Below are 55732 nucleotides of genomic sequence, written 5' to 3' on the forward strand. Positions count from 1 at the left end.
GGCCGCCGGCACGACGGTCGTCAGCCTGTTCGCGTACGAGAATCCGGCCGTCGACGCGCTGCTCGCGCAGTGGCGCGACGGCCCGTCGCCGGTCGTCGCGCTCGTGCCGGCCGGCCGCGTGTCCCCTGCCGTCGCGCGTTTTTTCGGGGTCGAGTCGTTCGACGCGGGCACGCATGCGCACAGCGGCAACCTGACGGCTCACGGGCTCGCGTTCGTCCCCCAGGCTGACTACGATCCATTGCTGTGGGTGGCCGACATCAATTTCGTGCGCGGCGAGGATTCGTTCGTCCGCGCGCAGTGGGCACGCAAGCCGTTCGTGTGGCACATCTATCCGCAGGCCGACGACGTGCACCTGCCGAAGCTCGACGCCGCGCTCGCGCACCTGTCGGCCGGCCTCGCCGACGCGCCGCGCGCGGCGCTCGAGCGGTTCTGGCATGCCTGGAACGGCGCCGGCACGCCCGACTGGGCGGATTTCTGGCAGCACCGCGCCGCACTGGACGCCAACGCGGCCCGCTGGGCCGATGCGCTCGCGGCCGTCGGCGATCTCACTGGAAAGCTGGCGGAATACGCAAAATCTCAGTTAAAATAAGCGGTTATCCGACGGCCGACCGCGCAAGCGCTTGCTTTTGGCGCCCACCGGAACGCGTCTGCTTGGCGCCTCACCCGTTGTGCAACGCTCAGGCACCTATTTATTTGATTTGATCAGGACAGTTTTTTATGAAAACCGCACAGGAACTCCGCGTAGGCAACGTCGTGCAGATCGGCAGCGACGCATGGGTCATCGCCAAGGCTGAATACAACAAGTCGGGCCGTAACTCCGCCGTCGTCAAGATGAAGATGAAGAACCTGCTGACGAATGCAGGCCAGGAAGCGGTGTACAAGGCTGACGACAAGTTCGACGTCGTCGTGCTCGACCGCAAGGAAGTGACGTACTCGTACTTCGCCGACCCGATGTACGTGTTCATGGACGCCGACTACAACCAGTTCGAAGTCGAAGCCGAAATGATGGGCGAAGCGCTGAACTACCTCGAAGACGGCATGGCTTGCGAAGTCGTGTTCTACAACGAGAAGGCGATCTCGGTCGAACTGCCGACGGTTCTCGTTCGCGAGATCACCTACACGGAACCGGCAGTCAAGGGCGACACGTCGTCGGGCAAGGTGCTGAAGAACGCCAAGCTCGCAACGGGCTTCGAACTGCAAGTGCCGCTGTTCTGCAACACCGGCGACAAGATCGAAATCGATACGCGCACGAACGAATACCGCAGCCGCGCGTAATCGCCGGCGATGCCCGCATCGAACAAAGCGCCCTTCGGGGCGCTTTTTGTTTGTCCGGCGCCAACAAGCGAGCGCGGGCCAGGCTCATGTAAAGCACAAAAGCCACCGGTAAAGATATTCAATTTGTATCATCGGTAACTGTTTTATAGCGCCGGAGAAATAATGCTCGTTACGCGTTCAGCGGGGCATAAAATCAGTCTTTAATCTGACATGCGGCTGCGGCCCCGATGACCGACAGCCCGCCTCTCTTGACTCGACTCGCGTCCACCATGCCACACGCCCTGATTGTCGAAGACGATCCCAACAGTCTGTCCGGCCTCACCGCGCTGCTCGCCGCGGACGGCTTCTCGGTCGACACGGCCACGTCGCTCGCCGAAGCGCGCACGGCGCTCGGCCGTTCGATTCCCGATGTCGTGCTCGTCGACCTGAACCTGCCGGACGGCAGCGGGTTCGACCTGCTCCAGCACCTGCCGCAGCAACAGCCGAACGGCTCGCTGCCCGTCATCGTGCTGACGGGCAATGCGACGGTCGAGAGCGCCATCGAGGGCCTGCGTCACGGCATCTGGGACTACCTGCTGAAGCCGATCAACATTCCGCGCCTGCGCAGCCTGCTCGCGCGGATCCCCCGCCCTTACGAACTGATCGACGAAGTGCAGTCGTTGCGCGCATCGCTGCGCCATCTCGGCCGCTTCGGCGCGCTGGTCGGCCGCAGCGACGCGATGCAGCACGTGTACGACATGATCGAGCACAACGCGCGCACCGAAACGGCCGTCCTGTTCTCCGGCGAAGCCGGTACCGGCAAGAAGCTGGCCGCGCGCACGCTGCACGACCTGAGCCGGCGCCGCAAGGGGCCGTTCGTGTCGTTCGACTGCAGGACGATCGCGCAGGCCGGTCGGCACGGCGCATCGCTCGACAGCGTACTGTTCGGCCATGAGCGCGGCGCGTTCGACGGCGCCGAGCGCCGCGAATCGGGCCTGTTCGAGCAGGCCGGCGGCGGCACGCTGTTCCTCGACGAAATCACTGCGCTGCCGCTCGTGCTGCAGGAAGCGCTGCTGCATGCACTCGATTCGCAGAACTTCATGCGGATCGGCGGCACGAGTTCGATCACGAGCGATTTCCGGCTGATCGCGACCACCCGCCGCCCGGCACGCGAAGCGGTCGCGAACGGTACGCTGCGCGAGGATCTGTGGTTGCGCCTCGACGCGGCGTCGATCACGATGCCGCCGCTGCGCGAGCGCGACGGCGATGCACTCGCGATCGGCGACGCGCTGATCGACGAGCTGAACCGCGAAGCGCGCGCAACCGGCCGCAGCACGACCGACAAGCGCGCGGCACCGGGCTTCGTGCGCGAATGCCTGTCCTACGAATGGCCGGGCAACGTGCGCGAACTGCAGGAACGCGTGCGCTTCGCGTACGACGCATCGGGCGATTTCATCGAGACGCTGCGCGCGGGCGAGCCGAGTTTCTCGGCCGGCGCCGCGCTGAACGGCAGCAGCGTGCAGATCAAGGTCGGCACGCCGTTGTCCGACGTCGAGGATCTGCTGATCCGCGCGACCCTCGATGCGGTCGGCGGTACGCGCCACCGCGCGGCCACGCTGCTCGGCATCAGCCCGAAGACGCTGTACAACAAGCTGCAGCGGATGAAGGTGAACTGAGCGGGCGTCGATGCTTGCAGGCACTGGCGGAATCAGACCGTTAGTTGCGCCAAGAGAATCACCGTCCCCGCCCGCTTGACTCGTGACGCTACCCGGTTCGCACCTGCAGTAACTCATGAAAAAGCCGCGCAACTGCGCGGCTTTTTGTTTCGGCGACCGGGGAATGGCACACGTCGCGCCATCCCCTCCCCGTTCATGCCAGTGCGCTGCTCAACAGCGCCTGCGCCTGCAGGTATTCGGGCTGCGCGATCAGCTTGTCCCACTTGGGTGCCTTGCCGCGCGCGCGCATCCGCTTGAGGCGTCGCACCGACTCGTCCGTTGCCCGCGCTTTCAACCCGTTCAGCACGACCTCGGCCGCGTCCGGCTGGTTGCAGACGAGCACCATGTCGCAACCGGCAGCGAGCGCGGCGTCGGCCGCCTGCGTGAGCGTGCCGCCTTCGCGCGCGGCTTCCATCGACAGGTCGTCGCTGAAGATCGCGCCGGTGAAGCCGAGCCGCCCGCGCAGGATGTCCTGCAGCCACACGCGCGAAAAACCGGCCGGCCGCTTGTCGACCTGCGTGTAGATCACGTGCGCGGGAATCACCGCGGACAGCGACAAGCCGAGCCAGTCGTAAGGCGCGACGTCCTGCTTGAGGATCGCATCGAGCGTACGGTCGTCGGTCGGCAGCGCGACGTGCGAGTCGGCCTCCGCGAAACCGTGCCCCGGGAAATGCTTGCCGCAGTTCGCCATCCCGGCGAGCGACAGCCCGTGGTTCAGGCTCTTCGCGAGCAGCGTGACGACGCGCGCATCGCGATGGAACGCGCGATCGCCGATCACTTTCGAGTGCCCGTAATCGAGGTCGAGCACGGGGGTGAAACTCATGTCGATCCCGCATGCGCGCAATTCCGCGGCCAGGATATAGCCGACGGCCGTCGCGACCTTCGTCGCGAGCAGCACGTCGCGATCCCACAGCTCGCCGAGGCACCGCATCGCGGGCAGCACGGTGAAGCCGTCGGTGCGGAAACGCTGCACGCGCCCGCCTTCGTGATCGACGGCGATCAGAATGTCTTCGCGCACCGCGCGGATCGAGTCGGTCAGCGCGGTCAGTTGCGCACGGTTCTGGAAGTGCCGCGCGAACAGGATCACGCCGCCGGTATTCGGATGCGCGAGGCGCCGCGCATCGTCGCGCGACAGGGCCGTGCCGACGACGTCGAGCATGACCGGGCCGGGAGTCGTTTTCATCGAATCGGGAATTCCGTCAGGGAGAAGTTCGGGAAACAGGGGCAGGCGCGGCGTCCGTCTCGGCGATCACGAACGACACCGCGTAGTCGCGCTCGTCGCTGACCGTCACACGCGCCGTGATGCCGCGGGCGGCAAGCCAGTCGGCCAGTTCGCCCGACGCGACCACGTACGGCTCGCCGCTCGGGTGATTGAGGGTCTGCAGCGCACGCCACGTCATCGGCCAGTGCATGCCGAGCCCGATCGCCTTCGAGAACGCTTCCTTCGCGGAAAAGCGCGTCGCGAGGAACGCGATGCCGCGCGCCTCGGAGCGGGCGCGGCGCGCATGGAACACGCGCAGTTCGTCGGGGCCCAGCACCTTCTCGGCAAACCGGCCGCCCGTGCGTTCGAGCACGGCCGCGACGCGGCTCACCTGTGCGATGTCGGTACCGATACCGTAGATCGCCATGTCAGTACGCGCCGGTGTGGCCCGGCTGAGCCGGGTCAGGCATGACGCGCGATGCGCAGCGGCCTTTCATCTTCAACGCGCGCCGCCATGCAGCGCGGCAACGCGTGCGGCGACCATGATCGCCTTCATTTCGCGCACCGCATTGTCCCAGCCCGCGAAAATCGCGTGCGCGACGATCGCATGGCCGATGTTCAGCTCGACGATGCCGTCGATCGCGGCGATCTGCTGCACGTTCGTGTAGTGCAGCCCGTGACCGGCATTGACCTTCAGGCCAAGCTGCGCACCGGCCTGTACGCCCGCGACGATGCGCTCGTATTCGCGCTGCTGCTCGGCTTCGTCGTGCGCTTCGGCATAACGGCCCGTATGCAGCTCGATCACCGGCGCGCCTGCTTCGTGCGCGGCACGGATCTGCGTCTCGTCCGGGTCGATGAACAGCGACACGCGCACGCCCACGTCGGCAAGCTGCTTGCACGCCGCACGCACGGCCTCGAAGCGGCCGGCGACATCGAGACCGCCTTCGGTCGTCAGTTCCTCGCGCTTTTCGGGCACGAGGCACGCGTCGTGCGGGCGCACTTCGCAGGCGATATCGAGCATCTCGGCCGTCACCGCGCATTCGAGATTCATGCGCGTCTTCAGCAGCGGGCGCAGCTTGCGCACATCCGCATCGACGATGTGGCGACGATCCTCGCGCAGATGCAGCGTGATCGCGTCGGCGCCGGCTTCCTCGGCGGCGAGCGCGGCGCGGATCGGATCGGGATAGGTCGTGCCGCGCGCATTGCGCAGCGTCGCGACGTGGTCGATGTTCACGCCGAGGTCGATGGCGGTGGGCGTTGTCAGGAAGAAGCTCATAGGTTTTGCAGGTCGATCAGGATCTGACGCGTGGCAAGCGGCGTACCGCCGAGATAGGTGTTCAGCAGGAAGCGCATCAGCGTCTTGCTTTGCGCAACCGTCTGGGCTCGATGGTAATCGTCCTGCTCCATGTCGAGCAACGTCTGCCCGGAAATGACCGGCCAGTGCGCCGGAACTTCGTCGTCCGCGTTGCGCACGCCGCGCTCGGGATCGAACACGTAGCGGCGGTCAGGCTCGACCGCGCGGCGCGCGACCGTGCGGTTCAGCGCCATCGCGTAGCCGGTCTCGCGCAACAGTACGCGCTCGAACGAGCGCAGTACCTGCACCGCGGGCTCGCCGTGGGCGAGGCGCGTGAGGGTCAGCACGTAGTGATTGAAGAGCGGCGGCTGGGGATCCTCGCGCGCGCAGAATTTCACGAGCAGCTCGTTCGCGTAGAAGCCGCACAGCAGCCCGTCGCCGCCGAGCGGCAGCATCCCGCCGACCCACTCGGCACCCGTGAGCGTGCGCACCTCGGATTTGCCCGACCACGACAGCAGCAGCGGCTGGAAAGTCTGCAGTACACCGCGCAGCGCGGAGTGCGGGCGCTTCGCGCCCTTCGCGACGAGCGCGAGCCTGCCGTGATCGCGCGTCAGCACGTCGACGATCAGGCTCGTTTCACGATACGGGTAACTGTGCAGCACGAACGCCGGCTGCTCGGCGACGCGGAAATCGGACGTGCGAGACGTCGCGCGCCGCGCCTTGCGCGGCGGTTCGGGCGGTGCCGGCAGCGGCGCGTCGTTCGCGCCGGCCGTCACCGCGTCTTCGGTCGACGTCAGCGCGTCATTCGTACCCATAGGCACGCAGCCCCGCCTCGTTGTCGGCCCAGCCGCTCTTCACCTTCACGAAGGTCTCGAGATACACGGGGCCGTCGAACAGCTTCTCCATGTCCATCCGCGCCTCGGTGCTGATCTGCTTGAGCTTCTCGCCCTTCTTGCCGATCACCATCGCCTTGTGCGAATCGCGCTCGACGAGGATCGTCGCGAAGATGCGCTTCAGGCGCCCTTCCTCCTCGAACTTGTCGATCAGCACGGTGCTCGTGTACGGCAATTCGTCGCCGGTCCAGCGGAACACCTTCTCGCGCAGGATTTCGGCGGCGAGGAAACGCGAGCTGCGGTCGGTCAGCTCGTCCTCGCCGTAGATCGGCTCGCCTTCCGGCAGGTACGGCTTGATCGTGTCCAGCAGGCGCTTGATGTCTTCCGGACGCTGCGCCGACAGCGGCACGAGCTCGGTGAATTCGCGCAGCGTGCTCATCTGCTGCATGAACGGGAACAGCGACGCCTTGTCGGTCACGCGGTCGATCTTGTTCGCGATCAGCAGCGTCGGCATGCCCGGCGGGATCAGGTCGAGCACCTTCTGGTCGTCGGGCCCGAAACGGCCGGCCTCGATCACGAACAGGATCACGTCGACCGACGTGAGCGTCGACGTGACCGCGCGGTTCAGCGAACGGTTCAGCGCGGTGCTGTGGCGGGTCTGGAAGCCCGGCGTGTCGACGAACACGAATTGCGCGTCGTCGAACGTATTGATGCCGGTGATGCGGTGGCGGGTCGTCTGCGCCTTGCGTGACGTGATGCTGATCTTCTGGCCGACGAGTGCGTTCATCAACGTCGACTTGCCGACGTTCGGGCGGCCCACGATCGCGATCATGCCGCAACGGAAACCGGTAGGAGCGGGAGTGTTCATATCGTTTGGGAGACAGGTTCGGAAACGGCCGCGCGGCGCGCGGCACGATCGATGGGCAATTCAGTGGTCGGCATCGGCCACGCGCGCCTGCGCGGCAGCGAGGCTCACGCCGCCCGGCGGCGTCTCGGAATCCGGTGCCGCCGTGTCGCGCGTGCGCGCAGCCGTGCGCGAAGCGGAGTCGGTACCGGCGGAAGTCTTGTCGGCAGACGCGGGGGCCGGATCGGCGGCCTGCGCAGCCGGCTTGTCGGCTGCGCGTGCGGCGGGCACGGCTTCAGCGGGCTTCTCCGCGGACTTGTCGGGTCGCTCGGCCGGCCTCTCGGCCGGCTTTTCAGCAGCCTTGTCGACCGCCGGCTTCGCCGCCCGCTCACCCTTCTCGGCAGATGCGTCGACATGCGCCGCGCGAATCGCGGCCATCGGCGCCGCGGCCGGCTCATTACCGGCCGCCGCGGTTGCCGCGGGCGCTGCACCGGCCGCCCTCGCCTCGCGCGCCGCCGCGCGCTCCTTGCGCTCCGGCGAGCGCAGGTCGAGCGCTTCCTGCACGCCCTTCACGCCCGGTACGATTTCGGGTTCGACATGCTTCGACCCGCGTGCGTTTTTCGAGCGCTTCGGCTTGGCGGCCAGCATCGGCGCGGCCGCCATCACCTCGTCGAGCGCCTTCTTCGCAGCGGCCTGCTCGGCCGCGCGCCGGCTCGCCCCGGAGCCCGACACCTTCACGTCGAGCTTCGGCACCGTGCATTCGACTTCGAATTGCTGATTGTGCGCCGCACCATGCGTGGCGACCACCGTGTAGGTCGGCAGCGCGATCTTGTGCCCCTGCAGGTATTCCTGCAGCAGCGTCTTCGCGTCCTTGCCGAGCGTGCGCGGATCGATGTGGTCGAGAATCGGGATATAGAGGCGCTTGATGACCCCTTGGGCGGCTTCGAAGCCGCCATCGAGGAACACTGCCCCGATGATGGCTTCGAACGCGTCCGCGAGGATCGACGGGCGGCGGAACCCGCCGCTGCGCAACTCCCCCTCGCCGAGCCGCAGCCCGTCCGAGATATTCAGGGCCTGAGCAATTTCGTACAGCGACTGCTGTTTGACGAGGTTGGCGCGTACGCGCGACAGATCGCCTTCGTCCAGCTTGCTGAAACGCTGGAACAAAAGGGCAGCCACCGCGCAATTCAGAACGGAATCGCCGAGAAACTCGAGCCGTTCGTTGTGCGTGGCACTGTGACTACGATGGGTCAAAGCCTGGCGCAACAATTCCGCATTGCGAAATTCGTAGCGCAGCCGGCTTTCCAACTGGGATAGGGGCATGTGCAGGAGTATAACGCGGGCGCCGGTCGGGCCGAAACGGCACGGCCGGACGCGAAAAGGCGTGACGAGGCGGTGTTACCGCCGGTTCTTAAAGTAGTTCGGCAATACGCGACGCGGCCCGTGCGTCGCGTATTGCGAGTGGCCCGGATGCGATCAGTTGAAGGAACCGATGCGCTTGAGGTCGCTGAAGTTCATCCAGATGAAGAACGCGCGGCCGACGATGTTCTGGTCCGGCACGAAACCCCAGTAGCGGCTGTCCGCACTGTTGTCGCGGTTGTCGCCCATCATGAAGTAGTGACCGGGCGGCACCTTGCAGATCACGCCGCGGCTGTTGTACGTGCAGTTGTCGCGAAACGGATAGTCGTATGCGCCCATCACGAACGGCGGCACGGCCGGGTTGTTGAGGATCGCGTTCTTCTTGTTGCCGATCGTTTCCTCGAACTGCTTCGCGTAATTCTGGCGCTCGTCGTCGAAGAAATCGGGCAGCGGCGTTTCGGGCACCGGCTGGCCGTTGATCGTGAGCTGCTTGTCCTGGTATGCGACGGTGTCGCCCGGCAGGCCGATCACGCGCTTGATGTAGTCGACCGACTCGTCCTTCGGATAGCGGAACACGACGACGTCGCCGCGCGACAGCGGGCTGCCCTGCGTGATCTTCGTGTTCGTCACCGGCAGGCGCAGCCCGTATTCGAACTTGTTGACGAGGATGAAGTCGCCGACGAGCAGCGTCGGCACCATCGAGCCCGACGGAATCTTGAACGGCTCGACGACGAACGAACGCACGACGAACACCGCCAGGATCACCGGGAAGAAGCTCGCGGTGTACTCGAGCCACCACGGCTGACGCAGCTTTTCGTCGCGCAGCTTCGAACGCGTCTGCACCGCGTTTTCATCCGCGAAACGCTTGTCGATGCGCGACTGCTGGCGATCGAACTCCTCGATCGCCGAGTCGGCCGCCTTGCGTCGCTGCGGCAGGAACACCAGTTTGTCCAGCACCCACGCTACGCCCGTCAAGATGACGAGCACAAAAAGAATCAGCGCAAAATTCATAAAAGGAACAGTCCTGTTATTTGTCTTCGACGCGCAAGATCGCAAGGAACGCTTCCTGCGGGATCTCGACCGAACCCACCTGCTTCATCCGTTTCTTGCCTTCCTTCTGCTTTTCGAGCAGCTTCTTCTTTCGCGTGATGTCGCCGCCGTAGCACTTCGCAAGCACGTTCTTGCGCAGCGCCTTGATGTTCTCGCGCGCAACGATGTGCGCGCCGATCGCGGCCTGGATCGCCACGTCGTACATCTGGCGCGGGATGATCTCGCGCATCTTCGCGGCCACTTCGCGGCCGCGGTATTGCGACTGCGAGCGGTGCACGATGATCGACAGCGCATCGACCTTGTCGCCGTTGATCAGCATGTCGACCTTCACGACGTCCGACGAACGGTATTCCTTGAACTCGTAGTCCATCGACGCGTAGCCGCGCGACACCGACTTCAGGCGATCGAAGAAATCGAGCACGATCTCGGCCATCGGGATCTCGTACGTGAGCTGTACCTGGCGGCCGTGATACTGCATGTTGATCTGCGAGCCGCGCTTCTGCTCGCACAGCGTGATCACCGAGCCCACGTAGTCCTGCGGCATGTACAGGTTCACGGTGACGATCGGCTCGCGGACTTCGGCGATGCGGCCGGGCTCCGGCATCTTCGCCGGGTTCTCGACCATGATCGTCGAGCCGTCGCTCTGCACGACCTCGTAGACGACCGTCGGTGCGGTCGTGATGAGATCCATGTCGAACTCGCGCTCGAGCCGCTCCTGCACGATTTCCATGTGCAGCAGCCCGAGGAAGCCGCAGCGGAAACCGAAACCGAGCGCCTGCGACACTTCCGGCTCGTACTGCAGCGACGCGTCGTTCAGCTTCAGCTTCTCGAGCGATTCGCGCAGCGCGTCGTACTGGTTCGCCTCGACCGGATACAGCCCCGCGAACACCTGCGGCTTCACTTCCTTGAAGCCCGGCAGCGGCTCGGCGGCAGCCTTGGTCGCATGCGTGACGGTATCGCCGACCTTCGCGGCCGTCAGTTCCTTGATGCCGGCGATGATGAAGCCGACCTGCCCGGCCGACAGCGATTCGAGATTGCGCGATTTCGGCGTGAACACGCCGACGTGCTCGACCGGATACTGCGCGCCGGTCGCCATCATCTTGATCTTGTCCTTCGGACGCAGCGTGCCGTTGACGATGCGCACCAGCATCACGACGCCGACGTAGTTGTCGAACCACGAGTCGATGATCAGCGCCTGCAGCGGCGCGGCCGGATCGCCCTTCGGCGGCGGCACCTTCGCGATCAGCGCTTCGAGCACGTCCTCGACGCCGAGGCCCGTCTTCGCGCTGCAGCGCGTCGCGTCAGTCGCGTCGATGCCGATCACGTCCTCGATCTCCTCGATCGCGTTCTCGGGGTTCGCGGCCGGCAGGTCGATCTTGTTCAGCACGGGAACGACCTCGACGCCGAGCTCGATCGCCGTATAGCAGTTCGCGACCGTCTGCGCCTCGACGCCCTGGCTCGCATCGACGACCAGCAGCGCGCCTTCGCACGCGGACAGCGAACGGCTGACTTCGTACGAGAAGTCGACGTGCCCCGGCGTGTCGATCAGGTTCAGGTTGTAGACCTTGCCGTCGCGCGCGCGATAGGACAGCGCGGCTGTCTGCGCCTTGATCGTGATGCCGCGCTCGCGCTCGATATCCATCGAGTCGAGCACCTGCGCTTCCATTTCACGGTCGGCGAGGCCGCCGCATACCTGGATGATGCGATCCGCGAGCGTCGACTTGCCATGGTCGATGTGCGCGATGATCGAGAAATTGCGAATATGATCCATTCAGTGCCGATCAAGCGAAAAAGGCGCGCTCGACGACCGCTGAGCACGCCTTGTGTAAGTCGGTGAAAAAACGGCTTATTTTAGCCGAAAAGGCCTTCGCCGGGCGGTATTTCCAACGCCGGCCCGCGCGGCACCCTGCCGGGGCCGCCCGCCGGGCAAAGCCCGGTGCCAAGCGCCGCCGCAAGGCAGCAGCCCGGCTTCAGCGCCGGGCCGCGAGCGCGTCGTGCACCTTCGCGGCGTCGAACCGGTGGCGGCACACTTCCGCACCGTCCAGCAGCAGCACGGGCACGTCCTCGTCGTAGCGGGCGACGAGTGCCGCATCGGTATCGATGTCGATGTAATCGACCGCAACACCGAATTCGGCCGCCACCGGCGCCAGGGCGTCGCGCATGTCGTCGCACAGGTGGCACCAGCCGCGGCCGTAGAGCGTGAACATCGGCGCGTTATTTCTGGCGCGGCCGCACGGGCACGAACTGCGTGTTGTCGCCGCGCCGCACGAGTACCGCGACCGCCTTCTGCGGATCGAGCTGCGCGGTCACTTCGGCGAACTGCTTCGCGTTCGTGATGTCGGTGTCGCCGACACGCAGCACGATGTCGCCGCGCTGCAGGCCCGCACGGGCGGCCGGGCCGTCGACGCCGTCGATTTGCACGCCGTTCTTCAGCTTCAGCGTCTTCATCTGCTCCGCCGTCAGGTCGCTGACCGTCAGACCGAGCGAGTTGGCCTGGCGCGGCTTCTGCGGCGCGTTCTTGCGCTGTTCGGCCTTCGCCGTCGATTCGGCCGGGGTTTCCGCGATCGTGATCGGCAGATCACGTGCCTGACCCTTGCGCCACACGCTGACCGTCGCCTTCGTGCCCGGCTTCGTGTCGCCGACCATGCGCGGCAGATCCGACGCCGTGTCGACCGAACGGCCATTGAACTTCAGGATAATGTCGCCCGGCTGGATGCCCGCCTTGTCGGCCGGACCGCCCGGCTCGACGCTGCTGACGAGCGCGCCCTCCGCCTTCGGCAGCCCGATCGAGTCGGCCACGTCCTTCGTCACTTCGCCGATCGCCACCGCGATCCGGCCGCGCGTGACCTTGCCCGTCGCCTTCAACTGGTCGGCCACGCGCATCGCCTCGTCGATCGGGATCGCGAACGAGATGCCCATGAAGCCGCCGGTACGGCTGTAGATCTGCGAGTTGATGCCGATCACCTCGCCCTGCATGTTGATCAGCGGGCCGCCCGAGTTGCCGGGGTTCACGGCGACGTCGGTCTGGATGAACGGCAGGTAGTCGCCCGTGTTGCGGCTCTTCGAGCTGACGATGCCGGCCGTCACCGTGTTGTCGAGGCCGAACGGCGAACCGATCGCGACGACCCACTCGCCGACACGCACCTTGTTCGAATCGCCGATCGCGACGACCGGCAGGTTCGACGCCTGGATCTTGACGACCGCAACGTCCGTGCGATCGTCGACGCCGATCAGCTTCGCCTTGAATTCGCGCTTGTCGGTCAGCGTCACGTAGATGGTGTCCGCATCGTCGACGACGTGCGCATTGGTCATCACGTAACCGTCGGCCGACACGATGAAACCCGAACCGACGCCGCGATTCTGTTCGGTGTCGGGCGGATTGTCCGGCGCCGGCGCGTTCTTCGGGTTGCCGCCGCCATTGCCGGGCGCCTGCGGCAGCGGAATGCCGAAGAAGCGCCGGAAGAATTCCGACATGTCGCCGTTGTCGAAGCCCGGCGGGAGCATCCCGCGCGGGCCGCTGCTCGTCGGCACGTTGGCGGTGGTCCGGATGTTCACGACGGCCGGCCCGACCTTTTCGACCAGATCGGCGAAGTCGGGCAGGCTGGCAGCGGGAGCCGTCACCGCGACCGCGGTATGTGGCACGAGCGGCAGGCAGGCAGACAGCGCCGCCGCCGCGAGCCATTTGCGCAGCGTGAGTTTCATCATGTCGGAAGCCGTAGCGTTACTTGGAAGCCTTGTATTCTATGGCAGACGCGAACTGCTGCAACGTAGCCGGCGGCACTTCGCCGAGCACGGTGATCCAGTAGTCGCCGCGGCGCTTCACGAGAACGTTCGTTGCACCGGTGCTGCCCGCGCCTTCCTTGCGCGTATTCTTTTCGGCCGGCTCGATGAAAACCGAGATCGTCGCGAGACCGTCGGTGAAGACGGCCTGATCGACCGGAATCGGTGGCTCACCCGCGTCGCGCGCGGCCATCGGCCGGCGCACTTCGCGAATCTTCTGGAAACCGGCGACACTCGGTGCGAGTTGCCAGCCCTGCGCCTCCATGTCGACCGTCGCGACCGGCGGACGTACGACCGTCCAGCCGCTCAGGTTGCGCATGCCGGCCGCGATCGCGGCCTTGTCGCCGCTTGCGCCGCCCGTCTGCAATTGCGAGAACGCGATCTGCTCGAGCACATGATCGTTCGCATCGAGCGTCTGCGAACGCAGCAGCAGCCCTGTGCGCGCATCGGCCCACAGCTTGTACGTGAAGCGGTATGCATCCTTCGGCACGAGCTCGACGACCTGCGCGTCGATCCCCGCGACACGATCCTTGCCGAGCGACTTCGCGTCGTAGACGGACATCACGTGCTCGCCGCTCGCGCCGAGCAGCGCGGGGAACGAGTCGCGCGTCTGACGGCGCTCGACCACGCACAGCTTGCGCTCGGGTACGAATGTGTACAGCTCGTCGTTGTGGCGCAGCAGCTTGCGCGGCTTGCCGTCGAGCGTCTCGATGCGTTCGAACTCGCCGTCGCGGGACGCGACGTGCGCAATGCGCGACGACTGCACATACCCGCCGCGCTGATAGACGAACGTGCCTTCGTAGCTCTGCTGCTGCGCCGCTTGCTGGACGCGGTCGAGCCAGTCCGCGGCACCCTTGCGGGTCGCGACGGGATCGTCCGGTTGCTGGGCGCTGGCAGGAAGGGATTGAACGGACAACAGGGCGGCTGCGCAAAGCAGGAGGGCCGGCAGCCGCTTCCATCCGGAGATGGTTTGATTCAACTGCAATGTCCGCATCGGGTTTATTGGCCTGGCGTGGTGGTCACGGCAGCGCGGATCAGCGGCATCGAACCCGTGACGACGGGCTGCTGCGCGAATTGCTGGTGCGCTTCAAGGTATTGGTCGAGGCTGGCGTCGCGGATGATGTTGACGTCCTGCAGCCCCGGCTGGGCCGATGCCTGCGCAACCGTCACGCGCTGCAGGTTGCCGCCTTGCGGCGCACCGGCCGACGCGACCTGGACGGCGCCCGGGGCACCGGCCGTTTGCATTTGCGGGACGACGATCCACGTCAGCGTGGCCGCCGCGGCGGCAACCGCGAACGCGGGCACGACGCGCCGGCGCAGCGACAGCAGCTTGCGCGCGACGGGCGCGGCCGCCGGCGCGAGCAGGTGCGGCTCGCTTTCGAGCGCAGCCGACATGCGCGCGGTGAACGCGACGCTCAGCGCGGGCGACAACGCCAGTTCGTCCGAGCGCAGCGCATCGCCGATCAGGTGGTAATGGGCCCACGCAGCGCGATCCGCGCGGTTGAGCTCAGCCAGAAACTGCCCGTTGTCCGGGCCATCGAACATTTCGCCGTCGACCAGCGCGGAAAGGCGCTCGCCGCGCGAGCACGCTTGCGACTGCGTATTGACCGACCCCATGATGCTCCCCATCTTGCACACCCCGTCGTGACTTCACGACTCTAACCGTAACTAGACCCCGACCCGCGTCGCTCCGCCTGTCGCGCTTACCAGCGCTTGCCTTCGGGCGTATCGAGCAGCGGACGCAATTTGGCAGCGATTGCCTCGCGTGCACGGAAGATCCGCGACCGGACCGTCCCGATCGGACAGCCCATCATTTCCGCGATCTCTTCGTAGCTCAGGCCCTCGATCTCGCGCAGCGTAATTGCCTGGCGCAGTTCCTCGGGCAGCAGAGCCATGGCAGCGTTGACCGTCTCGGCAATCTGCTTGCTCATCAACATCGACTCAGGCGTGTTGATATCCCTTAGTTGGTCTGCGTCGGAGAAAGTTTCCGCTTCCTCCGCATCGGCCTCGGTCGAGGTCGGCGCCCGGCGGCCTTGCGTCGCAAGGTAGTTCTTCGCCGTGTTGACGGCAATTCGGTACAACCACGTATAGAACGCCGATTCGCCGCGGAATTGCGGCAGCGCACGATACGCCTTGATGAACGCGTCCTGGGCCACATCCTCGACCTCGGCGGGATCCCGCACGAGGCGCGAGATCAGCCGAATGATCTTGCGGTGGTATTTGGAGACCAGGAGTTCGAACGCCGCCTTGTCGCCCTTCTGTACGCGTTCGACCAGAGCCTGATCGATTTCTTTTTCACTCACCTGACAAATCCGTTAACTAGGGATGCAACGCGGAGCGTCATTGTAACGTTCCCGCGCCGGACGCTGGTTACGGTACGTAACCGCGCCGCCGTCATGCCCGACCCGCCGCGCCCGCCGTCTTCGCCAGCACGGAAAGCGCGCTGAACGATGCGGCGTCGAGCGCATCGGCCGGAATCAGCAGCGGCCGGGCCCGCCGGGCACCCTGCCCGACCGACAGCACCAGCAGCAGGCTGCTCCAGTGCGCATGCCCCGTCACGCGGCCACGGGCCAGCAGGCGCCCGGTGCGGCCAAACGCCGCAATTTCCCCGAACGCGTCGATCCGCAACTCGGCCGGCAGCCGGCGGGCACAGGCCCGTGCGGCGCATACGGCCAGCAGCGCGGCCGTCACGGCCGACACGCATGCGCCCGCAGCAGCGCCCGCGCGCGGCGCCCAGAACAGGTAGGCCGACGCGGCAGCCGACGCGACGAACGCGGCCAGCACGACATATGACACGGCCGAGGCCCGCAACGCAAAGCGCTGCGGACGCCCGGCCGGCGCATCGAATGGACTCGTCAAGTGACTGCGGCGTCAGACGCGCTTGAACACCAGCGTGCCGTTGGTACCGCCGAAGCCGAAGTTGTTCTTCACGGCCACGTCGATCTTCATGTCACGCGCGGTGTTCGCGCAGTAATCGAGATCGCACTCGGGGTCCTGGTTGAAGATGTTGATGGTCGGCGGCGACACGTTGTTGTGCAGCGCGAGCACCGTGAACACCGACTCGAGGCCGCCCGCGCCGCCCAGCAGGTGGCCCGTCATCGACTTCGTCGAGTTCACGACGATCTTGTACGCATGCTCGCCGAAAGCCGCCTTCACCGCATCGGACTCGTTCTTGTCGCCCAGCGGCGTCGACGTGCCATGCGCGTTCAGGTACTGGACCTCGTCCGCGTTCACGCCGGCGTCGCGCAGCGCCGCGACCATGCAGCGGCGCGGGCCGTCCATGTTCGGCGCGGTCATGTGGTACGCATCGCCCGTCATGCCGAAGCCCGAGACTTCCGCGTAGATCTTCGCACCGCGCGCCTTCGCCGCTTCGTATTCCTCGAGCACCATCACGCCCGCACCTTCGCCCAGCACGAAGCCGTCGCGGTCCTTGTCCCACGGTCGGGACGCGGTGGCCGGATCGTCGTTGCGGGTCGACAGCGCGCGCGCTGCCGCGAAACCGCCGATGCCGAGCGGCGACACCGTCGATTCGGCGCCGCCCGCGACCATCACGTCGGCGTCGCCGGCCTGGATCAGGCGCGCCGCGAGGCCGATGCTGTGCAGGCCGGTCGTGCAGGCCGTGACGGCCGCGAGGTTCGGGCCCTTCAGGCCGAACATGATGCTCAGGTGACCCGAGATCATGTTGATGATCGAACCCGGCACGAAGAACGGCGAAATCCGGCGCGCGCCGCGATCGACGTAGGTCTGGTGCGTATCTTCGATCATCGGCAGGCCGCCGATGCCGGAACCGACCAGCACGCCGATGCGTTCCGCATTGGTTTCGTTCACTTCCAGCCCGCTGTCCTTGATGGCCTGGACGCCGGCGGCGATGCCGTAATGGATGAACGTATCCATGTTCCGGGCTTCCTTCGCCGGGATGTACTCCTCGGCGCTGAACCCCTTCACTTCGCCCGCGAAATGGACGGCGAGGTTCGACGGGTCGAACTTCGTGACGGTGGCAATGCCGGACTTGCCGGCGACGAGATTGGCCCAGCCGTCGGCAACATTATTGCCAACAGGCGAAATCAGCCCCAGGCCTGTAACAACAACACGACGGCGGCTCACGGTAACCTCTTTTCCATTATTGGATGACAAAAACAAAAGCCACAGTGGCCACAGGAACCAGCCCTGCGAGCCCTGTGGCTGTTAGTCCGTCCGGCGCGAGGCCGGCAGGATGGCGCGTCAATCGCGAAGATCGCGGCGACGTGGCGGACAAGCGCGAAAGGCGCCTGTTACGCCTTGACGTTTGCGCGAGCGTAGTCGATCGCTTGCTGAACGGTCGTGATCTTCTCTGCTTCTTCGTCCGGGATTTCCATGCCGAACTCGTCTTCGAGAGCCATCACCAGTTCGACGGTGTCGAGCGAGTCGGCGCCCAGGTCGTTCACGAACGAAGCTTCGTTCTTGATCTCGGCTTCCGCGACGCCCAGTTGTTCAGCGACGATCTTCTTGACACGTTGTTCGATGTTGTCCATTACCCCTCCGAGGGAAAGTTCAGATTTACAAGTGCGCGCATTTTATCAGGTTTGCTGACGCCAAAACGCGCGTTGGCTTGATGGTCGATCAAGCGCCGATCCGCCTGAAAAACGGGATACGGCGCGGATGGTAAACGAAAATCGTTACGACATGTACATGCCGCCGTTCACGTGCAGCGTCGTACCGGTGATGTAACCGGCCTGCGGCGATGCGAGGAACGCGACGGCATGGGCAATGTCTTCCGGGCTGCCGAGGCGGCCGAGCGGAATCTGGGTCTTGAGCGCGGCCTGCTGTTCCTCCGGCAGCGTCTTCGTCATGTCGGTGTCGATGAAGCCCGGCGCCACACAGTTCACGGTGATACCGCGGCTGCCGATTTCACGTGCGAGCGCACGGGTCATGCCCGCGACGCCGGCCTTCGCGGCCGCGTAGTTGACCTGACCCGGGTTACCGGCCGAGCCGACCACCGACGTGATGTTGATGATGCGGCCGCCACGCGCCTTCATCATCGGGCGCAGCACCGCGCGCGACAGGCGGAACACCGACTTCAGGTTGGTGTCGATCACCGCGTCCCAGTCCTCGTCCTTCATCCGCATCGCGAGTTGGTCCTGCGTGATGCCCGCGTTGTTGACGAGCACGTTCAACGCACCGAATTCCTTCACGGTCGCGTCGATCAGCGCCTCGGCGGCTGCCGCGTCGTTGACGTTCAGCACCGCACCGCGACCCGTGACGCCCGCTTCCGCGAACGCCGCGGTGATCGCTGCGGCGCCCGACTCACTCGTCGCCGTGCCGATCACCGTCGCGCCCAGGCGCGCGAGTTCGAGCGCGATCGAACGGCCGATGCCGCGCGATGCGCCGGTAACGATCGCAACCTGTTTATCGAGAGTCTTGTCCATGAATCGAATATCCGTCTCTTGAGAAAAGGCGCCGCGTCAGGCGGTCACCAGCTTGAGCGCTTCGTCGAGCGACGCCGGATCGAACACCGACGCACCCGTCAGGTTGCCGTCGATGCGCTTCGTCAGGCCGGCGAGCACCTTGCCCGGACCGCATTCGATCACGTGCGTGACGCCTGTGCCTGCGATGTGCTGCACGCACTCGACCCAGCGCACCGGGCCCGCGGCCTGGCGCACCAGCGCGTCCTTGATCGCGGCCGGATCGCTGACCACGGCGACGTCGATGTTGTTGACGACCGGAATCTGCGGCGCCTTCACGTCGACGTTCGCGAGGTAGTCGCGCAACTGATCCGACGCCGGCTTGAGCAGCGACGAATGGAACGGCGCCGACACCGGCAGCGGCAGCGCGCGCTTCGCGCCCTTCGCCTTCGCGATCTCGCAGGCCTTTTCGACCGCGGCCTTGTTGCCTGCGATAACGACCTGTGCGGGTGCATTGAAGTTCACTGCTTCGACGACGCCCGCTTCCGCGGCTTCCGCGCATACCGCACGCACCGTGTCGTCATCGAGCCCCAGGATCGCGGCCATGCCGCCCTGGCCGACCGGCACAGCCGTCTGCATCGCCTGCGCGCGAAAGCGCACGAGCGGCACGGCATCCTTGAACGCGAGCGCGCCGGCGGCGACGAGCGCCGTGTATTCGCCGAGGCTGTGGCCGGCGACGATCGACGGCGCCGGGCCGCCCGCCTGCTGCCACGCGCGATAGCACGCATAGGCCGCGGTCAGCATCACGGGCTGCGTGTTGGCGGTGAGGTTCAGCTCTTCGGCCGGGCCTTCGGCGATCAGCTTGCCGAGATCCTGATTGAGTGCATCGGACGCTTCCTGGAGCGTCTCGCGCACGACGGCCAGATCGGCGAATGCGTTGAGCATGCCGACCGCCTGCGAGCCCTGCCCCGGAAATACGAATGCAAATTTCATATCGTCCCCAATTGAATCGATTCGGACGGCGCGCACGAATGGCGCGCCGGTGGGATCCGCGCGCAGCAGTCGCGCGCCGCGGATCAATAGCGGAAGACCGACGCGCCCCAGGTGAAACCGCCGCCGACGCCTTCGATCAGCACGTGCTGGCCACGCTGGATGCGACCGTCGCGTACCGCGGTGTCGAGCGCCAGCGGGATCGACGCGGCCGACGTGTTGCCGTGCTGGTCGACCGTCACGACCATGCGCTCCTGCGGCAGGCCGAGCTTGCGGCAGGTGCTGGTCATGATGCGGATATTGGCCTGGTGCGGAATCAGCCAGTCGATCTGCTCGGGCGCGAGATTCGCCTTCGCAAGCGCCTCGATCGCGACCTTCTCGAGCACGTTGACCGCGAGCTTGAACACGGCCTGCCCGTCCATGTACAGGAACGCGCTGCCTTCGATCACGCCGCGGTTGACGTTGCCCGGCGTGCAGAGGATATGCGAGTAGCTGCCGTCCGCGTGCAGCGCGCTGCCGAGCACGCCCGGCTCTTCCGACGCGGACAGGATCACCGCGCCCGCGCCGTCGCCAAACAGCACGCAGGTCGTGCGGTCCTTGAAGTCGAGAATGCGCGAGAACGTCTCCGCGCCCACCACGAGCGCGGTGCGGTGCTGGCCGCTGCGGATGAAGCTGTCGGCCGTCGCCATCGCGTACGCGAAGCCCGAACACACGGCCTGCACGTCGAAGGCCGCGCCGCCGTTCTTGATGCCGAGCTTGTTCTGCAGCAGGCACGCGGTGCTCGGGAACACGAAATCGGGGGTCGAAGTCGCGACGATGATCAGGTCGATCGACTGCGGATCGATGCCGGCGGCCTCGATCGCGCGACGCGACGCCTCGAGCGCGAGGTCGCTGGTCGTGACGTCCGGTGCGGCGAAATGGCGCGCATGGATGCCCGTGCGCGCAACGATCCATTCATCGCTCGTCTCGATGCCTTCCTTCGCAAGACGATCGGTCAACTGCTGGTTCGTGACGCGGTCGGGCGGCAGGTAGCTGCCCGTGCCGAGCACGCGGGAATAGAGAGTCGATTGGGCCATTTATGCTTTAGAGGATTGCGCAGCGGAAGGTTCGGCGTGATGGCCTGCGGCGGGGCTTGCATGGCCCGCGCCGCCCGCGTTGTGTTCGCCGTCGCCGAGCGACACCGAATTATCCGCCATCGCACGCGTGAGGCGCTCCAGCACGCCGTTTTTGACGGCATCATACCCGCGTTTGATTGCCCACTCAAACGCGTAGGCATCGGCCGAACCATGGCTCTTGATCACGAGGCTCTTCAGCCCCAGCAGCGCCGCGCCGTTGTACTGGCGGTGATCGACACGCTTCTTGAAACGCATCAGGACAGGCAGCGCGAGCAGCGCCATCAGCTTCGACATCAGCGAACGGCCGAACTCTTCGCGGATGATGTCCGACAGCATCTGCGCGAGCCCCTCGGACGTCTTCAGCGCGACGTTGCCGACGAAGCCGTCGCACACGATCACGTCGACCGTGCCCTTGTAGATGTCGTTGCCTTCGACGTTGCCACGGAAGTTGAGCGTGCTGGCGCGCAGCAGTTCGCCTGCGCGCTTGATCGTCTCGTTGCCCTTGATCATCTCTTCGCCGATGTTCAAGAGGCCGATCGTCGGACGCTCCTTGCCTTCCAGCGCAGCCACGAGCGCGTGCCCCATTTCCGCGAACTGCAGCAGGTGCTGCGGTTCGCAGTCGACGTTCGCGCCGAGATCCAGCATCATCGTGTAGCCGGTCGGGTTCGGCAGCGCGAACGCGATCGCGGGCCGCTCGATGCCGGGCAGCGTCTTGAGTACGTAACGGGAAACGGCCATCAGCGCGCCGGTATTGCCGGCGGAGATGCAGGCCTGCGCCGCGCCTTCCTTGACGTGGTTGAGTGCGACGCGCATCGAAGAATCCTTCTTCTTGCGCAGCGCCACTTCGACAGGGTCGTCCATCGCCACGACTTCGGTGGCGGGAACGATGGTCAGCGCGGGATCGTCGAGGACTTTCAGCTTTTTCAGCTGAGCGCGGATCGCGCTTTCGATGCCGACGAGCATCAGGTGCGCATCGGGATGCGCGCGGACGAACTTGACTGCCGCGGGAACGGTCACGGACGGGCCGTGGTCGCCTCCCATGCAATCGATTGTGAGCTTTACGGTCATGGAATGCGACGAATTTCAGGCACAAAAAAGCGGCAGTTGAATGCCGCCTTTTTGTTGAGCCAGGAAAGTGTCAAGCGAACCAGTTGTCACGCGAACGGCAAACGTAGCGCGCAACGCGTGACTTGACGCTTAGTCGTTCTTCGTCTTGACGACTTTCTTGCCGCGGTAGTAGCCGTTCGGGCTGACGTGGTGACGCAGATGCACTTCACCCGTGCTCGGCTCGACTGCCAGCGGCGCTGCCGTCAGGAAATCGTGCGAACGATGCATGCCGCGCTTCGACGGCGACTTCTTGTTTTGCTGGACTGCCATGACTAACTCCTAAATAATTTTCCGGATTCTAACACAGCCCGATCCGGCGCTTAACTACCCTGGCCCAAAGCCTTTACGCCTTCCCGCGCCACAACTGCTTAGTGTTTCTTGGTGCCGTCACCGCCCTTCTTCAGCGCTTCCAGCGCCGCGAACGGATTCGGCCGTTTGCCTTCGTCCCCGGCTTCGTCGGACTCCTCGTCCGTCTCTTCCGCGGGACCGCTCGCACCCGACACGAGGCTTTCGTGAACTGCCGGGCAAACCTCGTGCTTGGGCACGAGCGGCAACGAAAGCAGCAATTCCTCTTCGATCAAGTCGACGAGATCGAACTGGCGTGAGCCCACGATCACATCGGCTTCATCGTCGTCGAGCGGAAATTCTTCAGCTTCTTCTTCGGTCGCGACGACCCGGTACGTCATGTCGACGTCGAACGTCTGGTCGTACGGGGTCATGCAGCGCTGGCACGTGAGCCACGCATGACCGTGCACCGCGAGGCGCAGATACGGCTGCTGCCCGTCGGCGCCGTCGTCCTGCAACTCCTTCTGGGTGAACCCTTCTGCCTGCCATGTGAAGACCGTGTCGCGATCTGGCGCGTCCGCGGGCACTTCGTTTAACATGCGCGGCAGTTGCGAGAGGTGCACCGCGCCTGCTGCCTGCCGCCCGCTGCGGGCAAACTCGAACAGGTCGACTGCATGCGGATCAAGTGGCGCCGCAGCAGGTTTGCCAGAAGAAGTGTTCATGTGCGCTCCTGCCTACAGGCTGACTTGCGGATCCGGCTTGGTGCCGCTCGCGTACGGGTGACCGTACTTTACTTCCGAAGACCCGGCAGGCGCCACCACAACGGAAGCCTGCCGACGAAAAGCGGGAAAGCATACCTGTTTTACCTTTTGCAGTCAATCACTTAAGCTTGCGTCCGCAGCAACGCTGCGCAACACCCGACGACTCACCAATCCCACCGACCATGCCGGATACCGTTTGCCGCCCGCCGCGGCTGATTCTTGCCTCCAGTTCACGCTACCGCCGCGCGCTCCTCGAGCGCCTCGGCATCCCCTTCGACGTCGTGTCGCCCGACCTCGACGAAACCCCGCGCGACGGCGAGACGCCGGCCGCGACCGCACTGCGCCTTGCGGGCGCGAAAGCGCGCGCCGTCGCCGCGACGATCGACGCGCCGGACGGCGTGCTCGTGATCGGGTCCGACCAGGTTGCGACCTTCGACGGGCTCCAGATCGGCAAACCCGGCACGCATGAGCGCGCGCTCGCGCAACTCGTGTCGATGCAGGGCCGCGAAGTCGAATTCCACAGCGCGCTCTGCCTGTATGACAGCCGCACGGGCGAAGCACAGGTCGAGGACGTCGTCACGCGCGTGCGTTTCCGCTCGCTGCCCGAGGTCGAACTCGATGCGTACCTGCGCGCGGAAACGCCGTACGACGTCGCCGGCAGCGCCAAGTCGGAAGGGCTCGGCATCGCGCTGCTCGACGCGATCGACTCGAACGACCCGACGGCACTCGTCGGCCTGCCGCTGATCGCGCTCACGCGGATGCTGCGCGCCGCCGACTATCCGCTGTTTGCAACCACCCGTGGAGACCGCACATGACGGCCGGCACGCTCTATCTCGTTCCGAACACGCTCGGCGAAGGCGACGAATCGATGCTCGCGGCCGTCCTGCCCGCGGCCGTGCAGGCACGCGCCGGCACGCTCGGCTATTACATCGGCGAGAACGCTAAGACGACGCGCGCGTTTCTGAAGAAGATCGGCACGACGCGCCCGATCCAGGAAATCGAGATCAGCGAACTGAACGTCAATACGCCGGCCGGCCAGATCGACCGGCTGCTCGCGCCCGTGCTGGCCGGTGCGGACGCCGGCCTCGTATCCGAAGCCGGCTGCCCGGCCGTCGCCGATCCCGGCGCCTTGCTGGTGCGCCGCGCACACGAGCGCGGCGTGAAGGTCGTGCCGCTCGTCGGGCCGAGTTCGATCCTGCTCGCGCTGATGGCATCGGGCCTGAACGGCCAGAGTTTCGCGTTCAACGGCTACCTGCCGGTCGACGCGGCCGCGCGCGCGAAACGCCTGCGCGAACTCGAGCAGCTGTCACGCAAGGCGCGCCAGACGCAGATCTTCATCGAAACGCCGTACCGGAATCAGGCGATGCTCGACACGCTCGTCGCGACCTGCGCACCGTCGACGCAGATCTGCGTCGCGGCCGACCTGACCCTCGCGACCGAGACGATCGCGAGCCGCACCGTGACGGACTGGAAAAAGGCGCCTGCGCCGAATCTGCACAAGCGTCCTGCGATCTTCCTGCTGCTGGCGAACTGAAGCCGCGACCGGCGGCTGCCCGGCAGCCGATCGGCGGGCCATCGCGACCCGCCCGCTTCCGGTCAGCGCAGGCTGACCGACGCGCCGCCGGCCGTCAGCGCCTTCATCGCGGCGCCGCCGACGGCCGCGCCGAACTTGCGCGCGACACGGTTCGTCAGGCTTTCCTTCACCGTATAGTCGACGAGATCGGGCGCCTTCAGCACGTCGCGCGCGACCGTGTCGGTCGTGCCGAAGCCGTCGGCGAGCCCGAGCTCGACGCTCTTCTCGCCGGTCCAGAACAGGCCCGAGAACATGTCGGGCGTCTCGTGCAGCCGCTTGCCGCGGCCATCCTTCACCGCCTTGATGAACTGCGCGTGCACCTGATCGAGCAACGCCTGCGCATGCGCGTCCATCTTCGGCGTGTCGGGCGAGAACGGGTCGTAGAAGCCCTTGTTTTCGCCCGACGTATGCAGGCGCCGCTCGACGCCGAGCTTGCCCATCAGGCCGGTAAAGCCGAACCCGTCCATCAGCACGCCGATCGACCCGACGATGCTCGCCTTGTCGACGAAGATCTTGTCGGCCGCGGACGCAATGTAATAGCCGCCCGATGCACACATGTCGGTCACGACGACGTACAGCGGCTTGTCCGGATGCTTCGCGCGCAGCCGCCGGATCTCGTCGTAGACCATCCCGGCCTGCACCGGGCTGCCGCCCGGGCTGTTGATCCGCAGCACGACGCCGGCCGTACCGTCGTCGTCGAACGCGGCGTCGAGCGCCGTGTTGATGTCGTCGGCGTTCGCGTTGACGCCGGCGGCGATCTCGCCGTCGATCGTCACGAGCGCCGTATGCCGCCCGCTCGCCGAGAACTTCGCATCGCTCGAGAAATCGATCAGCGCGAACGCAAGCAGCACGAACACGCCGAGGAACGCGAAGCGGAAGAAGATCTTCCAGCGCCGTGCCGCGCGCTGCTCCTTGACGGCCGCGAGCGCGATCCGCTCGAGCGCCGCACGCTCCCAGTTCGGTTCACGGCTGTCGGGACGGGAGGAGGAATCCGGGGAATTCGGTTGGTCGGCCATGCGGTGTTGTCGTCAGTCGGTCGTGGCGGAAACGGCGGGACGCAGGTCGGCGTCGGGCACCCAGAATACCGCACGCCCGTCGGCCGTGTCGCGCTCGTCGACCTCGACAGGCCGCAGCCGGCCGCCCCGGCACGGGCCGCCGACGCACTTGCCGGTGTTCGGCTCGTAGATCGCGCCATGCGTCGCGCACATCAGGTAGAGGCCCGACGATTCGAAGAACTGCCCTTCGGCCCAGTCGAGCTCCATCGGCACATGCGCGCAGCGGTTCAGGTAACCGTATGCGCGCCCCTCGTAGCGCACGAAGAACACGACGGCCTGCTCGCCGCGCAGCGTCGCGTCGACGCGCACGCCGGCACCGCCGTCGGCGAGGGCATCCGATGCGCACACACGCATCGCGTCCGGCGCCGCGCTCATGCGTGCTCCCGCAACCACGCGGCCAGCGCTTCGACGTCCGGCGCGACGAAGCGCGGCGTGAGCGCAGCCAGCGCATCGGCCGTGTGCGCGCCGTAAGCGACACCGACGCCGGCCGCCCCGGCACTCGCGGCCATCTGCAGGTCGTGCGTCGTGTCGCCGATCATCACGGTGCGAGAAAGATCCTGCCCCAGTTCCCGGGACAGCTCATGCAGCATCGCCGGATGGGGTTTAGAGAAAGTCTCGTCCGCGCAGCGCGTCGCATCGAACAGGCTCGTCAGCTTCGACTGGTCGAGCACGCGATTCAGCCCGACCCGGCCCTTGCCGGTTGCCACCGCGAGCAGATAACCGGTGTCGCGCAGCTCGGCGAGCAGTTCGCGCACGCCGGCGAACAGCTCGATGCGCTGGTCGTCGAGCAGATAGTGGTAGCGGTAGCGCTCGGCGAGCCGCGAATAGTCGGACGGATCGAGGGTCGGAGCGGTAATCTGCAGCGCGTCGCGCAGGCCGAGGCCGATCACGTAGCGCGACGCCTCGTCGGACGGCGTGGGCAGGCCGAGATCGCGGCATGCGGCCTGGATGCTGTGCGCGATGTGCGCAGTCGAATCCATCAGCGTGCCGTCCCAGTCGAAGACGATCAGGTCAAATTGCTGTCGAGCCATGCGGTTCAGGTTCAGGCGGTATCGCGCAATGCGCTGAGTTGGTCGAGGAAGCGCCGGCATTCGTCCGGCAGCGGCGCATCGAACTGCAGCGCCTCGCCGGTCAGCGGGTGGGCGAGCCGCAGCCGGTGCGCATGCAGGAACATCCGTTTCAACGACGGCTGCGCATTCGCGCGCGCCAGCGCCTTGTTCAGTGCGAAATCGCCATACTTGGCGTCGCCGGCGATCGGCAGGCCGAGATGGGCGAGATGCACCCGGATCTGATGGGTCCGACCCGTTTTGAGTTCCGCTTCGACGAGCGCGTAGTCCGGCCAGCGGTCGACGAGGTTGAACACCGTATGCGACGGCAGCCCGTCGTCCTGCACGCGCACGCGGCGCTCCCCTTCCGGGGTCGAATACTTGAACAGCGGCGCCTTCACCGCGCGACGGCGGCCCCAGTCGGGCTGCCATTCGCCGTGCACGCACGCGAAGTAGCGCTTGTCCATCCGGTTCTCGCGAATCTGCTCGTGCAGGCCCACCAGCGCCGTGCGCTTCTTCGCGAGCATCAGGATCCCGGACGTCTCGCGGTCGAGCCGGTGCACGAGTTCGAGGAACTTCGCACGCGGGCGCGCCTGGCGCATCTGCTCGATCACGCCGAACGCGACGCCGCTGCCACCGTGGACCGCGACCCCCGCCGGCTTGTCGATGACGAGCATCGCGTCGTCCTCGTACAGCACGTGGAAATTCGCGGGCGGCACGACGGGCGTGTCGGCGCGCGCGAGGTCCGCCGCCGCCACGCGCACGGGCGGCACACGAACGATGTCGCCAAGGGCCAGACGGTACTGCGCGTCGATCCGGCCCTTGTTCACACGCACTTCGCCGCTGCGCAGGATCCGGTAAATATGGCTTTTGGGCACGCCTTTACAGACGCGCAACAGGAAGTTGTCGATCCGCTGACCGGCCGAGTTTTCGTCGATCTCGATCATCGATACCTGGCCGCTTGCGACCGAATTCTGGGATATTTTGCCTAACTCATTCATACTGAATATAATTTTGCCCAGCTTGACGTTGTGGGTGGCCTGACCGGCCGGCCCCGACCGAATCGGGCAAGGCGCAAGCGCAAACCGCTATTTTACTTGCGCCGGGGGTCCGCTGCTCGCCCCTAATCAAAGAGATGCAGCAAGTTGCACGCACGGCACCGCTCGCCGGCAAGGATCGCGCCCACAGGCGGATTCGGTCGGCAAGGTGCCGCGGTAACGGAAAGTTGGTTGAAAAGAATTTGATCGGCAGCCAGACGGCGCGAAGTGCGTCCGCAAGCTGCCGGTTGCGAAAATTACGGCGTTGCGCCCGATTTGGTTCCGCGAAGCGTGCGGGACTTGGCGACGTCAAACCAGGGAAGTACACCCCAAGCGGGAAAGTCGGGCTGGATTCGATACTCCCCGCTGCGGCCCAAGCCGCAGCATCTGCCGCCCGTCGGCGCGCGCGACGCATTGCGCGCGCCCGTGGCAATGCCCGGACTCAGGCTTAGCGCGCTTGTGCAGCGTGCGGTGTGTGAACGCCGTGCTTTGAAGCCGTATTCGCAGGTGCCCTACGGCCGCCGGCCCCGTCTTTCGGGGCCCAAGCGCCTCTTCAGGCAATTCTCCCCGCCATCGTTCCCGCTCCAGCGTGCTTGTGACAACACAACAAGGTGCGGCCTGCCGTCGTTCCCGCCCTCGCGACTGACAACCGCGAGGCGCCGGCAGCGGAGCCGCCTGGAGCCGTTCATGAAACGCATGCTGTTCAATGCGACGCAGCAGGAGGAGCTGCGCGTCGCCATCGTCGATGGGCAGAAGCTCATCGACATCGACATCGAAACCGCCGGGCGCGAACAGCGCAAAGGCAATATCTACAAAGGTGTCATCACCCGTATCGAGCCGTCGCTCGAAGCGTGCTTCGTCAATTACGGCGAAGACCGCCACGGGTTCCTGCCGTTCAAGGAAGTCGCCCGCCAGTATTTCAAGGAAGGCATCGACATGCGCTCCGCGCGCATCCAGGATGCGCTGCGCGAAGGCCAGGAGCTGATCGTCCAGGTCGAAAAGGAAGAGCGCGGCAACAAGGGCGCCGCCCTCACCACCTTCATCTCGCTCGCCGGCCGCTACCTGGTGCTGATGCCGAACAACCCGCGCGGCGGCGGCGTGTCGCGCCGGATCGAAGGCGACGAGCGTCAGGAACTGCGCGAAACGATGGCGCAACTGCAGATTCCGGACGGCATGAGCATGATCGCCCGTACCGCGGGCATCGGCCGCAGCGCCGAGGAACTGCAGTGGGACCTGAACTACCTGCTGCAACTGTGGCGCGCGATCGAAGCGGCGTCGCAAAGCGGCAACGCCGGCCAGCCGATGCTGATCTACCTGGAATCGAGCCTCGTGATCCGCGCGATCCGGGACTATTTCCAGCCCGATATCGGCGAAATCCTGATCGATACGAACGAGATCCACGATCAGGCCCGTGCATTCATGGATATCGTGATGCCGGACAACGTCGCGAAGGTGAAGCGCTACCACGACGACGTGCCGCTGTTCTCCCGCTTCCAGATCGAGCACCAGATCGAGACCGCGTACTCGCGTACGGTGCCGCTGCCGTCGGGCGGCGCGATCGTGATCGACCACACCGAAGCGCTCGTCGCGATCGACGTGAACTCGGCGCGCGCGACCAAGGGCGCGGACATCGAGGAAACGGCGACCCGCACGAACCTCGAAGCGGCCGACGAAGTCGCCCGCCAGCTCCGCCTGCGCGACCTCGGCGGCCTGATCGTGATCGATTTCATCGACATGGAATCGGCGAAGAGCCAGCGCGAAGTCGAGCAGCGCCTGAAAGACGCGCTCAAGCATGACCGCGCGCGCGTCCAGATGGGCAAGATCTCCCGTTTCGGCCTGATGGAACTGTCGCGCCAGCGCCTGCGTCCGGCCCTGTCGGAAGGCAGCCACGTGACCTGCCCGCGTTGTAACGGCACCGGCCACATCCGCGATACCGAATCGTCCGCGCTGCAGGTCCTGCGGATCATTCAGGAAGAAGCGATGAAGGAAAACACCGCGGCGATCCACTGCCAGGTGCCGGTCGAGGTGACCGCCTTCCTGCTCAACGAAAAGCGTCAGGAAATCAACAAGATCGAGTCGCGCTTCAAGGTCGGCATCGTGCTGATCCCGAACAAGCACCTCGATACGCCGCACTACAAGCTCGAGCGCCTGCGCCACGACGACGCACGTCTCGACGATCCGCGCGCATCCTGGAAGATGGCCGAGGAAGCGGCCCGCGAACTCGAGTCGGAAACCGGCTACAGCAAGCGCGCGGCGGAAGTGAAGCCGAAGCAGGAAGCCGCGGTCAAGGGCATCACGCCCGAGCGTCCGGCGCCGAGCCCGGCACCGCAGCGTCCGGTCGAACCCGTTGCCGCGCCCGCGCCCGTCGCGCCGGCAAGCGGCGGTTTCATCGGCTGGCTGAAGGGCCTGTTCGGCGTGGCGCCGGCTCCGGCGCCCGCACCGGTTGCCCCGGCACCGGCGAAGGAGCAGGCAGCCCGCCCGGCTCGCGGCGAACGCGCCGAGAAGTCCGAGCAACGCGGCGAACGCGGCGGCGATCGCAACCGCAACCGTCGCGGCGGCGCCCAGCAGGCACAAGGCGGACGCGACCAGGCAGCGGCAGGCCGCGGCCAGCAGCAACGCCAGGAACGCGAAGGCAAGGAAGTGCGTGAAGCACGTGAGCCGCGCGAGAACCGCGAACCGCGCGAGGGCCGTGAGCCGCGTGAAGGTCGCGAGATCCGCGAAGGCCGTGAGGGTCGCGAAGGTCGCGAGGGCCGTGGCCCGCGCGAAGGCCGCGAGCCGCGTGAAAGCCGTGAACCGCGCGAGAACCGCGAACCGCGCGAGCGTGCCGAGCAGCCGGAAGGCGTCGAAGCCGCCGGCCGTGGCGAGCGTCAGGAACGTCGCGAGCGCGGCGAGCGCCGCAAGCCGACCCAGCATGCGGCTACGCTCGAAACGGTCAACCGTGGCGAAACGCATCCGGAACCGGACGCCGACAAGGCCGTCGCCGAGGCCCTGCCCGGCGCCGAGCTGGCAGCCGACGCGGAAGCCGGCGCGCGTGATGGCGAGGAACGTCGCCGTCGCCGTCGCGGCCGCCGCGGCGGTCGCCGCGAGCGCGAGGAAGACGGCGCAGTCGTCGACCACGCCGAGCAAGGCGCAGATGGCGAAACCGCCGTGCAAGCCGTGACGCCGGAAGCACCGGCTGCTGCCGAACCGGCCCACACGGCCGCACCGGCAGTCGTCGTGGCCGCGGCTGCGGCAGGCGCCGTCGTCGCCGAAGCAGCGGTCGAGCACCACGCCGAACCGGTTGCGCCGGCCGCTGTCGAGCCGCAGCCGGCAACGGTACACGTCGAAGCGGCTCCGGTCGAACCGGCGGTTGTTGCCCACGCGGCAGAACCGGCTCCGGTCGCACCGGCCGTCGAAACGGAAGCCGGTCCGGCTCCGGTCGCGGTTTCGCCGACGGACGCGTTCGAAGTGCCGGCAGCGCCTGCCGCGGTCGAAGCACCGCAGTCCGCGCCCGTCGAGCAAGCCGCACCGGCCGTGGCGATCGAAGTCGCTCCGGCGGCTGTCGAGCCGGCACCGGTCGAAGCTGCGCCGGTCGAGGCCGTCGCAGCACCGGCACCGGTTCCCGCACAACCGGCAGCCGCGCCCGCTTCGGCGAGCCTGGATGTCGTGCTGGAGCAGGCCGGTCTCGTCTGGGTGAACACGGACGCCGACAAGTTCGCCGCCGCGCAGGAAGCCGCGTCGCGACTCCCGCGTCCGGCTCGCGTGCCGCGCGAACGCAAGGCACTGCCGCCGGTCGATACGGCCCCGATGCAGCAGGTCGAAACGACGCATCACTGACCGGCACATCGCCCGACCAGGAAAAGCCCGCCTCCGGCGGGCTTTTTCACGTCCGCGCTGCGGGTTTCCGCCCACCGGCCCGGCCCGCCGCTTGCGGCTAAAATAGAGGCCTGGTTCGCACTTCTTTCAACATGTCCCGACGCATCATTCCTCTCGCCGACGTCAGCGGGATGCCGGACGTCTCCGGCGTCGCGCACGCCCCGGACGGCACGCTGGCCGACACGCTCGCCAGGCCGCTGCGCGACCTGCGCATTTCGGTGACGGATCGCTGCAACTTCCGCTGCGTGTACTGCATGCCGCGCGCTGTCTTCGACAAGGACTACCCGTTCCTGCCGCACAGCGCGCTGCTCACGCATGAGGAAATCGAACGCGTGGCGCGACTCTTTGTCGCACATGGCGTCGAGAAGATCCGCATCACGGGCGGCGAGCCGCTGCTGCGCAAGAATCTCGAATTCCTGATCGAGCGCCTCGCCCGCCTGACCACGCATGACGGCCGCCCGCTCGACCTGACGCTCACGACCAACGGTTCGCTGCTCGCCCGCAAGGCGCGCGCGCTGAAGGACGCCGGGCTCACGCGCGTGACGGTCAGCCTCGACGCGCTCGACGATACGCTGTTCAAGCGCATGAACGATGCCGAGTTCGCGAGCGCCGACGTGCTCGACGGCATCTTCGCCGCCCAGGCCGCGGGCCTCGCGCCGGTCAAGGTCAACATGGTCGTGAAGCGCGGCACCAATGACAGCGAGATCCTGCCGATGGCGGAGCGTTTCCGCGGTACCGGCGTGATCCTGCGCTTCATCGAGTACATGGACGTCGGTACGTCGAACGGCTGGAACATGACCGAGGTGCTGCCGTCGGCGGACGTCATCGCACGCATCGCCGAACACTTCCCGCTCGTACCGCTCGAGCCGCACACGGCGGCAGAAACCGCGCAGCGCTGGGGCTACGCGGACGGCAGCGGCGAACTCGGCGTGATTTCGAGCGTCACGCAGGCCTTCTGCGGCGACTGCACGCGCGCGCGGCTGTCGACCGAAGGCAAGCTGTACCTGTGCCTGTTCGCGTCGACGGGCCACGACCTGCGCGCACTCGTGCGCGGCGGCGCGAGCGACGCCGAGATCGCGACCGCGATCGCCCGCATCTGGCAGGCCCGCACCGACCGTTATTCGCAGCTGCGCGGCAGCGCGTCTGCCGACACCGTGCCCGACGGCGCAGGCAAGCGTGTCGAGATGTCGTATATCGGCGGCTGACGCACGCTGCCCTCCGCCTTCTCGCGATGCCCGCTTCCACCTCTCCCTCGATCGCCGGCCTGCTGCTCGCAGGCGGGCGGGCCACGCGCATGGACGGCGTCGACAAGGGCCTGCAGTTGCTCGACGGCACGCCGCTCGCGCTGCACGTGCTGCGCCGTCTCTCGCCACAGGTCGACGAAACGCTGATCAGCGCGAATCGCCATGCCGATCGTTATGCCGAACTCGGTGCGCCGTTCGACGCGCGCATCGTCGCGGACGAAACGCCCGACTTCCCCGGCCCGCTCGCGGGCCTGCTCGCCGGCATGCGGGCGGCACGCGCGCCGCTCGCCGCGTGCTCGCCATGCGATACGCCCTACCTGCCCGCCGACCTCGTCGCACGGCTGCTCGCGGCGCTCGACGCGCAGCAGGCCGACATCGCCATGGCAGTGACCGTCGACGCGCAGCAGGCGCGCTCGCCGCAGCCGACGTTCGCGCTGCTGCGCACGTCGCTGGCCGACGATCTCGCCGCCCGGCTCGCGGCCGGCGACCGCAAGGTGCGTGCGTGGTACGCACGCCACAAGACGGTCGAAGTCGAGTTTCACGACGAGCGTGCGTTTTACAATGCCAACTCCTGGCAGGAACTCGCCGCGCTGGCCCGCCGCTGACGGCACTCGCGCGGTTCCCGCCCGCCGCACGCGAAACCCGCGCCCAGGCACCCTCCTCGCGCCACCGGCCACGAACCCGATACGCCTTGCGGCGCAGTCCGACTGATGACCACGCAATCCTCGCCCGCCTCCCGAAGCGCCCCCGATTCCGATGCCCCGCTGTCGCTCGCCGACGCGCAGGCACTCGCGTGCCGCTTTGCGGTGCCCGTCGCGGCGTGCGAGGCGGTGGCGCTGCGCAATGCGCTCGACCGCGTGCTCGCGGCCGACGTGAACGCACCGTTCGACATTCCCGCGTACGACAACTCGGCGATGGACGGCTACGCGTTCGACGGCAGCACCGGCACGCACGCGGCGCCGCAAGCGGATGTCGCGCTGACGGTCGCCGGCACCGCGCTCGCCGGCCATCCGTTCGACGGCACCGTGGCGGCCGGATCATGCGTGCGCATCATGACGGGCGCGCCGATGCCGGCCGGATGCGACACGGTGATTCCGCAGGAACGCGTGCGCGCCGACGGCGACACGATTCGCTTCGTCGCACATGACATCGCGCGCGGCGCGAACTGCCGCAAGGCCGGCGAGGATCTCGCGCGCGGCGCCTGCGCGCTCGCCGCGGGCCGCATCCTGCGACCGTCCGATCTCGGCCTGCTCGCGTCGTTCGGCATCACCGAGGTCACGGTGCGCCGGCGCGTGCGCGTCGCCGTGTTCTCCACCGGCGACGAACTGCGCGAGCCCGGCGAACCGCTCGGCCCCGGCGCACTGTACGACAGCAATCGCGGGATGCTGATCGCGATGCTCGAACGACTGCATGTCGACGCGGTCGACCTCGGGATCGTCCGCGACGACCCGGCCGCGCTCGAAGCCGCATTGCGCGACGCCGTCGCCGCGCAGGCCGACGCGGTGATCACGTCCGGCGGCGTATCGGTCGGCGAAGCCGATTTCACGCGCGACGTGATGGCACGGCTCGGTGACGTGACGTTCGCCAGCCTCGCGCTGCGTCCCGGCCGGCCGCTCGCGTGCGGCACGCTCGCACGCGCGCCCGGTGGCACCGGTCGCGCGCTGTTCTTCGGCCTGCCCGGCAATCCGGTCGCGTCCGCCGTGACGTTCTACGCGATCGTGCGCCCCGCACTGCTGACGCTGGCCGGCGCGCAGGCCCAGCCGCCGGCGATGCATACGGCACTCAGCACGCATGCGCTGAAGACGCGCCCGGGCCGCACCGACTACCTGCGCGGCATCGCGACACGCGCCGCCGACGGCCGCTGGCACGTCGCACCTGCCGGCTCGCAGAGCTCCGCGTCGCTGAGCAGCCTCTCGGCCGCCAACTGTTTCATCGTCCTGGGCCACGATACCGCGGCAGTCGACGCGGGCACCCCGGTCGACATCCTGCCGTTCGACGGCCTGATCTGAATTCCACTATCGGTATATCTCTACGGGGGCAATCCGCACATGAAGAAACAAATTTCGTCGATCGCCGCGGGGCAGACCGCAAAGGCGCTGATCCTCGTCTACCTGACGTTCAGCGTGCCGATCGTGCTGCTCGGCATTCTCGTCGCCTACGTTCGTTACGGGATGGTCGAACTGAGCACGATCCTGAGCGCGCTGCTGCTGAACGCCATCCTCGGCTTCGTGTTGCTGTGGATCGCGTGCCACGCGTACAACTGGGTCGCATCGCGCTTCGGCGGCATCGAGATCGTGCTGTCCGATCCGCCGGAGGAAGCGTGAGCGGCACGCCGCTGATCCGTGCGGCGCAAGCGAGCGACGTCGGTGCGATCCTCGCGCTGATGCGCGAGCTCGCCGAATTCGAGAAGCTCACGCACCTGTTCGTCGCGACCGAGGCCGATCTCGCCGACGCACTGTTCGGCGCGCGGCCTGCCGCCGAGGCACGGGTGGCCGAACACGACGGCGCGATCGTCGCGTATGCGCTGTTCTTCCACAATTATTCGACGTTCCTCGGCCGTCGCGGCCTCTATCTCGAGGATCTGTACGTGCAGCCGTCTCAACGCGGCACGGGCCTCGGCACCGCGATGCTGCGTCACCTCGCGGCCCTGGCCGTCGAGCGCCGTTGCGGGCGCTTCGAATGGTCGGTTCTCGACTGGAACCAGCCTGCGATCGATTTCTACGAGAAGATGGGCGCCACCGTGCTGCCCGACTGGCGCATCGTTCGCGTGACGGGCGACGCGCTGGACACGCTCGCCGGGCATTGAGCGCATCGCGGCCGCACCGGCAGTCGCTGCATGAAAAAACGGGCGCCGCGGCGCCCGTTTTCGTTCCGGCCGGTATCGGCAACACGCGTCACGCGTCGTCCGCATCGGCGCCGTCGCTACCTTCCGCACCGAGCAGCCCGGCCGCCGCGTCGCCCGGCAGCGCCTCGACCTGCTTCAGCTTGCGGTTCATCACGCGCGTACGCTGCTCGGCGGACTCGATCGAGCGCGTGACCGTTTCGAGCTGCGCCTTCGTACGTGCGAGCACGTCGCCGAACTTGCCGAATTCCGTTTTTACCGCGCCGAGCACCTGCCACACCTCGCTCGACCGTTGCTCGATCGCGAGTGTGCGGAAACCCATCTGCAGGCTGTTCAACAGTGCGGTGAGCGTCGTCGGGCCGGCCACCGTCACGCGATAGTCGCGCTGCAGCAGGTCGGTCAGCCCCGGGCGACGCAGGATCTCCGCATAGAGCCCTTCGGTCGGCAGGAACAACAGCGCGAAATCGGTCGTGTGCGGCGGCGCGACGTACTTCTCGGCGATCGTGCGCGCCTCGAGCCGCACGCGCGCTTCGAGCGCGCGGGCCGCTTCCTCGACCGCCACCGCATCGGCGCGCTCCTGCGCGTCGATCAGCCGCTCGTAATCCTCGCGCGGGAATTTCGCGTCGATCGGCAGCCACACGGGCGGCGCGTCGCGCGTACCGGCATCGCGCCCCGGCAGCCGGATCGCGAACTCGACGCGCTCGCTGCTCTTCGGCACCGTCGCGACGTTCTTCGCGTATTGCTCGGGCGTCAGCATCTGCTCGAGCAGCGCCTCGAGCTGCACTTCGCCCCAGGTGCCGCGCGTCTTCACGTTGGTCAGCACTTTCTTCAGATCGCCGACGCCCGCCGCGAGCGTCTGCATCTCGCCGAGCCCGCGATGCACCTGCTCGAGCCGGTCCGACACGAGCTTGAACGATTCGCCGAGCCGCTGCTCGAGCGTCGCGTGCAGTTTCTCGTCGACGGTGCGGCGCATCTCCTCGAGCTTCGCCGCGTTGTTCGTCTCGATTTCCTTCAGCCGCTGTTCGAGCGTCGCGCGCACTTCGCCGATCCGGCGATCGTTCGCCTCGGTCAGTTGCGTGAGCTGCCGGTTCAACGTGTCGCCGAACAGCCTGAGCGCGGCCGTCTGCTCCTCGCGCGCCTGCTGCGCCTGACGCTGCAGGCTCTCGCGCATCGCGTCGAACTGCTGCGCATTGCCGGCGACGAGCTTGCCGAGCTGCTGGGCGAAGCCCTCGACCTGGTTGTTTTGCACGGTCGCCACGCTCGTCAGCTGCGCGGCGAGCGTCTGCTGAAGCTGGGCGAAACTGCCGGCCAGCTCGGTGCGCGAGCCGCGCGCGTTCTCGACGATCTCGCCGCGCAATTCGCGTTCGAGCCGCTCGACCGCGCGCGCCTGCGCGTGCGCGGCGTCCTCGATCTGGTCGCCCAGTACGGCCGTATCATCGTGACGGCCAGCGCCACGCATGAGCGCGACGATCGCCACCGCGAGCGCGATGGCCAGCACGACGACCGCCGCAAGCAACAACGTCATCGTCATGCGCGCGGCTTCCCGATCACGTCAGGGTTGATCGGATTCGGCGGCCGCCCCGCGCGCGGCCCTTCGCCCAGCGCGGCGATCAGGTTGTCGGCGGCGAGGTTCGCCATCGCGCGGCGCGTTTTTTCGGTCGCGCTCGCGATATGCGGCGTCAGCACGACGTTCCGCACCTCGAGCAGCGCCGGATGCACCGTCGGCTCGCCTTCGTACACGTCGAGGCCGGCGGCGGCGATCGTCCCGTCGCGCAGCGCGACGGCCAGCGCCGCGTCGTCGACGATCCCGCCGCGCGCGATGTTGGTCAGCGTCGCGGTGGGCTTCATCTTCGCGAGTTCGGCCGCGCCGATCGTATGGTGATTTTCCTGCGTGTACGGCAGCACGAGCACGACGTGATCGGCGCGCGCGAGCAACGCATCCTTCGATACGTATTCGGCGTTCAGCTCGGCCTCGATCTCGGGCGCGACACGCGACCGGTTGTGATAGATCACCTGCATCCCGAAGCCGCGCGCGCGGCGCGCGAGCGCCTGGCCGATGCGCCCCATTCCGATCACGCCGAGCGTCGAGCCGTAGATGTCGCTGCCGAGGAACCCGTCGTAAGCCCACTTCTGCCAGTGGCCGGCGCGCAGCCAGTGCTCGGATTCGGCGATCCGGCGAGCGGCGGCCATCATCAGCGCCCAGCCGAAATCGGCGGTGGACTCGTTCAGCACGTCGGGCGTGTTGGTGCCGAGCACGTTCGCCGCGTTGAACGCAGCCATGTCGAAGTTGTTGTAGCCGACCGCCATGTTCGCCACGACGCGCAGGCGCGGCGCGGCGGCGAGCTCGGCCGCGCCGACCGGATCGCCGGCCGTCAACGCACCGTCCTTGTCGGCCAGACGCGCGGCGAGCGCGCCGGGCGCGAGTGCGTCGCCGTTGTTCCAGTCGACGTCGAAATATTGCTTGAGCCGCTCGATCACGTCCGGAAAGATCGGACGCGCGACCAGGATCTTCTGCATCGCCATCTCCGCATGCCGCGGGCGGATCGGAGTGCGTCGTGCGCCGCCGGGACCGCCCGCTCAAGGTTGAAAATCGTCAGCTTACGCCGTGAAGAAAAGCCACGACGTCAGCAGGAATACCGGTATCAGCACGACCAGCGCCCAGCCGAGATACGCGAAGAAGCTCGGCATCTTCACGCCGCGCGATTCGGCGATCGCCTTCACCATGAAGTTGGGTGCGTTGCCGATATAGCTGTTCGCGCCCATGAACACCGCGCCCGCGGAAATCGCGGCGAGCGTCGACGCGCCGGTCGTCATCAGCGACTGGGCATCGCCGCCCGCGAGGTTGAAGAACACGAGATAGGTCGGCGCGTTGTCGAGGAACGACGAAAGAATGCCCGTCGCCCAGAAGTACATCGCGTCGATCGGCTTGCCGTCCGGCCCCGTGACGAGGTGGACGATCTGCGCGAACGCGCCGTCGGCGCCGGCGCGCAGGATCACGATCACCGGCGCGATCGTCACGAAGATCCCCGCGAACAGCTTCGCGACTTCCTCGATCGGCGCCCAGTTGAACGCGTTGCCCTCGCGCGCGGAGCGCGGCGTCAGCGCGAGCGACGCGAGCGTCACGCCCACGAGCGCGACGTCGCGCACGAGGTTCTGCAGCGCGACGTGCGTGCCCCATACGTCGAACGCGATGCCCGGCTTCCAGATGCCGCTCATCAGCACGAGCGCAACCACGGCCGCGAGCAGCACGAAGTTGATCTTCCCGTCGATCGACAGCGCCGCGCCGTCCGGCGTCGGGTCGAGCACGGCCGGCCGCTCCTCGCCGCCCTTCCGGTAGAAGTACGTATCGAGCACGAAGAACAGCGTCAGCAGCACCGCGCAGATGAACAGCATCGGCAGCGCGAGGTGCGTGGTCGTCCAGAAGAAGCTCACGCCGTTCAGGAAACCGAGGAACAGCGGCGGATCGCCGAGCGGCGACAGCGAGCCGCCCGCGTTCGCGACGAGGAAGATGAAGAAGATCACGACATGCACGACATGCTTGCGGTTGTCGTTGGCGCGCAGCAGCGGCCGGATCAGCAGCATCGCGGCGCCCGTCGTACCCATCACGCTCGCGAGCAGCGTGCCGAGCGCGAGGATCGCGGTATTGAGCTTCGGCGATCCATGCAGATTGCCGTTCACGCAGATGCCGCCCGCGACCGTATAGAGCGCGGTGAGCAGCACGATGAACGGAATGTATTCCTCGAGCAGCGCATGCACGAGCGTGCCGAACGCGGTGCCCGCGCCGAACGCGAATCCGAACGGGATCAGGAACACGACCGCCCACGCGGCGGCAATCTTGCCGAAGTGGTGATGCCAGAAGACGGGGGCGACGAGCGGGAACAGTGCGATGGACAGCAGGATCCCGGCGAACGGGATACCCCAGAGGGCAGACAGCGCGGCACCGTCGAGCGTTGCGGCCGATGCAAGCGCGGGAACGGCGCCAAGCGCGATCCCCGACGCCATGCCCGCCCAGGCGGCATGTCGTTTCATGCAGAACTTCCTTGTTCGAATGGTGGTGGATGCAGCGGGCGCGTCATGCGCCCCGTACGACGATCACGTGAACGCGGTACGGGCCGTGCGCGCCCAGTACGATGGTCTGCTCGATATCGCCCGTGCGCGACGGGCCCGACACGAAATTGACCGCGCGCGGCAATTCGCCGCGCTCCGCGCGGATCAGCGCAAATGCGTCTTCATGACCGGCAACGATCCGCGACGCGGGAACGATCGCGATGTGCGTTTCCGGCAACAGGCCCGCCGACGCATAGGTGTCGGGGCCGGACAGCAGCACCAGCGAGCCCGTTTCGGCGGTCGCGCAAAAACAGCCGGTAAGGCCGACCAGATCGCCGTCGCGCGGCTTGCGGAACTCGACCGACAGGCCTGCGCCCGCCCAGTCGAAATCGGCCAGCGTGCGCCATGCGACGGCCTGCGTCGGCAGGCCGTGAGCGGACAGGTAGCGGGCCGCGGCGGCCGGCACATCGGCAAGCGCCGCGACTTCGTCGACCGTCGTCGACAGACGGGCCGCTTCGTCGACGAATGCCCCGACGAGGTCGGCCGGCGCCGGCGGGCGCGGGCCCTCCGGATGACGGGCGAGATAGTCGGCAACGCCGTCGCGCTCGGCCGCATCGGGTTCGGCCGCACGCCCCTGCGCCGCGCGAATGCGCGCGAGGATCTGGCGACGGGCAGCGGAAGTGTCCATGAACGGTCCTCGTGACGTTGGCGGGCGATACCGTCGGATTATACCGGCCGGCCCCGCCGCGACGCAGTTTTGGCCGTTCGGCCGACGCTTACTTCGACGCGCCTTCCTCGACCGGCTGCGCGATGCCGAACACCTGGCGCAGGTACGCGAGATACGCCTTGTCGTCGCACATGCTCTTGCCCGGCGTATCCGACAGTTTCGCGACCGGCTGCCCGTTGCAGCGAACCATCTTGATCACGATCTGCAGCGGCACGTAGCCGAGGTCGTTCGTGAGGTTGGTGCCGACGCCGAATGCGAGCTTGCAGCGGCCGCGGAACCGTTCGTACAACTGCATCACCTTCGGGATGTCGAGCGCATCCGAGAACACGAGCACCTTGGTGCGCGGGTCGCAGCGGTTCGCCTCGTAGTGGCGCAGCATGCGCTCGCCCCACTCGAACGGATCGCCCGAATCGTGGCGCGCGCCGTCGAACAGCTTGCAGAAGTACATGTCGAAGTCGTTCAGGAACGCGTCCATCCCGTAGACGTCCGACAGCGCGATCCCGAGGTCGCCGCGATATTCCTTCGCCCACATCTCGAAACCGTAGATCTGCGAATCGCGCAGCCGCGGGCCGAGCGCCTGGCACGCCTGCAGATACTCGTGCGCCATCGTGCCGAGCGGCGTGATGCCGTGCTTCATCGCGTACAGCACGTTGCTCGTGCCGGCGAACTGCGGGCCGAGCCCGTCGCGCAGCGTGAGGGCGACTTCCTCGTGCCACACCTTCGAGAAGCGCCGGCGCGTTCCGTAGTCGGCGATCTTGCAGTCGGCGAACTCGGGCTTCGCGCCGAGCAGCTTGATCTTCTCGCACAGCCGCTCGCGACCTTCGCGATAGTCGGGCTCGCGCTGCGTGTTGCGGAAATAGACTTCGTTGACGATCGCGAGCACCGGGATCTCGAACAGGATCGTGTGCAGCCACGGCCCCTCGATCACGATGTCGATCTCGCCGTTGCCCTTCGGCGATGGCGTGATCGAGATGTATTTCTCGTTCAGGTGGAACAGCGCGAGGAAGTCGACGAAATCGCTCTTGATGAAGCGCATGCGCCGCAGGTAGTCGAGTTCGACGTCGGTGAAGCGCAGCGAACACAGGCCGCGCACCTCGTCGCGGATCTCGTCGATGTACGGCACGAGATCGACGCCGGGCGTACGGCACCGGAAGCGGTACTCGACGTTTGCGGCAGGAAAGTGATGCAGGACGACCTGCATCATCGTGAACTTGTAGAGATCCGTGTCGAGCAGCGAAGTGATGATCATGATTACGGCACCGCCAGTATCGTGACAGGGCCCCGGCGCACCGCGCGCCGCCCGGTCTGCCGGCCATGTTACCCGAATGCGGGCCCGACCATCGCGAAACCGCCTGCCGCCCTGCCCGGCCGCGCCGCCGTACGGCACACGCGCCCCGTCGGCGAGTCCCTTCTGCGGGCCGCCATAAACTAATCACGAAACGATATAAGCCGGATAGCCGACCACGCCATGCGGGTTTTGCGCTTCAGTTACAATGCCGGTTTTGGCGCAAACGCCACCCCATATATACCGCCAAGCAGGAGCGTTTTAATGACTCACGTTGTGACCGAAGGCTGCATCAAGTGCAAATACACGGACTGCGTGGATGTGTGCCCGGTGGATTGCTTCCGTGAAGGTCCCAACTTTCTCGCCATCGATCCGGACGAGTGCATCGACTGCGCCGTGTGCGTCGCCGAGTGCCCGACCAATGCGATCTATGCCGAAGAAGACGTTCCGGGCGACCAGCAGCAGTTCACCGCGCTGAACGCCGAACTGGCAAAGGACTGGCCGTCGATCACGAAGACCAAGCCGGCGCCGGCCGACGCGGACGAGTGGAAGGACGTGCAGGACAAGCTGCACCTGCTCGAGCGCTGATCGCGCAGCGGCCGCAAAAAATTTTTTGTGCGCCGCGGCCAAAAGTGTTGACAGGTTGATCAACGCTCCATACAATCTTGTTTCTCTGCTGTTGTTGTTTGTTCCCCGATAGCTCAGTCGGTAGAGCGCCGGACTGTTAATCCGTAGGTCCCTGGTTCGAGCCCAGGTCGGGGAGCCAAAAACGCAAAGGCCCGTTGAAAGTGGACGGGCTTTTTGCTGGTAGACAAACAAGCAGATGTACCGATTTATTCCCCGATAGCTCAGTCGGTAGAGCGCCGGACTGTTAATCCGTAGGTCCCTGGTTCGAGCCCAGGTCGGGGAGCCAAATAGCGAAAGGCCCGTCATTCGACGGGCCTTTTGTTTTTCCGGCCCGCCTTTCGGCTTTCGTCGCCCGGTCGCGCGCATGCTAGAGTCTCTGTCCCGCATTCGCATCCGGTTCCGTCGATGAAGCACCGCCTCCTCCGCTCAGCACCACTCGCCCTCCTGCTTTCCGCATTCGCCGCGGCACCGCTCGCGCACGCGGAGGAAGTCGGCAGCGTCAACACCCATTTCCGCGTCACGGGCTCCGATCGCGTGGTCGTCGAGGCGTATGACGATCCGGTTGTGAACGGCGTGACCTGCTACGTGTCGCGCGCGCGCACCGGCGGGATCAAGGGCACGCTCGGCGTCGCCGAGGATCCGAGCGAAGCGTCGATCGCGTGCCGGCAGGTCGGCCCGATCAGCTTCAAGGAGCCGCTCAAGCAACAGACCGACGTGTTCAGCGAGCGCATGTCGTTCATCTTCAAGACCCTGCACGTCGTGCGCGTGGTCGACACCAAGCGCAATACGATCGTCTACCTGACCTACAGCGACCGCATCGTCAGCGGCAGCCCGAAGAATGCCGTCACCGCGGTGCCGATGCCGGCCGGCACGACGATTCCGGTCAAGTAAAGCCCGCGCCCGCCGGGCGCGCGAGCGATACACTGTCGGTTCGACCGCCCCGCGCCCGATCATGTCCGCCACCCGCCTTCCCGACTCCGCACGCTACTGGCGCACGCCGCTGCTGCCCGATGCGGATCTCGTCACGGCCACCTATCGCGACCACACGTTCGCGCCCCACTGGCACGACGCGTATACGATCCCCGTGATTCTCGAAGGCGCGGAACGCTTCACCTATCGCGGCAGCGGCCATGTCGCAGAAACCGGCACCGTGCCCGTGATCAATCCCGGCGAAGTGCATACGGGCTCGCGTGCGGCCGACGAAGGCTGGTGCTATCGCGTCAGCTACATGCCGGTCGATTTCATCCGCGAACTCACCAGCGCGATCGCCGGCCGCCCGCAGGACGCGCCGTGGTTTGCGCCCGACGTGATTCGCGACGCCGACCTGGCGGCGCGGCTCACGCTGGCGCATCGGATGATGGAGGCCGGCAGCGAGCACGCACTGCCCTCGCAGGCGCACGGGCAAGCAGCTGACGTTCCGGCGACGGGCGCACCCCGCATCTACGATCCGCTCGCCGCCGAAACGGCGATGCTCGATGCGTTGTCGACGCTAATCGTGCGCCATGCCGACGCCCAGCCGCGACCGGCGCCGCTCGCGTCGGACGAACCCCGCGTCGACGCGATGCGCGAACGGCTCGCCGCCGATCTGACGTGCACGGTGACGCTCGACGAAGTCGCGCAGGCAGCCGGCCTGTCGCCGTTCCACGCGGCGCGCCTGTTCACCCGCACGAACGGCATGCCGCCGCATGCGTGGCGCAACCAGTTGCGCCTGCAGCGCGCGCTGGCGCCGCTGCGCGCGGGCGTGCCCGTCGCCGATGTCGCCGCGGCCAGCGGCTTCGTCGACCAAAGCCACTTCACACGACATTTCAAACGCATGTTCGGCGTACCGCCCGGGCGCTGGCAGGCGAGCTGACGCGCGGCGTCCGGCCCGCCAACGCGATGCCGCCGGCGCCTGCAAGCAGGCAAGCACAGGCTCGCCGTCCAAGCGCAAGAACATACAAGCCGGCTCGCCCCCCGCCCGCTATCCTCCCGTTCATGGAGGAGCACCCTTTGAACCCGACACCCGCATCACCCGCTCGCCGCCCGTTCAACGAATGGCTCGACGGCGCGCGCGACACGATCCCGATGATGATTGGCGCCGCCCCGTTCGGCGTGATTTTCGGCACGCTCGTCGGCGGCGGCCCGCTCGCCGCGTGGCATGGCACGCTGATGTCGCTCGCCGTGTTCGCGGGCTCCGCGCAGTTCATCGCGCTCGGCCTGATCGCGGGTAGCGCAAGCTTCGTCGTCGTGCTCGCGACCACGCTGATCGTGAACCTGCGTCACCTGCTGTACAGCGCGACGCTCGCGCCCTATGTCGCGCACCTGCCGCTGCGCTGGCGCGCCACGCTCGGCGCGCTGATGACCGACGAGGTGTTCGCGGTCGCCTATGCGCACTACCGGCATTTCCCGCCCGGCGCGATCGGCCCCCACTACTTCTTCGGATCGGGGCTCGCGATGTACCTGAACTGGCAGGTCTGGACGCTCGCGGGCATCGGTTTCGGCGCGGCGTTCCCGGGCCTGCAGTCGCTCGGCCTCGATTTCGCGATGGCGGCCACCTTCATTGCGATCGTCGTCCCGCAGCTCGGCACCCTGCGCTATTTCGCGGCGGCCGTGACGGCCGGCACGCTGGCGTACTTCTGGCAGGGCTGGCCGTACAAGCTCGGACTGCTCGGCGCCGTCGCCGCCGGCGTCGCGATCGGCGTCGCGCTCACGCTGCTGCACGAACGATCGCGTGCCGGCTCGCGCACGGAGGCCGCATCGTGAGCTACGCGCTGCTGATTCTCGGGATGGCCGTCATCACGTACGCGATCCGCTCGACGCTGTTCCTGTTCGGCGAACGGCTGGCCTTCCCGCCGCTCGTGCGGACCGCGCTCGGCTTCGTGCCCGTCACCGTGCTGACCGCGATCATCGTGCCGATGGCCGTCTCGCCGCACGGCGGCACGGCCGAGCTGACCTGGCGCAATCCGCAGCTCGTCGGCGCGCTGGCGGCCGTGCTCGTGTCGGCAGCGACCCGCCGCCCGCTCGTGACGATCGCGGCAGGGCTCGCGGTGTTCTTCTTCTGGCAAGGGGTCGTGCTGCCCCACTGGCTGCCCGCCTGAGCACACGCTCGGTCACGCGCGCTCAAGTTTCCGCCCGGCAGGCCGATATAGGGGATGAAGACCCGCCACCGGCCTCGGCGCGCACCGGTCAGTCGACGCTGCGCCCGCCCCGGTGCGCCGTGCCGGCCGCCGGCTTGCGCGGGCCGCCATCGAGACGATTCATGGGCCAGATCACCCTTTCCCTCAAGGACGACACGCTCGAGTCCCTGCGCAAGGACTACGACGCGTTCGTCCGCGTGTCGCTGAAACTCGACCCGCAGTTCGCGACGCCGTCGTTCGAGGATTTCCTGCGCGCCAAACTGCTCGACAACATGGTGCCGCTGACCGAGCACGCGGTGCAGCGGATGCTGCAGGGCGGCCAGTACGCGTGGGCCAAACGCACGCTCGACAAGGAATTCCCGGACGTCGTCGCGATCCTGATGCGACAGGCCGGCGAATTCGGCTTCGGCTTCGCGTCCCGCTCCGAATGGACCCCCGACGAACTCGCGAAGGCTTGCCGCGACTGGGCGAAGGCGATCGTCGCCGAAGCGCAGGGCGACCCGTCGCTGATCGACCCGCTCGCGTCGCAGATCAAGGGAGCGGCGCAAGACATCCAGGCACTCGAGGAACTGATGCAGACACCGGCGTGGCGGCTCGCGGAATCGCTGCGGCAACGGGTCTACGAGGCCAAGCTCGCGTGCGAGATGAGCGTCGGCAGCACCGCGCGCGACAAGCTCGGCGAACTGCGCGGGCTGCTGCGCCTCGGGCTCGCGCACGGCTCGTTCCAGAAGCAGGAAGCGCAGCAGATCATGGAATACCTGCGGCTGCTGAAGCCGGAGATCTTCGTCGAGGAGCCGTACGACGTCTTCGCACGGCTCGCCGCGTGGCTGCGCAGCGTATTCACCCCGGCTGCCGCGCGGCCGGCACAGGGTCCGGGACAAGGGCAAGGACAGCGCCGCCCGTAACGGCGCCCCCAAGCGCATCGACACACGAAAACGGCCCGGTTCGCGCAATGCGAACCGGGCCGTTGGATGACCACCGTCGCGACGCACCGTCAGGGACGAGCGTCGCGCGGCGCCAGGCACCGCTTACTGCGTGGCGCCCTGGGCCGATGCACCGCCCTCAGCACCGACCGATGCGCCGCCTTCGGTCGCTTCGCCGGCCTTCGCCTTGGCCGAACCGACATGGCTCTTGGCCGACTTCGCGGCATGCTTCGTGTGCTTCTTGGCCGAATGGACGGCCGACGACGCCGTATCCTTCGCGCCGTCGGCTGCCGCGCCGACCGCATCGGTTGCACCGCCGGCAGCATTGCCCGACGCGTTCGCGCCCGCACTGCCCTGCATGCCGGCACCGACACCCGCCGCCGGCGTCTGCGCCTGCACGCCGGCACCGGCCGTGCCCTGCACCGCCGTGCCCGTCTGGGCAAATGCGGCCGAAGTAGCGAACGCCGTCAGCGCGGCACCGATCAGCATCGTACGAATCTTGGACATGGCAATTCTCCTCAGGAAGTTGTGAGCCCGAACCGCAGCGATGCGGCCCGTCGCTTCCCCTGCCGCAACACGCAGCAGGTACGAAAAAGACCCGCGGCGCGCCCGGCCGGTTCTCGAATCTCTCAGACTGTTACCCACCGTTTCATTTGCTGACGAATCGCTCACAGTCCTTAACAACTGCATGCCGCGGCGGCCCGCGCTCGCGTGCCGGCCCGCGGTGCCGTATGATGCGGAGCGTTTCCTCCCGCGCCTTGCGCACCTTCTTCGTCATGCCCAACCTGGATTTCACGCTGACCGGCGAATACGTCGAGCTGCACAACCTTCTCAAGATCACCGGCCTCGCGGACAGCGGCGGCAGCGCGAAGCTGATCGTTGCGTCCGGCGCGGTGAAAGTCGACGGCGCGGTCGAACTGCGCAAGACCTGCAAGATCCGCGCGGGCCAGGTCGTCCTGCTCGGCGACACGCGCATTGCGGTGCGCGAAGCCTAGGGCCGACGGTTCCCCTGCCTGCGACATGGCCATCGGCGCGCGCGTTCGACACGGTTCGAATAAAGCCGTAAGCTAGCCGTCTCTCAAAATAAATACATATAGCGCGGGCCCGCACCCGCGCGAGCGCCCATTCCATGTCGCATTCCGGTCTTACGCGGACGGCCGCCGCGCCGCCGTCCCTGTCCAGTCATGCCGCCGATACCGCCCGCCTCGCCGCGCCGCTCGCGATCGCGCAGCTTTCGCAGATGGCGATGAGCGTCACCGACACGGTGCTGCTCGGCTCGCTCGGCCCCGATTCGCTCGCCGCGGGCGGGCTCGGCGCGAACTTCTTCTTCGTCATCGTGACCGTGCTGCAAGGCGTGCTGTCGTCGGTCAGCGTCAGCGTCGCGCACGCACGCGGCGCCAAGGCCGACGAGCGCGTACCGCACATCTACTGGACCGGCTTCGCGCTGTCCGTGCTGCTCGCGATTCCCGCCATCATCGCGCTGTCGCTGTCCGAACCGATCCTGCTGATGTTCCACGAGCCGCCGTTGCTCGCGCATCACGTCGGCGAATACACGGGCATCCTGCGCTTCGCCGCGCTCGGCAGCCTGATCGGTGTCGGGCTGATGCGTGCATTCCTTCCGGCGATCGGCGCGGCGCGGCGGCTGCTGTGGGTGTCGATCGGCGGCGTCGGCGTCAACGCCGTGCTGAACTACGGCCTGATCCACGGCGCGTTCGGGCTGCCGCGCCTCGGTTTCCTCGGTTCGGCGGTCGCGACGACGATCACGATCTGGCTCACCGCGCTCGCCCTGATCTGGCTCCTGCACGGCCGGCAGCGCTTCCGCCATTTCGTCACCGCCGCGCGCCCGAAGCTGCCCATGATGGGCGAGCTGATCGGCATCGGCTGGCCGGTGGCGATCACGTACGGGGTCGAGTCGACGCTGTTCCTCGCAACCGGCCTGACCATCGGCGTGCTCGGCGCGACGTCGCTGGCCGCGCACCAGATCGCGCTGAACGTCGCGTCGGTGGCGTTCATGGTGCCGCTCGCGATCGGCCAGGCCGCCAACGTGCGCGTCGGCTACTGGGTCGGCGCGGGGGCGCCCGTCGCCGCGCGGCACGCGGGTTTCGTCGCCCTCGGCCTCGGTGTCGCGTTCATGACGCTGTCGGGCATCGTGCTGATCGTCGCGCCGCACGCGATCGTCGGCCTGTACCTGAACCTCGACGATCCGTCGAACGCGGCCACGGTGTCGCTCGCCGCGTCGCTGCTCGGCATCGCCGCGGTGTTCCAGATCGTCGACGGCGCGCAGACCGTCGCGTCGGGCGCGTTGCGCGGCCTGAAGGACACGCGCATCCCGATGCTCGCGGCGACCCTCGGCTACTGGGGCATCGGTTTTCCGACCGGCTACTGGTTCGCGTTCCACGTGGGCCTCGGTGCCCGCGGCCTCTGGTGGGGTCTCGCGGCCGGCCTTGCCAGCGTCGCCGTGCTGATGGCGTGGCGCTTTCATCTGAAGAGCGCGTCGCTCATGACGTCGCCGCACTGAGCTCGACACGACGCGAAATCCCGGCCGGCGCTATGCTAGTCGGCTGAAGACCTCGAGACGCCGCGCCAGCGGCGCGACTGCCTCACGATACGTCTGGTTATGCCTGATGCCGCGCGACGACGCGCGGCCTTTCCCCTTTCCTGGAGGAGTGGATCATGAACGAAGCAGTTCGGATGGAACGCGATACGTTCGGCGAGATCGCCGTACCGGCCGACCGGCTCTGGGGCGCGCAGACCGAGCGCTCGCTGCAGAATTTCCGGATCTCGACCGAGAAGCAGTCGCCCGAGCTGATCCACGCGCTCGCGATCGTCAAGCGCGCCGCGGCGGCCGTGAACCAGTCGCTCGGCGTGCTGGCCGACGACAAGGCGCGCGCCATCATCGACGCGGCCGACGAGATCATCGCCGGCAAGCATCCGCGCGAATTCCCGCTCGCCGTGTGGCAGACGGGCTCCGGCACGCAGACCAACATGAACCTCAACGAGGTGATCGCGAATCGCGCGAGCGAACTGATGGGCGGCGAGCGCGGCGAAGCGCGCAAGGTTCATCCGAACGACGACGTGAACCGCGGCCAGTCGTCGAACGACGTGTTCCCGACCGCCATGCACGTCGCCGCCGCGTACGCGATCGTCAACCACCTGCTGCCGGCGCTGCGCACGCTGCGCACGACGCTCGACGCGAAGTCGAAGGCCTTCGCCGACATCGTGAAGATCGGCCGCACGCACCTGCAGGACGCCACGCCGCTCACGCTCGGCCAGGAATTTTCCGGCTATGTCGCGCAGCTGGACCAGGGCATCCGTCACGTCGAATCGGCATTGCCGCACCTGTATGAGCTCGCGCTCGGCGGCACCGCGGTCGGCACGGGGCTGAACGCGCATCCGGAGTTCGCGGTGCGTGTCGCCGATGAAATCGGCCGGCTCGCGAAGCTGCCGTTCGTGACGGCGCCGAGCAAGTTCGAGGTGATGGCGGCCGCCGATGCACTGGTGTTCGCGCACGGCGCACTGAAGACGGTGGCTGCCGGCCTGATGAAGATCGCGAACGACGTCCGCTGGCTCGCGAGCGGGCCGCGCTGCGGGCTTGGCGAACTGTCGATTCCGGAAAACGAGCCGGGCAGCTCGATCATGCCGGGCAAGGTGAACCCGACGCAGTCCGAAGCCGTGACGATGCTGTGCTGCCAGGTGTTCGGCAACGACGTCGCGGTCAACGTCGGCGGCGCGAGCGGCAATTTCGAGCTGAACGTGTTCCGGCCGATGATCGCGCACAACGTGCTGCAGTCGGTGCGGCTGCTCGCCGACGGCGCGCAGAGCTTCAACGACCATTGCGCGGTGGGCATCGAGCCGAACCGCTCGCGGATCGACCTGCTGCTGAACGAATCGCTGATGCTCGTGACGGCGCTCAATCCGCACATCGGCTACGACAAGTCGGCGCAGATCGCAAAGAAGGCGCACAAGGAAGGCACGACGCTGAAGGCCGCCGCGCTCGCGCTCGGCTACCTGACCGAGGCGGAATTCGATGCGTGGGTGCGCCCCGAGCAGATGATCGGGGCGCGCTGACGGAACGACGACCGGCGGAATCGCGGGCGCGGCGCGATGCGCGGCGCCCGCCGCGGTCAGACCGCGCCCTTCGCGACTTCTTCCGGCTTCATCTCGACGATCTTGTCGAGCGCGGCCCGCACGTCGGCCGCATATTTCGCGAGCACCTTCTGCTCGTCGGTCTCGGGCACGAACGGCGGCACCGGCACCGGGTTGCCGTTCTCGTCGACCGCGACGAACACGACGAGGCAATCGGTCGTCTGGCGCAGCACGCCGCCCTTCGGATCCCCGGCATGGACGGACACATGGATGTGCATGCTGGTGCGGCCCGTCGCAACGACGCGCGCCTTCAGCTCGACGAGATTGCCGACCAGGATCGGACGCTGGAAACGGATGTTGCCGACGCTGACCGTCACGCAATAGCGGCTCGACCAGACGGCCGCGCACGCATACGCGACTTCGTCGATCCACTTCATCAGCGCGCCGCCATGCACCTTGCCGCCGAAGTTCACGGACGACGGTTCGGCGAGGAAGCGGAATACGGTTTCGGTGCGGTCGAGGGCGGCCGGTACGGGGGACGGTTGGGACATCGTGTAGGCTCCAGGCGGCAGGGGCGCTGTAATCGGCCGATTATACGTTGCACTGCGGCAACGCGTCGCGGGGCGCCCCGCGTGGCGCGGCTGTGGGGCCGTGCCCGGCGTGCATGTGGCCGGCGCCGGTCAGCGGCGCACCGTGATGCCCTGATCGATCGTCCCGTACATCTCGAGGCTGCCGCCGCGCTCGCCGGCCGCGCCCGCACCGCCCTGCGCACAGGCCGCGCAGACGAGCGCCGCCGCCAGCAAACAGAAAATCGTCTTCATCGTTGCGTCGTGTCACGTGCGGCAGCCCGCTGCCGCCGCTTTCGGCCATTCTACGCGCGGGCCGCACGCGGCCGCGGCCCGGTTCGCCGCACCGACGCCGCCGGCGCGTCTGCATCCGACATTTCAGCCGGAACCGAAACATCGAATGCGCGCGCCCACTACACTGGAGACCATCCCGCCTGACGAGACACGACGATGACCGACCAAGACGACCACCACTTTCCGGGCCTGAGCCGCATCGGTTCGCTGATCGCCGACCCGGGACGCGCCGCGATGCTGTGGGTGCTGATGGACGGCAGCGCACGACCGGCAGGCGAGCTGACGATGATCGCGGGGCTGTCGCCCTCCGCCGCGAGCGCCCACCTCTCGCGCTTGACCGAAGGCGGCCTGCTCGCGCTCGACGTGCGCGGCCGGCACCGCTACTACCGGATCGCATCGGCCGACATCGCGGCATCGCTCGAGGCACTCGCGAACGTCGCCCGCGCGGCCGCGCCGCATCGCGCGGCGCCGCCGCCGTCCCGCACGGTCCCGGCCGAATTGCGCTATGCGCGCACCTGCTACGACCACATGGCCGGCGAACTCGCGGTGCGCATCTTCGACGGGCTCACTGCGCGCGGCTGGCTCCAGGCAGACGGCGATGCGATCGAGACCACCGAACTCGGCACCCAGGCGCTTGCGCAATGGGGCATCGACGTCGCACAGCAGCGCACGCGCCGGCGCCGCTTCGCGTGCGGATGCCTCGACTGGAGCGAGCGGCGTTCACACCTCGGCGGCGCGCTCGGCGCGGCACTGCTCGAGAGCTTCTGCGCGCACGGCTGGATCGAGCGTGCGGCACGGCCGCGCGTGCTGCGCGTCACCGTGCCCGGACAGCAGGTTTTCGACGAGTGGCTTACGTCCGCTTGACGCCCGCATTGCGTCTGCACGACAACGGCGCGCGATCGACAGGTTTTGTTACATCGCGTGCCATTCGACTTACAAAACACCGAGCATTGAAACAGGCCGAGCGGATATTGTGAACTCAACGGCACGAATCGACGCGCCGCGACAATGACGAAGACGCTCACCATGGCCACCCTGTTCACGCTCAAGCGAACCGCCCGCTGCACGCTGCTCGCGTTCGTCGCGCTTGCGGCCCTGCCCCCCGCATTCGCGCAATCGGCCGGCGCCCCTCCGTATGCGGCCGCGGCACGGCAACCGGGCGGCGACCCGCCCAGCCGTGTCGCACGGCTCAATTACCTGTCGGGCGCCGTGACGACCGAGCCGGCCGGCACCGATACGTGGTCGTATGCCGCCGTGAACCGGCCGCTGACGACCGGCGACCAGCTCTGGAACGATGCCGGCGCGCGCTCGGAACTGCACATCGGCTCGACCGCGGTGCGGCTCGGCGAGTCGACGAGCCTGTCGGTGCTGAACCTCGACGACACGACGACCCAGCTGAAAGTGGGGCTCGGCACCGTATCGACTCACGTGCGCGATCTGCCGGCCGGCGGATCGTACGAAATCGACACGCCGAACCTCGCGCTCGGCATCACGGGCCCCGGCGACTATCGCGTCGACGTCGCGCCGAACGGCGCGAGCACGACGGTCACGGTGCGCAGCGGCAGCGCGACCGTCTACGGCAGCAACGGCCAGTATCCGCTGTCACCGGGGCAGCAGGTCGTGTTCACGGGCACCGACCTGCAGGTCGCGCAGCAAGCCGCTGCTCCCGGCCCCGATGCGCTCGACCGGTGGGCCGCCAGCCGCGACGCGGCCGAGGAACGCTCGGTGTCGGCCCGTTATGTGTCCCGTGACATTCCCGGCTACCAGGATCTCGACGCGAACGGCACGTGGCGCGACACCCCGAATTACGGCCAGGTATGGGTGCCGAACGATACGCCGGCGGACTGGGCGCCGTATCACGACGGCCACTGGATCTGGCAGGCCCCGTGGGGCTGGACGTGGGTCGACGACGCGCCATGGGGTTTCGCGCCGTATCACTACGGCCGCTGGGCGTACGTGGACGATAGCTGGGCCTGGGTACCGGGCCCGCTGGCCGTCAGCCAGCCGCCGGCCTATGCACCGGCACTCGTCGCGTTCGTGGGCGGTGGCGGCGGCCCCGACTGGAGCGTCGCGCTCACGGTGGGCGGCGTCGCCGCGGCCGGCTGCGCGTGGTTCGCGCTCGGCCCGGGTGAACCGTGGCATCCGGGCTGGGGCAGCTGGAGCCCGCACTACTACGACCGTGTGAACCGCAACATCGTGGTGAACAACGTCAACGTGAACAAGACCGTGAACGTGACGAACATCACCAATATCACCAACATCAACAAGACCTACGTCAACTTCCATGCGCCGCACGCGATCACGGCCGTACCGGCTTCCGCGTTCGTGCACGGCCAGCCTGTCGCGCACTTCTCGCAGCACGTCGACCCGCAGCAATGGCGCAATGCGCATGTCACGCCGGGTACGCCGGGCATTGCGCCGGTGCGCCAGAGCTTCACCGGCGGGCTGCGCAATGCGAGCTACCGCCCGCCGGCGGCAATTGCCCAGCATCCGTACGTCGCCACGCGCAATCCCGCCGTGCCGGCCGCGTATCGCGACCAGGCCGCCGCCCACCTCGCGCAGCAAGGCGGGCGCGTGCCGGGTGCTGGCGCGCCCGTCGTGAAGACGAACGTGCCGGCCGACTATACGGCGCGTCCGGTCCGCGTACCGGGCAAACCGGGTGGCGGCGCATGGGCGATGCACAACGTGCAGCTCGTGAATCCGCACGGCCCCGTCGTGCAGCCGGCTCGCGCGCCTCGCGAAGGCCAGCCGGCCGCCTTGCAGGCCGGGCGGCCGGGAACACCTGTGCCCGGCGTGCCGAATGTCGCGCGGCCCACGAACGGCGAAAACCCCGGCGCACCGCACTTCGCCAACGGCGGCATGCCGCAGGCACCCGGCAACCCCGCGCCGCATCAGGCGTTCGGGCCCGGCAACGGTGTCCCCCATCCGCCGGTAGCGAACAACCGTCCGGCCGGCATCGGCAATGCGCACGCGGCCGAGGCGCCGTCGCCCGCGTGGATGCAGCCGCACACACCGATGGAGCGTCAGCGCCCTGCTCCGCCGACTGCACTGCATGCGGCGGGACAGAATGCGCTGCCGCCCGTGCGCAGCGCGGCGATCCCGCATCCGGAGGGCGCGCCGACGCTGCAGGGCGCGCAGCCCGGGGGCCGGAACGAAACGCCGCGCGCACTGCCGCAACCACGGCTCGACAATACGGCGCAGATTCCGCAGCCGCGCCCGCGCCCCGAATTCCCGACACCGGCGCAGCATGGGCAACCGCAACCGCACCCCGAATTCGCGCAACCGGCGCCGCACCGCGAGGTCGCCCCGCCACGTGTGAACGAGTACCGGCCGCCGGCCCCCGCCGTGCATGACATGCCGCGCCCGCAACCGCAGGCGCCGCGCATGGAGCCGAGACCGCAACCGGCGCCACGCATGGAGCCGCGCCCGTCGATGCCCGCACCGCACATGGAACCGCGGCCGCAACCGGCGCCGCACGTCGAAGCGCCACACCCGGGCAACCCGCCCCCGCAAGGCGGCCACGAAGAGCGGCACCGCCAGTAAGCGCGGCAAACGTGAAACAAAACGGCCCGACCGGTATCAGCCGGTCGGGCCATTTTCCTGCAGGAAGCGGATCGGTGCCTCCGCGCGGTCCGGGCCGCGCGATCAGACGGCCATCGGTGCGGTCAGCGGTTCGTGGTGGCGATAGCCGACGAGCGAGAAATCCGACGGCTCGATCCGGTCCAGCCACTCGGGCTCATAGACGCCTGTCTTCGCGTAATCCGGCACACGCTCGGAAATCTCGAGCCGCGGGCTGTCGTAAGGCTCGCGCGTGAGCTGGCGCTGCAGCATGTCGAGCTGGTTCTCGTAGATGTGCGCGTCGCCGATGAAGTACGTGAACCAGCGCGGCGTGTAGCCGGTCAGCCGGCCGACGAGCGCCAGCAGCGCGGCCCCTTCCGTCAGGTTGAACGGCGTGCCGAGGCCGACGTCGTTGCTGCGGATGTACAGGCACAGCGAGATTTCGCGCTTCGTAGCGTTCGGCAGGAACTGATAAAGCAGATGGCACGCGGGCAACGCGATCTGGTCGAGCACGGCCGGGTTCCACGCGTGAAACAGGATGCGACGATCGGACGGGTTCTCCATGATCGTGTCCAGGCACTGGCGCAACTGGTCGATCGCCTTGTACAGCAGCACCTTCGGCGCGCCGTCTTCGTCGAAACGCGTAACGATCCGGAAGCCGCGGCGCGTCGCATCGGCGATCTGCGCGTCGGCGCCCGCGTCGAGCACTTTGTAGCCCGGCCACTGGCGCCATTGCACGCCGTACACGTCACCGAGATCGTCGACGCCCTGGCGATACGGGTTCGCAAGCCACTGGGCATTCTCGTTCGCGTTCGCGTCCCACACCTTGCAGCCGAGCGCGCGGAAATCGGCCGCGCTGCGGGAAGCGCGCAGGAAACCGAC

Annotated in this window: 57 protein-coding genes and 2 tRNA genes (1 of these 59 cut by a window edge); 24 read left to right on the forward strand and 35 right to left on the reverse strand. The window is 67.2% G+C overall.

Annotation, left to right across the window (positions count from 1 at the left end):
- The 3 genes from earP to ABY44_RS35065 form a co-directional block, all read left to right on the forward strand.
- Window positions 1–589 (forward strand): elongation factor P maturation arginine rhamnosyltransferase EarP (earP, locus tag ABY44_RS35055; protein ID WP_431643515.1); only part of this gene is annotated, 589 nt, incomplete at its 5' end.
- Between the two features lie 128 nt (window positions 590–717).
- Window positions 718–1275, forward strand: a complete 558-nt coding sequence (efp, locus tag ABY44_RS35060; protein ID WP_011351421.1) for an elongation factor P — start codon at window positions 718–720, stop codon at window positions 1273–1275.
- 269 nt (window positions 1276–1544) lie between these two features.
- Window positions 1545–2930 carry a sigma-54-dependent transcriptional regulator gene (locus ABY44_RS35065; protein WP_027788001.1) on the forward strand — a complete coding sequence of 462 codons (1386 nt, stop codon included), beginning with the start codon at window positions 1545–1547 and terminating at the stop codon, window positions 2928–2930.
- A 193-nt stretch (window positions 2931–3123) separates the two neighbouring features.
- Here the strand turns inward: ABY44_RS35065 and nagZ are convergent, their stop codons facing one another.
- The 22 genes from nagZ to ABY44_RS35175 form a co-directional block, all read right to left on the reverse strand.
- Window positions 3124–4152, reverse strand: coding sequence for a beta-N-acetylhexosaminidase (gene nagZ / locus ABY44_RS35070; protein ID WP_060173760.1), 1029 nt, complete (start codon window positions 4150–4152; stop codon window positions 3124–3126).
- A 16-nt stretch (window positions 4153–4168) separates the two neighbouring features.
- Entirely contained in the window at window positions 4169–4597 is a 429-nt protein-coding gene (acpS, locus tag ABY44_RS35075; RefSeq protein WP_060173759.1) for a holo-ACP synthase, read from the reverse strand.
- A 72-nt stretch (window positions 4598–4669) separates the two neighbouring features.
- A complete protein-coding gene (gene pdxJ, locus ABY44_RS35080; RefSeq protein WP_021159686.1) occupies window positions 4670–5446 on the reverse strand; it encodes a pyridoxine 5'-phosphate synthase in 777 nt (258 codons plus the stop codon).
- Window positions 5443–6279, reverse strand: coding sequence for a DNA repair protein RecO (gene recO, locus ABY44_RS35085; RefSeq protein WP_060173758.1), 837 nt, complete (start codon window positions 6277–6279; stop codon window positions 5443–5445). The genes pdxJ and recO overlap by 4 nt, the downstream gene beginning before the upstream one ends.
- A complete protein-coding gene (gene era / locus ABY44_RS35090; RefSeq protein ID WP_027788003.1) occupies window positions 6266–7165 on the reverse strand; it encodes a GTPase Era in 900 nt (299 codons plus the stop codon). Before era ends, recO begins: the two co-directional genes overlap by 14 nt.
- 60 nt (window positions 7166–7225) lie before the next feature.
- Window positions 7226–8464 carry a ribonuclease III gene (gene rnc / locus ABY44_RS35095; RefSeq protein WP_060173757.1) on the reverse strand — a complete coding sequence of 413 codons (1239 nt, stop codon included), beginning with the start codon at window positions 8462–8464 and terminating at the stop codon, window positions 7226–7228.
- Between the two features lie 153 nt (window positions 8465–8617).
- Entirely contained in the window at window positions 8618–9511 is an 894-nt protein-coding gene (gene lepB, locus ABY44_RS35100; RefSeq protein ID WP_027788005.1) for a signal peptidase I, read from the reverse strand.
- A gap of 16 nt (window positions 9512–9527) precedes the next feature.
- The gene (gene lepA, locus ABY44_RS35105) at window positions 9528–11321 is read right to left on the reverse strand and encodes a translation elongation factor 4 (protein ID WP_021159691.1); all 1794 of its coding nucleotides are present in this window, start codon (window positions 11319–11321) and stop codon (window positions 9528–9530) included.
- Between the two features lie 199 nt (window positions 11322–11520).
- Window positions 11521–11757 carry a glutaredoxin family protein gene (locus ABY44_RS35110; protein WP_027788006.1) on the reverse strand — a complete coding sequence of 79 codons (237 nt, stop codon included), beginning with the start codon at window positions 11755–11757 and terminating at the stop codon, window positions 11521–11523.
- 7 nt (window positions 11758–11764) lie between these two features.
- On the reverse strand, window positions 11765–13255 hold the full coding sequence (locus ABY44_RS35115) for a DegQ family serine endoprotease (RefSeq protein ID WP_060173756.1): 1491 nt from the start codon (window positions 13253–13255) through the stop codon (window positions 11765–11767).
- A 16-nt stretch (window positions 13256–13271) separates the two neighbouring features.
- Window positions 13272–14324, reverse strand: a complete 1053-nt coding sequence (locus ABY44_RS35120) for a MucB/RseB C-terminal domain-containing protein (RefSeq protein WP_027788008.1) — start codon at window positions 14322–14324, stop codon at window positions 13272–13274.
- 5 nt (window positions 14325–14329) lie between these two features.
- Window positions 14330–14947, reverse strand: coding sequence for a sigma-E factor negative regulatory protein (locus tag ABY44_RS35125; RefSeq protein WP_027788009.1), 618 nt, complete (start codon window positions 14945–14947; stop codon window positions 14330–14332).
- A gap of 86 nt (window positions 14948–15033) precedes the next feature.
- Window positions 15034–15633, reverse strand: a complete 600-nt coding sequence (gene rpoE, locus ABY44_RS35130; protein WP_006490873.1) for an RNA polymerase sigma factor RpoE — start codon at window positions 15631–15633, stop codon at window positions 15034–15036.
- Between the two features lie 91 nt (window positions 15634–15724).
- Window positions 15725–16189 carry a hypothetical protein gene (locus ABY44_RS35135; RefSeq protein ID WP_021159696.1) on the reverse strand — a complete coding sequence of 155 codons (465 nt, stop codon included), beginning with the start codon at window positions 16187–16189 and terminating at the stop codon, window positions 15725–15727.
- 12 nt (window positions 16190–16201) lie between these two features.
- A complete protein-coding gene (gene fabF / locus ABY44_RS35140; protein ID WP_021159697.1) occupies window positions 16202–17434 on the reverse strand; it encodes a beta-ketoacyl-ACP synthase II in 1233 nt (410 codons plus the stop codon).
- A gap of 167 nt (window positions 17435–17601) precedes the next feature.
- Window positions 17602–17841 (reverse strand): acyl carrier protein, encoded by a 240-nt coding sequence (gene acpP / locus ABY44_RS35145; protein ID WP_004197638.1) that lies wholly within the window; start codon window positions 17839–17841, stop codon window positions 17602–17604.
- Window positions 17842–17985: 144 nt separating this feature from the next.
- Window positions 17986–18735: a 3-oxoacyl-ACP reductase FabG gene (fabG, locus tag ABY44_RS35150; RefSeq protein WP_006476504.1), complete on the reverse strand. Its 750-nt coding sequence runs from the start codon at window positions 18733–18735 to the stop codon at window positions 17986–17988.
- 36 nt (window positions 18736–18771) lie between these two features.
- Window positions 18772–19704 carry an ACP S-malonyltransferase gene (gene fabD, locus ABY44_RS35155; RefSeq protein WP_042975162.1) on the reverse strand — a complete coding sequence of 311 codons (933 nt, stop codon included), beginning with the start codon at window positions 19702–19704 and terminating at the stop codon, window positions 18772–18774.
- Between the two features lie 83 nt (window positions 19705–19787).
- Window positions 19788–20777: a beta-ketoacyl-ACP synthase III gene (locus ABY44_RS35160; RefSeq protein WP_027788011.1), complete on the reverse strand. Its 990-nt coding sequence runs from the start codon at window positions 20775–20777 to the stop codon at window positions 19788–19790.
- Window positions 20778–21884, reverse strand: a complete 1107-nt coding sequence (plsX, locus tag ABY44_RS35165; RefSeq protein WP_027788012.1) for a phosphate acyltransferase PlsX — start codon at window positions 21882–21884, stop codon at window positions 20778–20780.
- Between the two features lie 129 nt (window positions 21885–22013).
- Entirely contained in the window at window positions 22014–22193 is a 180-nt protein-coding gene (gene rpmF / locus ABY44_RS35170; RefSeq protein ID WP_006051932.1) for a 50S ribosomal protein L32, read from the reverse strand.
- Between the two features lie 98 nt (window positions 22194–22291).
- Window positions 22292–22930: a DUF177 domain-containing protein gene (locus ABY44_RS35175; protein WP_021159702.1), complete on the reverse strand. Its 639-nt coding sequence runs from the start codon at window positions 22928–22930 to the stop codon at window positions 22292–22294.
- A gap of 221 nt (window positions 22931–23151) precedes the next feature.
- On the opposite strand from ABY44_RS35175, the gene ABY44_RS35180 reads away from it, so the two are divergent.
- Entirely contained in the window at window positions 23152–23784 is a 633-nt protein-coding gene (locus ABY44_RS35180) for a Maf-like protein (protein WP_060173755.1), read from the forward strand.
- The gene (locus tag ABY44_RS35185; RefSeq protein WP_027788014.1) at window positions 23781–24503 is read left to right on the forward strand and encodes an SAM-dependent methyltransferase; all 723 of its coding nucleotides are present in this window, start codon (window positions 23781–23783) and stop codon (window positions 24501–24503) included. Before ABY44_RS35180 ends, ABY44_RS35185 begins: the two co-directional genes overlap by 4 nt.
- A gap of 62 nt (window positions 24504–24565) precedes the next feature.
- On the opposite strand, the gene ABY44_RS35190 is transcribed toward ABY44_RS35185, so the two are convergent.
- Genes ABY44_RS35190 through ABY44_RS35205 form a run of 4 tightly spaced genes read right to left on the reverse strand, consistent with a single transcriptional unit; the run spans window position 24566 to window position 27644 of the window.
- Window positions 24566–25558, reverse strand: a complete 993-nt coding sequence (locus tag ABY44_RS35190; RefSeq protein WP_027788015.1) for a S49 family peptidase — start codon at window positions 25556–25558, stop codon at window positions 24566–24568.
- A gap of 12 nt (window positions 25559–25570) precedes the next feature.
- Window positions 25571–25972, reverse strand: a complete 402-nt coding sequence (locus tag ABY44_RS35195; protein WP_021159704.1) for a Rieske (2Fe-2S) protein — start codon at window positions 25970–25972, stop codon at window positions 25571–25573.
- Entirely contained in the window at window positions 25969–26628 is a 660-nt protein-coding gene (locus ABY44_RS35200; RefSeq protein ID WP_027788016.1) for an HAD-IA family hydrolase, read from the reverse strand. The genes ABY44_RS35195 and ABY44_RS35200 overlap by 4 nt, the downstream gene beginning before the upstream one ends.
- 11 nt (window positions 26629–26639) lie before the next feature.
- A complete protein-coding gene (locus ABY44_RS35205; protein ID WP_027788017.1) occupies window positions 26640–27644 on the reverse strand; it encodes an RluA family pseudouridine synthase in 1005 nt (334 codons plus the stop codon).
- A gap of 723 nt (window positions 27645–28367) precedes the next feature.
- On the opposite strand from ABY44_RS35205, the gene ABY44_RS35210 reads away from it, so the two are divergent.
- From ABY44_RS35210 to ABY44_RS35235, 6 genes are all read left to right on the forward strand, one after another.
- Window positions 28368–31496, forward strand: a complete 3129-nt coding sequence (locus ABY44_RS35210) for an Rne/Rng family ribonuclease (RefSeq protein WP_060173754.1) — start codon at window positions 28368–28370, stop codon at window positions 31494–31496.
- A gap of 131 nt (window positions 31497–31627) precedes the next feature.
- Window positions 31628–32740: a GTP 3',8-cyclase MoaA gene (gene moaA, locus ABY44_RS35215; protein ID WP_021159709.1), complete on the forward strand. Its 1113-nt coding sequence runs from the start codon at window positions 31628–31630 to the stop codon at window positions 32738–32740.
- Between the two features lie 26 nt (window positions 32741–32766).
- Window positions 32767–33384, forward strand: coding sequence for a molybdenum cofactor guanylyltransferase MobA (gene mobA / locus ABY44_RS35220; protein ID WP_060173753.1), 618 nt, complete (start codon window positions 32767–32769; stop codon window positions 33382–33384).
- Between the two features lie 105 nt (window positions 33385–33489).
- The gene (gene moeA / locus ABY44_RS35225) at window positions 33490–34788 is read left to right on the forward strand and encodes a molybdopterin molybdotransferase MoeA (protein WP_060173752.1); all 1299 of its coding nucleotides are present in this window, start codon (window positions 33490–33492) and stop codon (window positions 34786–34788) included.
- A 39-nt stretch (window positions 34789–34827) separates the two neighbouring features.
- On the forward strand, window positions 34828–35103 hold the full coding sequence (locus ABY44_RS35230) for a hypothetical protein (protein WP_006401288.1): 276 nt from the start codon (window positions 34828–34830) through the stop codon (window positions 35101–35103).
- The gene (locus ABY44_RS35235) at window positions 35100–35585 is read left to right on the forward strand and encodes a GNAT family N-acetyltransferase (protein ID WP_027788021.1); all 486 of its coding nucleotides are present in this window, start codon (window positions 35100–35102) and stop codon (window positions 35583–35585) included. The genes ABY44_RS35230 and ABY44_RS35235 overlap by 4 nt, the downstream gene beginning before the upstream one ends.
- An 88-nt stretch (window positions 35586–35673) precedes the next feature.
- Here ABY44_RS35235 and rmuC read toward each other — a convergent pair whose 3' ends face one another.
- The 5 genes from rmuC to pncB all read right to left on the reverse strand — a co-directional run bounded on the left by rmuC (window position 35674) and on the right by pncB (window position 41644).
- On the reverse strand, window positions 35674–37152 hold the full coding sequence (gene rmuC / locus ABY44_RS35240) for a DNA recombination protein RmuC (protein WP_060173751.1): 1479 nt from the start codon (window positions 37150–37152) through the stop codon (window positions 35674–35676).
- Entirely contained in the window at window positions 37149–38138 is a 990-nt protein-coding gene (locus ABY44_RS35245; protein ID WP_060173869.1) for a 2-hydroxyacid dehydrogenase, read from the reverse strand. Before ABY44_RS35245 ends, rmuC begins: the two co-directional genes overlap by 4 nt.
- An 81-nt stretch (window positions 38139–38219) precedes the next feature.
- Window positions 38220–39650 (reverse strand): sodium:proton antiporter, encoded by a 1431-nt coding sequence (locus tag ABY44_RS35250; RefSeq protein ID WP_027788023.1) that lies wholly within the window; start codon window positions 39648–39650, stop codon window positions 38220–38222.
- 43 nt (window positions 39651–39693) lie between these two features.
- Window positions 39694–40356, reverse strand: coding sequence for a LutC/YkgG family protein (locus ABY44_RS35255; RefSeq protein ID WP_060173750.1), 663 nt, complete (start codon window positions 40354–40356; stop codon window positions 39694–39696).
- A gap of 88 nt (window positions 40357–40444) precedes the next feature.
- Window positions 40445–41644, reverse strand: a complete 1200-nt coding sequence (gene pncB, locus ABY44_RS35260; protein ID WP_021159717.1) for a nicotinate phosphoribosyltransferase — start codon at window positions 41642–41644, stop codon at window positions 40445–40447.
- A 300-nt stretch (window positions 41645–41944) separates the two neighbouring features.
- Here pncB and fdxA point away from each other — a divergent pair, with 300 nt between their 5' ends.
- The 8 genes from fdxA to ABY44_RS35300 all read left to right on the forward strand — a co-directional run bounded on the left by fdxA (window position 41945) and on the right by ABY44_RS35300 (window position 46328).
- Window positions 41945–42268: a ferredoxin FdxA gene (gene fdxA / locus ABY44_RS35265; RefSeq protein WP_011351384.1), complete on the forward strand. Its 324-nt coding sequence runs from the start codon at window positions 41945–41947 to the stop codon at window positions 42266–42268.
- Window positions 42269–42370: 102 nt separating this feature from the next.
- Window positions 42371–42446, forward strand: a tRNA-Asn gene (locus tag ABY44_RS35270).
- A 71-nt stretch (window positions 42447–42517) separates the two neighbouring features.
- A tRNA-Asn gene (locus tag ABY44_RS35275) sits at window positions 42518–42593 on the forward strand.
- 119 nt (window positions 42594–42712) lie between these two features.
- Window positions 42713–43198: a CreA family protein gene (locus ABY44_RS35280; protein WP_027788025.1), complete on the forward strand. Its 486-nt coding sequence runs from the start codon at window positions 42713–42715 to the stop codon at window positions 43196–43198.
- A 61-nt stretch (window positions 43199–43259) separates the two neighbouring features.
- Window positions 43260–44159 carry an AraC family transcriptional regulator gene (locus tag ABY44_RS35285; protein ID WP_060173749.1) on the forward strand — a complete coding sequence of 300 codons (900 nt, stop codon included), beginning with the start codon at window positions 43260–43262 and terminating at the stop codon, window positions 44157–44159.
- 122 nt (window positions 44160–44281) lie between these two features.
- Window positions 44282–45049: an AzlC family ABC transporter permease gene (locus tag ABY44_RS35290; protein WP_059486557.1), complete on the forward strand. Its 768-nt coding sequence runs from the start codon at window positions 44282–44284 to the stop codon at window positions 45047–45049.
- The gene (locus tag ABY44_RS35295) at window positions 45046–45384 is read left to right on the forward strand and encodes an AzlD domain-containing protein (RefSeq protein ID WP_027788028.1); all 339 of its coding nucleotides are present in this window, start codon (window positions 45046–45048) and stop codon (window positions 45382–45384) included. Before ABY44_RS35290 ends, ABY44_RS35295 begins: the two co-directional genes overlap by 4 nt.
- A 161-nt stretch (window positions 45385–45545) precedes the next feature.
- Complete coding sequence (locus ABY44_RS35300; RefSeq protein ID WP_027788029.1) at window positions 45546–46328, forward strand: DUF4088 family protein; 783 nt, start codon at window positions 45546–45548, stop codon at window positions 46326–46328.
- A 123-nt stretch (window positions 46329–46451) separates the two neighbouring features.
- Here the strand turns inward: ABY44_RS35300 and ABY44_RS35305 are convergent, their stop codons facing one another.
- Window positions 46452–46853, reverse strand: a complete 402-nt coding sequence (locus ABY44_RS35305) for a hypothetical protein (RefSeq protein ID WP_027788030.1) — start codon at window positions 46851–46853, stop codon at window positions 46452–46454.
- 269 nt (window positions 46854–47122) lie between these two features.
- On the opposite strand from ABY44_RS35305, the gene ABY44_RS35310 reads away from it, so the two are divergent.
- From ABY44_RS35310 to fumC, 3 genes are all read left to right on the forward strand, one after another.
- Window positions 47123–47341: an RNA-binding S4 domain-containing protein gene (locus tag ABY44_RS35310; protein WP_021159725.1), complete on the forward strand. Its 219-nt coding sequence runs from the start codon at window positions 47123–47125 to the stop codon at window positions 47339–47341.
- A gap of 134 nt (window positions 47342–47475) precedes the next feature.
- Window positions 47476–48864 (forward strand): multidrug efflux MATE transporter NorM, encoded by a 1389-nt coding sequence (gene norM, locus ABY44_RS35315; RefSeq protein WP_027788031.1) that lies wholly within the window; start codon window positions 47476–47478, stop codon window positions 48862–48864.
- Window positions 48865–49019: 155 nt separating this feature from the next.
- Window positions 49020–50414: a class II fumarate hydratase gene (gene fumC / locus ABY44_RS35320; protein ID WP_059681809.1), complete on the forward strand. Its 1395-nt coding sequence runs from the start codon at window positions 49020–49022 to the stop codon at window positions 50412–50414.
- A gap of 56 nt (window positions 50415–50470) precedes the next feature.
- On the opposite strand, the gene ABY44_RS35325 is transcribed toward fumC, so the two are convergent.
- Together ABY44_RS35325 and ABY44_RS35330 are read right to left on the reverse strand one after the other, a co-directional pair.
- Complete coding sequence (locus tag ABY44_RS35325; RefSeq protein ID WP_012328135.1) at window positions 50471–50983, reverse strand: acyl-CoA thioesterase; 513 nt, start codon at window positions 50981–50983, stop codon at window positions 50471–50473.
- A 129-nt stretch (window positions 50984–51112) separates the two neighbouring features.
- Window positions 51113–51253 (reverse strand): hypothetical protein, encoded by a 141-nt coding sequence (locus ABY44_RS35330; RefSeq protein WP_006753078.1) that lies wholly within the window; start codon window positions 51251–51253, stop codon window positions 51113–51115.
- 195 nt (window positions 51254–51448) lie between these two features.
- Between ABY44_RS35330 and ABY44_RS35335 the strand changes: the two genes are divergently transcribed.
- Together ABY44_RS35335 and ABY44_RS35340 are read left to right on the forward strand one after the other, a co-directional pair.
- Window positions 51449–52156 carry an ArsR/SmtB family transcription factor gene (locus ABY44_RS35335; protein WP_027788033.1) on the forward strand — a complete coding sequence of 236 codons (708 nt, stop codon included), beginning with the start codon at window positions 51449–51451 and terminating at the stop codon, window positions 52154–52156.
- A gap of 162 nt (window positions 52157–52318) precedes the next feature.
- Complete coding sequence (locus ABY44_RS35340) at window positions 52319–54835, forward strand: DUF6600 domain-containing protein (RefSeq protein WP_060173868.1); 2517 nt, start codon at window positions 52319–52321, stop codon at window positions 54833–54835.
- Between the two features lie 102 nt (window positions 54836–54937).
- Here ABY44_RS35340 and ABY44_RS35345 read toward each other — a convergent pair whose 3' ends face one another.
- Window positions 54938–55732, reverse strand: the 3' portion of a protein-coding gene (locus tag ABY44_RS35345) for a thymidylate synthase (protein WP_027788035.1). 177 nt of this gene lie beyond the right edge of the window; the window shows 795 of its 972 coding nt (coding positions 178–972); the start codon falls outside the window, past its right edge; it ends in the stop codon at window positions 54938–54940.

Origin of the sequence: Burkholderia sp. ZZQ-2 (assembly GCF_050768715.1) — a bacterium.
GTDB classification, from domain to species: Bacteria; Pseudomonadota; Gammaproteobacteria; order Burkholderiales; family Burkholderiaceae; genus Burkholderia; species Burkholderia cepacia.

What these genes read in the sequence shown, in the direction of transcription:
- ABY44_RS35335 (WP_027788033.1), top strand. Translation starts at nt 51,449, where the DNA reads ATGACCGACCAAGACGACCACCACTTTCCGGGCCTGAGCCGCATCGGT.
- ABY44_RS35305 (WP_027788030.1), bottom strand. Translation starts at nt 46,853, where the DNA reads ATGTCCAAGATTCGTACGATGCTGATCGGTGCCGCGCTGACGGCGTTC.
- fabG (WP_006476504.1), bottom strand. Translation starts at nt 18,735, where the DNA reads ATGGACAAGACTCTCGATAAACAGGTTGCGATCGTTACCGGCGCATCG.
- ABY44_RS35115 (WP_060173756.1), bottom strand. Translation starts at nt 13,255, where the DNA reads ATGATGAAACTCACGCTGCGCAAATGGCTCGCGGCGGCGGCGCTGTCT.
- ABY44_RS35120 (WP_027788008.1), bottom strand. Translation starts at nt 14,324, where the DNA reads ATGCGGACATTGCAGTTGAATCAAACCATCTCCGGATGGAAGCGGCTG.
- recO (WP_060173758.1), bottom strand. Translation starts at nt 6,279, where the DNA reads ATGGGTACGAATGACGCGCTGACGTCGACCGAAGACGCGGTGACGGCC.
- ABY44_RS35280 (WP_027788025.1), top strand. Translation starts at nt 42,713, where the DNA reads ATGAAGCACCGCCTCCTCCGCTCAGCACCACTCGCCCTCCTGCTTTCC.
- norM (WP_027788031.1), top strand. Translation starts at nt 47,476, where the DNA reads ATGTCGCATTCCGGTCTTACGCGGACGGCCGCCGCGCCGCCGTCCCTG.
- ABY44_RS35125 (WP_027788009.1), bottom strand. Translation starts at nt 14,947, where the DNA reads ATGGGGTCGGTCAATACGCAGTCGCAAGCGTGCTCGCGCGGCGAGCGC.
- fumC (WP_059681809.1), top strand. Translation starts at nt 49,020, where the DNA reads ATGAACGAAGCAGTTCGGATGGAACGCGATACGTTCGGCGAGATCGCC.
- ABY44_RS35230 (WP_006401288.1), top strand. Translation starts at nt 34,828, where the DNA reads ATGAAGAAACAAATTTCGTCGATCGCCGCGGGGCAGACCGCAAAGGCG.
- ABY44_RS35160 (WP_027788011.1), bottom strand. Translation starts at nt 20,777, where the DNA reads ATGGCCCAATCGACTCTCTATTCCCGCGTGCTCGGCACGGGCAGCTAC.
- ABY44_RS35065 (WP_027788001.1), top strand. Translation starts at nt 1,545, where the DNA reads ATGCCACACGCCCTGATTGTCGAAGACGATCCCAACAGTCTGTCCGGC.
- ABY44_RS35340 (WP_060173868.1), top strand. Translation starts at nt 52,319, where the DNA reads ATGGCCACCCTGTTCACGCTCAAGCGAACCGCCCGCTGCACGCTGCTC.
- lepB (WP_027788005.1), bottom strand. Translation starts at nt 9,511, where the DNA reads ATGAATTTTGCGCTGATTCTTTTTGTGCTCGTCATCTTGACGGGCGTA.
- moaA (WP_021159709.1), top strand. Translation starts at nt 31,628, where the DNA reads ATGTCCCGACGCATCATTCCTCTCGCCGACGTCAGCGGGATGCCGGAC.
- mobA (WP_060173753.1), top strand. Translation starts at nt 32,767, where the DNA reads ATGCCCGCTTCCACCTCTCCCTCGATCGCCGGCCTGCTGCTCGCAGGC.
- ABY44_RS35325 (WP_012328135.1), bottom strand. Translation starts at nt 50,983, where the DNA reads ATGTCCCAACCGTCCCCCGTACCGGCCGCCCTCGACCGCACCGAAACC.
- ABY44_RS35205 (WP_027788017.1), bottom strand. Translation starts at nt 27,644, where the DNA reads ATGAATGAGTTAGGCAAAATATCCCAGAATTCGGTCGCAAGCGGCCAG.
- acpS (WP_060173759.1), bottom strand. Translation starts at nt 4,597, where the DNA reads ATGGCGATCTACGGTATCGGTACCGACATCGCACAGGTGAGCCGCGTC.
- ABY44_RS35110 (WP_027788006.1), bottom strand. Translation starts at nt 11,757, where the DNA reads ATGTTCACGCTCTACGGCCGCGGCTGGTGCCACCTGTGCGACGACATG.
- rpmF (WP_006051932.1), bottom strand. Translation starts at nt 22,193, where the DNA reads ATGGCAGTCCAGCAAAACAAGAAGTCGCCGTCGAAGCGCGGCATGCAT.
- fdxA (WP_011351384.1), top strand. Translation starts at nt 41,945, where the DNA reads ATGACTCACGTTGTGACCGAAGGCTGCATCAAGTGCAAATACACGGAC.
- ABY44_RS35310 (WP_021159725.1), top strand. Translation starts at nt 47,123, where the DNA reads ATGCCCAACCTGGATTTCACGCTGACCGGCGAATACGTCGAGCTGCAC.
- moeA (WP_060173752.1), top strand. Translation starts at nt 33,490, where the DNA reads ATGACCACGCAATCCTCGCCCGCCTCCCGAAGCGCCCCCGATTCCGAT.
- efp (WP_011351421.1), top strand. Translation starts at nt 718, where the DNA reads ATGAAAACCGCACAGGAACTCCGCGTAGGCAACGTCGTGCAGATCGGC.
- ABY44_RS35175 (WP_021159702.1), bottom strand. Translation starts at nt 22,930, where the DNA reads ATGAACACTTCTTCTGGCAAACCTGCTGCGGCGCCACTTGATCCGCAT.
- ABY44_RS35180 (WP_060173755.1), top strand. Translation starts at nt 23,152, where the DNA reads ATGCCGGATACCGTTTGCCGCCCGCCGCGGCTGATTCTTGCCTCCAGT.
- ABY44_RS35330 (WP_006753078.1), bottom strand. Translation starts at nt 51,253, where the DNA reads ATGAAGACGATTTTCTGTTTGCTGGCGGCGGCGCTCGTCTGCGCGGCC.
- fabD (WP_042975162.1), bottom strand. Translation starts at nt 19,704, where the DNA reads ATGAAATTTGCATTCGTATTTCCGGGGCAGGGCTCGCAGGCGGTCGGC.
- ABY44_RS35250 (WP_027788023.1), bottom strand. Translation starts at nt 39,650, where the DNA reads ATGAAACGACATGCCGCCTGGGCGGGCATGGCGTCGGGGATCGCGCTT.
- ABY44_RS35210 (WP_060173754.1), top strand. Translation starts at nt 28,368, where the DNA reads ATGAAACGCATGCTGTTCAATGCGACGCAGCAGGAGGAGCTGCGCGTC.
- lepA (WP_021159691.1), bottom strand. Translation starts at nt 11,321, where the DNA reads ATGGATCATATTCGCAATTTCTCGATCATCGCGCACATCGACCATGGC.
- ABY44_RS35190 (WP_027788015.1), bottom strand. Translation starts at nt 25,558, where the DNA reads ATGGCCGACCAACCGAATTCCCCGGATTCCTCCTCCCGTCCCGACAGC.
- nagZ (WP_060173760.1), bottom strand. Translation starts at nt 4,152, where the DNA reads ATGAAAACGACTCCCGGCCCGGTCATGCTCGACGTCGTCGGCACGGCC.
- ABY44_RS35255 (WP_060173750.1), bottom strand. Translation starts at nt 40,356, where the DNA reads ATGGACACTTCCGCTGCCCGTCGCCAGATCCTCGCGCGCATTCGCGCG.
- ABY44_RS35185 (WP_027788014.1), top strand. Translation starts at nt 23,781, where the DNA reads ATGACGGCCGGCACGCTCTATCTCGTTCCGAACACGCTCGGCGAAGGC.
- era (WP_027788003.1), bottom strand. Translation starts at nt 7,165, where the DNA reads ATGAACACTCCCGCTCCTACCGGTTTCCGTTGCGGCATGATCGCGATC.
- ABY44_RS35290 (WP_059486557.1), top strand. Translation starts at nt 44,282, where the DNA reads ATGGAGGAGCACCCTTTGAACCCGACACCCGCATCACCCGCTCGCCGC.
- pncB (WP_021159717.1), bottom strand. Translation starts at nt 41,644, where the DNA reads ATGATCATCACTTCGCTGCTCGACACGGATCTCTACAAGTTCACGATG.
- ABY44_RS35195 (WP_021159704.1), bottom strand. Translation starts at nt 25,972, where the DNA reads ATGAGCGCGGCGCCGGACGCGATGCGTGTGTGCGCATCGGATGCCCTC.
- rnc (WP_060173757.1), bottom strand. Translation starts at nt 8,464, where the DNA reads ATGCCCCTATCCCAGTTGGAAAGCCGGCTGCGCTACGAATTTCGCAAT.
- ABY44_RS35300 (WP_027788029.1), top strand. Translation starts at nt 45,546, where the DNA reads ATGGGCCAGATCACCCTTTCCCTCAAGGACGACACGCTCGAGTCCCTG.
- ABY44_RS35285 (WP_060173749.1), top strand. Translation starts at nt 43,260, where the DNA reads ATGTCCGCCACCCGCCTTCCCGACTCCGCACGCTACTGGCGCACGCCG.
- pdxJ (WP_021159686.1), bottom strand. Translation starts at nt 5,446, where the DNA reads ATGAGCTTCTTCCTGACAACGCCCACCGCCATCGACCTCGGCGTGAAC.
- rmuC (WP_060173751.1), bottom strand. Translation starts at nt 37,152, where the DNA reads ATGACGATGACGTTGTTGCTTGCGGCGGTCGTCGTGCTGGCCATCGCG.
- plsX (WP_027788012.1), bottom strand. Translation starts at nt 21,884, where the DNA reads ATGACCGTAAAGCTCACAATCGATTGCATGGGAGGCGACCACGGCCCG.
- ABY44_RS35245 (WP_060173869.1), bottom strand. Translation starts at nt 38,138, where the DNA reads ATGCAGAAGATCCTGGTCGCGCGTCCGATCTTTCCGGACGTGATCGAG.
- ABY44_RS35200 (WP_027788016.1), bottom strand. Translation starts at nt 26,628, where the DNA reads ATGGCTCGACAGCAATTTGACCTGATCGTCTTCGACTGGGACGGCACG.
- acpP (WP_004197638.1), bottom strand. Translation starts at nt 17,841, where the DNA reads ATGGACAACATCGAACAACGTGTCAAGAAGATCGTCGCTGAACAACTG.